The sequence below is a fragment of the Terribacillus sp. AE2B 122 genome (assembly GCF_902497585.1).
In the GTDB taxonomy this organism is placed as follows: Bacteria; Bacillota; Bacilli; order Bacillales; family Amphibacillaceae; genus Terribacillus; species Terribacillus saccharophilus_A.
The window spans coordinates 416666-474336 of the sequence record NZ_LR700944.1 but is presented as its reverse complement, the minus strand read 5'-3'; the positions used below and the strand labels follow the sequence as shown (position 1 = coordinate 474336).

The window sequence follows — 57671 nt, the reverse complement described above, 5'->3', positions numbered from 1 at the left end:
GTGAAGTGTTCCCAGCCTTTGCCTCGGTGAGATGCTGCCTGATGGGCTTCTACAGTCAAAGCTGTATTCAAAAGCAGCACACCTTGTTCAGCCCAACGCTTCAAATAACCATGTGTCGGAATCGGGCAGCCGATATCATCTGCCAGCTCTTTGTAGATATTTACAAGTGATCTCGGGATAGCCATCTCGGGCTGCACTGAAAAACTAAGACCATGCGCCTGATTTGGTCCATGATATGGATCTTGTCCGAGGATAACCACTTTTGTATCCGCAAATGAGGTCACTTGCAGCGCTTCGTAAATATGCTGCATATCAGGATAGATTGTCCGCTCTTGGTAGGCGTTCTTTAGAAAGCCGTGCAGTTCCTTATAATAGTCTTTTTGGAATTCTTCCTGCAGAATATCCTGCCAGTCATTCTCAATAATTTGTTTCGTCATAGCCTTCCACCTCCTGGACATTGTATCAGACCTATACCCGAATTCAACCATAGGAAAAGCCACCTTCCCTTAGAAAGATGGCTTTTTAACAGGTACATTCCATTCGGAACGTTTCACGAAATATTGGATAGCAATCAGTGCTGCAAAGACGATAATGCCAGTTATACCGGACCAAACTTCCGGATAAATGAGCACTAGTCCTCCTGCTACAGCCAGCAAGCGCTCCACAATATATAGCTTGCGATACCAGTAGCCGATGATTCCTGCACCGATACTGATCATACCGAGAAAGGCTGTGATGAATATCCAAACGACATGCAGATAGTTGCCATCTATGTCATAAAGCAGCAGCCTTGGTTCCAGCACGAACATGTATGGAATGATAAATGCTGCAATTGCTAGTTTGGCTGCATTCACACCCGTAGCAATCGGCCGGCCGCCGGATATACCCGCTGCTGCAAAAGCTGCAAGGGCCACAGGCGGTGTAATATCTGCCATGATTCCGAAATAAAAGACGAACATATGCGCAGATAGATCATTTACACCAAGCAGGATAATTGCTGGTGCTGCAATAGTTGATGTGATGATGTAGTTGGCAGTAGTCGGTGCTCCCATTCCGAGAATCAAGGAAGCTATCATTGTAAAGAACAATGTGAGCAGCAGTTTTTCATTCGCCAAATCGACGAGACTGTTCGCCAAGCTCAGCCCAAGTCCTGTTTTCGTCACAACCGCTACGATAATCCCGGCTGCAGCAGTTGCAGCGATAACACTAAGGGCTGTACGTGCTCCTTCCACCAATGCCTGTATCGTATCAATGAAGTTCTGATCAAATAAATAACTTACGATCACGGTAACAAGTGCTGCGACAATCAAAGCTGTCTCAATTGAAATTCCGCTTGTAACAGCTCCATACACGATATATGCGACAAACGCAGCTGCGAAAACAATTGGATATAGATGACGATACCGTTCCTTACGCAGAAGTCCGACCAAGATACACGTGATAATACCATAGATGGCTGCACGCATGATACTTAGTCCGGAACTTAAGTAAAATACCATTGCCAGGATCGGCAGCAGCAGATACAAATTCTTAAGAACTTCCTTCTTGTTCGGCATTTCTTCCTGCTGCAAACCTCGCAGTCCGGTTCGCTTAGCCTCGAAATGAGTCATAATCCAAATACCGGAAAAGTAAAGAATAGCCGGAATGATAGCTGCTTTTGCAATCGTCCAATAGCTGACTCCGATAAACTCAACCATCAAGAAGGCAGCCGCTCCCATAATCGGAGGCATGATCTGGCCTCCTGTAGAGGAAGATGCTTCTACTGCGCCGGCAAAATTCTTCGAGTATCCCAAGCGTTTCATCATTGGGATTGTAAAGGAACCGGATGTAACTACGTTAGCCACCGAGCTTCCGCTCACTGTTCCCTGCAAGGCACTGGAGAATATCGCTACCTTCGCTGGTCCGCCAATTCTTCTTCCGGCAACGACCAAGGCCAAATCATTGAAGTACTGTCCGACACCTGTTTTGACGAGGAAAGCCCCGAAAAGCAGAAACAGGAAAATATAAGTTGCAGATACACCAATAGGAGTACCTAATATTCCTTGTGTCGTAAAGAACAGGGACTGGACGAGTGTATCGACGTCGACTCCCGGATGAATGAGGAATCCTGGCATTTGTCTGCCCCAATAGGCATAGGCCAGGAATGCGACAGCGATAATGACAATCGGCAGACCTACAGTCCGACGAGTTGCTTCAAGCACTAAAAGTATAGCCATTGAGCCGACTATGAAGTCTAATGTGGTAATTTGTCCAGCTTGCGCAATGATATCATTGTACATAACCGGCCAATAAGCACCGACAACAAATCCTAGAATAGCGAGTATGTAATCATACCAGGCAATTTTTGTCCTGCTGCTCTTTTTAGAAGCAGGAAAGAGAAGGAATATCAAAACGAGCCCGAATCCTAAGTGAATGGAACGATGAATCTGTGTCGGGATATTCCCGTAAGTTGCCGTGTATAGCTGATAAATCGAGAAAGCTAGTAAACCATAAAAAACGATAATACTCATGATCCCAGCCAGTCGTCGGAAATTCGATTCAGAATCGTATTTCTCAATCAGCTGCTGCTGTTGTTCTTCCGTCAGCCTCTCTGCTTGGGCTAGCTTGTCACTCATGTAATTTCTCTCCTTTCCAAAGCGTCCAGTGATTCACGTAGCGGCTTACGATCGCAATCGTCTCACCTGGACCGATGTTATCCTGTAAGCTATATGCTGTATCTTTAAAGATGATCTGATGGTTAGCTTTCACAGCTCCAATCGTCAGATAAAGCTTGTCTGTCGAACCTTGGAGATCGGATAATATGTATTTTCCATCCTCCATCGTGAATGTTTGACCTGCTTCTGCATTAGCTGGCATCCCTACTGCTGTATCCTCATAGATCAATCGTTTCGGAAATAGGCGCTCATCCTGGATCATGTACTCCTCATATACATCCGATAAATGGATAGAATGTGTGTATTTGATCTGGAAATGATCGCTGTTCACTACTGGCAAATAGCTGAGCAGTTCCCCATTATCGGGATTTTCGAAAGCAAGGATCTGCTGAGTTGGGTAGACAGCATACCAAAGGAGCATGACCACAGCCGCTGCAGCCAGCAGCCATCGTTTCTTCGGTATACGGAATCGATTCATATCCTTACACCCTTTCAAGCCCAAAAAATCGCCGGTAACCGAAGGATACCGGCGATACACTTGCAGTTATTGCGGTACTTCTACGCCTGCTTCTTCAAAGTAACGTAATGCACCTGGATGGAAATCGATGCTCACACCTTCTACAGCACTCTCTGGCTTGATGAATTCAGCTTTCTGATGACCGATTTCATCAGTGTGCTCATAGATAGCTTTCGTAATGTTGTAAACGAGATCCTCATCCATGCCCTCTGTCGTTGCAAGCATTGCATTTACAGAAACTGTCTCAACAGGCTCCTCCAAGCTGTATGTTCCTTCTTCAATCGTGTAAGGAGCGTAATAAGGCTTCTCTTCGATTAATTGATTCACTTTATCCTCTTCCAGTCCGACAATCGTGATCGATGTTGTAGCAGAAAGACTTTCTACCGCTCCTGTCGGTGTACCAGCAGTAATGAATGCTGCATCAATCGTTCCATCCTGCATACCAGTTGTCGATTCACCGAAATCAAGATTCTGCACCTCGATATCATCTACAGTCATATCGTATATACCAAGTATATCTTCTGCACTTGCGTTCGTTCCGGATCCTGGAGCTCCGATTGATACAGTCTTACCTTTTAAATCTTCTATAGTTTGGATTCCGCTATCCTCTGTCGCTACAATCTGAATTGTTTCTGGATACAAGGAACCGATCGCCTGAATATTATCAATTGCTTCCCCGTCAAACATTAAAGTCCCTTCTGAAGCATATGCAGCAATATCAGTCTGGGTAAAGGCGATGACATCATCATTACCTTCACTCATCGTATTCATATTCTCTACCGAAGCACCTGTCGATGTTGCACGTGCTTCTACATCTTCCACGTTTGAATTAATAATTTCAGCTAAGCTTCCCCCAAGCGGATAGTATGTACCTTCCGTTCCACCTGTCAGCAAATCGATGAATTGCGGACCGCCATCAGAAGAGGTGCTGTCACTCGTCCCTCCCCCGCAAGCTGCCAGAATCACTGTCAACGCTGCAATCATGCTAAGCATAATAAATGATTTCTTCTTCTTTTTCATGTTTGCATACCCCCTATTTATTTCTAAATACAATTCTTTATAAATGTAGCAAATCCTGCTTGTTATTTCAATTTTAATTTTATTGAAAATTGTCAGTAATTTTAGTATAGTATGTGCTAAATAAAGAAAAACGGCGTGCAAATGCACGCCGTTCGGGATAATTAGTTAATAGAATAGTTCGGTGCTTCTTTTGTAACTTGGACATCATGCGGATGGCTTTCACGCAATCCTGCACCAGTCATACGGATAAACTGCGCATTCTCACGGAAATAATCAAGATCAGGGGCACCGCAGTAGCCCATGCTAGCACGCAAGCCGCCAAGCAGCTGATGAACCGTATCAGAAAGTGATCCTTTGTATGCGACACGGCCTTCGATGCCTTCTGGAACCAATTTCTTCGCTTCTTCTGTTTCACCTTGGAAGTAGCGATCTTTCGAGCCAGATTTCATTGCACCGACAGATCCCATACCGCGATACACTTTATATTGACGGCCTTGGAAGATTTCAGTCTCACCAGGGCTTTCTGTTGTACCCGCAAACATACTGCCGAGCATAACAGCATGTCCGCCTGCTGCGATCGCTTTAGCGATATCACCGGAATACTTGATCCCGCCGTCAGCAATGATGGAGACACCATGCTTTTCTGCTTCCGCTGCACAATCGTGCACAGCAGTGATTTGCGGTACACCTACACCAGCTACAACGCGTGTTGTACAAATGGAGCCTGGTCCAATACCGACTTTTACGACGTCAGCACCAGCTTCAATCAACGCGCGCGTACCTTCTGCTGTCGCTACGTTACCAGCAATCAAGTCAACTTCAGGGAACTTGTCTTTGATCGCTCTAACCTGCTCCAAAACACCTTTGGAGTGACCATGAGCTGTATCAACAACAAGTACGTCTACACCTGCGTCTACCAATTTACTGATACGAGTCATTGCATCACCAGTGACCCCAACAGCAGCTCCTACTAACAAACGTCCATGTTTATCTTTAGCAGAATTCGGGAACTCAATCACTTTCTCGATATCTTTGATTGTGATTAAGCCTTTCAGCACACCATTTTCATCGACAAGCGGCAGCTTCTCGATTTTATGCTTCTGAAGGATTTTCTCTGCATCATCTAATGTAGTTCCAACAGGTGCTGTCACCAAGTTTTCTTTTGTCATGACATCGGAGATCGCGATGGAATAATCCTGTACGAAACGAAGATCGCGATTTGTCAGGATACCGATCAGTTTCTGCTCTTCTCTGTTGTTAACGATTGGTACACCTGAAATGCGGAATTTACCCATCAGATGCTCTGCATCGAACACTTGGTTTTCCGGGCATAAGAAGAATGGGTCTGTGATAACGCCGCTTTCCGAACGTTTGACGCGATCCACCTGCTCTGCTTGTTCTTCAATGGACATGTTTTTGTGGATGATACCAAGTCCACCCTGTCTAGCCATTGCAATCGCCATGCTTGCCTCTGTTACTGTGTCCATTCCTGCACTGATTAATGGAATGTTCAAAGTGATATTTTTTGTCAATGCTGTTTGGAATTTCACATCACGTGGCAGAACCTCTGATTTAGCCGGCACAAGCAAGACATCATCAAAAGTTAAACCCTCTTTAGTAAACTTATCTTCCCGCATGTTTATCCTCCTTTTATCATGAAATGTTTATATTTGGTTAAAATACTGCTATTAAAACCTATTGTTACTTACAATACGCCAAGATGCGCGGTTTTTCAACTATATGAGCACGTAAAAATCATTGGAGGATTCTGTATGCATGATGAAAACGTATCCACCTTTCTTTCCTTCCTTGAAGCAGAAGATGCAGCTCTTTCCTTCCTGCAAGAAAGCTATCAGCATCTCAGTGTTCCCGATGCAGAGTCACAGAGCTATCAAAATGTTTCCGCCTTCCTTGCCTATCTGGAACATGGTAAATCTTATTATTCCTATGGAAAAAATGCCCCGCTATTGATGAAGCCTGTCTTATTATTTTACGGAATGACCCATTTTATGAAGGCAAGTTTGCTGCTGACACGTCCTGCCTATCCAGAATCCACAGCAGATCTTGCACATGGCTTGTCGACTAGAAAGCGTAAGAAGCGTGACTATCAATTCAGCATGGATGAAGTATTATTCCAGCAGCGCGGCTTATTCCCGTATTTTTCACGTCACGTTTGTAAGAGAGAACTTCATAATGTCAAAAAGGTTTCCATGGGGGATATGTTCGGATTAGTTCCAGAACTGCATGATCTTCTTTCACTGCAGAAGGGGAAGCGTAATCTGACAGAAGTTAGTCTGAGAAAGGATGCGCTAATTCTGCCGGAGTGCTTACTAGACGAATTTCAATATACAAAACGCCGCTTTTTAGAATTCCTGGAATCTTTCTCTTTTAAGATAATCGAGCAGGATCAGCTTGCAATGCAGCCCCCTGATTCGCTGTGGCAAACAGCTGGACCGCTTTACGGCAATCCGGTTAACCATCAATACTATTTTATCCAGCAGAGCTATTGGAGCAGTTTTCATGAGTGCATGGCTCATTATGCACTGCTGTATAACCTAAGCATGATATGTCGTTATGAAGCAGAGTGGTGGACAGACCTGCTTCATGTTAACCGGCGTAACGAATATCCACTCATTGTCCGTTTTTTGGAGATCACTGCAGAAAAATTCCCTTTATTGATTGGTTCCTACATGCTAAAGCATTTTCAGGATATTAAAAAAGCACGCTGATTAGCGTGCTTCATAAGATGATTTGATCGATGCGTATATGCGGCATTTCAGTCAATGCTTTCACTTGCCCTGTTTCTTGCTCTCGAACCATCGGCTTGGTCGGATGATTATTATCCGTAAAGACAACCTCTGCAAGCTCCCCAGATGATAGTCTGACTGTTGTGTTTTGCTGTGCATCGATAAATGCCTGGATAAAGTGCTGGATCATTGCCGGGTCAAATCGTCTGAATTGCTCCTCCAGGATGATGTCCACTGCTTCATATGGAGATACAGCAGCTCGGAAAGCACGTTCGGATATCAAAGCATGATATGTATCACAAATGGAGAGAAGACTGGCAAATGAATGGATCTTTTCCTTCGGTAATCGCAGCGGGTAACCAGCTCCATCTGCCCGTTCATGATGCTGGAGGATGGCAAGCTTCGCTTTGGAAGAGAGGAGAGGAGCCTGCTCGACCATACGATAAGAGAAGGTTGGATGCTTTTGGACGTCTTCCCAGTCACTATCGTGCAAACGGCGCTTCTGGATGTGATACGGCTGTTTAAGTTTAGATATACCGCAATCAGCTAGGTAAGCAGCCAAACCGATTTGCTTGGTGTCCGCCTCAGAAAAACCTGCTTTTTGTAAAACAGCAGCTACAAGCGCAGCCGTACCTGCTGCGTGTCCCGACAAATAATCAATCTGCTCTTTGTATGCAGGCAAATTGAACACATTTCCTTCCCATTCACTGACCTTCTCCAGTACAGGCAGAATATGTTTGCGAAGTGCAGCTATATCAACAGTGGAGCCATGCTGCCATGCGTTGAATTGTTTTTGATAGCCTTTAGCTGCTGCTGCATAGGCATCCAGGAAATGCACTTGTATGATGGCAGGCTGTATGCTTACAGAATCCTTTTCAGGAACAAAACTGCTGCCATTCTCTAAATGACTGGCAACTGTTACTTCTTTTACGAGCATTTTTTGCAAATAAAAGATCTCCGTATCTGTCAGTACTGTCTTGCTTTTTACGAGTGGCATACCGCTTTTACCGATAACATCGGCTGTTACGATACAGCCAGCGACGAGCTGATTGGCTGAGACGATCATATCCTGCATCCTTTCATCCAAAGGTTATGTAAAAAAAAGCATTCCCACTATGGGAGCGGGAATGCTAATAATCATTCTTCTTCTGTATCATCAGCCTCTGATACTACTGGTTCCTCCAGCATATCATCTGAGACATCCTCGATTTCTTCCTCTTGCTCTTTATCAATACGAGCAACAGTAGCTACCGCTTCATTCTCCTGAATACGAATCAGAATAACACCCTGTGTATTTCGGCCAGTGGACGAAATACTTGAAACAGGCATCCGAATCAATACACCGGAGACTGTAATGATCATGATATCTTCTTCACCGGTAACCGGCTTAGCTGATACCATCTGTCCTGTTTTATCCGTGATCTTGGATGTAAGAATTCCCTTACCGCCGCGATTCGTGATGCGATACTCCGACTCAGGTGTCCGTTTTCCGAAACCTTTTTCGGTAACATTCAGGATATCGACACCTTCATCAATTATATCCATAGACACGACCGAATCATCTTCCCCGCGGAGAGTTATTCCTTTAACCCCTGCCGCAGTACGGCCCATTGGTCTGATTTGCTCCTCTGGGAATCGGATCAGGTAACCATTCTTCGTCGCGATCATGATGTGTTTATGACCATCTGTCATACGAACAGATATCAATTCATCATCTTCACGCAAGTTCAATGCGATAAGACCGCCCTTACGAATATTGGCAAATTGAGATAGGGTTGTCCGTTTGGAAATCCCTTGTTTGGTTGTGAATATCAAATACCAGTCATCTGCGAACTCTTTGACTGGAATCAAAGCGTTAATCCATTCGCCTTTTTCGATTTCCAGCATATTGATGATCGGAATACCTTTTGCTGTACGGCTGAATTCCGGCACCTCATAGCCTTTCGCACGATAAACTTTTCCTTTGTTCGTAAAGAACAGAATCGTATCATGTGTGCTGGTCGAAATAAGATGTTCGACGAAGTCATCTTCGTTCGTTCCCATACCTTGGATTCCTCGCCCGCCGCGTCCTTGGCTGCGGTAAGTGTTTGAAGGCAGGCGTTTGATATAGCCTTGGTGTGTTAATGTGATAACGACATTCTCAACAGGAATAAGTGCTTCATCCTCTATGAAGTCAATACCGCCAATAACGATTTCTGTACGGCGTTCATCACCGAAACGTTCCTTGATCTCAGTCAATTCTTCTCGAATGATCTCAAGCACCTTCTCTTCATCAGCAAGTATCGCTTTAAGCTCCGCAATCACTTTGACTAGTTCCTGATACTCATCTTCAATCTTGTCACGCTCTAAGCCTGTTAGGCGCTGCAGACGCATATCTAGGATTGCTTGTGCTTGCTTATCAGAAAGGTTGAAGCGCTCCATCAATCCGTCACGAGCAATATCTGTTGTCTGGGAGCCGCGGATCAAGCTGATGATCTCATCGAGATTATCCAGGGCAATCCGTAACCCTTCCAGGATATGTGCTCTCGCTTCTGCTTTACGCAATTCAAATTCTGTTCTGCGGCGGATGACGACTTGCTGGTGATCAAGATAATGTGACAATGCCTGTTTCAGGTTCAGAATCTGCGGTTTGTCATCCACAAGGGCTAGCATATTGATCCCGAAACTTGTCTGTAGGGCTGTATGCTTGTACAAATTGTTAAGAATGACATTCGGGTTCGCATCACGGCGAACTTCAACCACGACGCGCATACCGTTACGGTCGGATTCATCTCGCAGGTCTGTAATTCCTTCAATACGCTTATCACGGACAAGTTCTGCTATTTTCTCGACAAGACGTGCCTTATTCACCTGATATGGCAATTCGTGCACGAGAATGGTCGATTTACCGTTATCATGCTCAATAATTTCTGTCTTGGCACGAATCGTAATCGAACCACGGCCAGTTTCATAAGCTTTCCGAATACCGCTTCGGCCCAGGATCTCAGCTGCAGTAGGGAAATCTGGACCGAATATATGATCATCCATCAATTCCTCGATAGTGATATCCGGATTTTTACTAAGGGCCAGTACCGCATTTATCGTTTCATTCAGGTTATGAGGCGGGATATTCGTTGCCATACCTACCGCAATACCCGAAGCCCCATTCACAAGCAAGTTCGGGAAACGAGCTGGCATTACGAGTGGCTGCTTTTCAGAGCCATCATAGTTATCGCCGTAATCGATCGTATCCTTGTTGATATCACGCAATAGCTCCATCGATATCTTGGACATGCGTGCTTCTGTATAACGCATTGCCGCTGCTGAGTCGCCGTCCACAGAACCGAAGTTTCCATGTCCGTCTACGAGCATATAACGATAGCTAAAATCCTGCGCCATACGAACCATCGCTTCGTACACAGCTGTGTCACCATGCGGGTGGTATTTACCGATTACTTCCCCGACGATACGGGCTGATTTCTTATATGCCTTATCAGCATGCATTCCCAAATCATGCAATGCATAAAGGATTCTGCGATGCACCGGCTTTAAGCCGTCTCTCGCATCAGGCAATGCACGCGCTACGATAACGCTCATTGCATAGTCAAGGAACGACGTACGCATTTCCTGACTTATATCTCTTTCTTGCACACTTGGACGTAATTCATCCGCCATGCGAAAACCTCCTGTCAAATTGCCGGAACCAAAATTGTATTGGTTAGATATCTAGATTCTGTACATTCTCCGCGTTATCTTGAATGAAATTCCGTCTCGGCTCAACTTTGTCGCCCATCAGGATATCAAAAATCTGGTCCGCATCGATTGCATCTGCCAAGCTGACTTGAAGCAGTGTACGGTTCTCCGGATCCATTGTCGTTTCCCATAGCTGAGCTGCATTCATCTCTCCAAGACCTTTATAACGCTGCAGACCAGGTTTTGGTACTTTAGGAATCTCACTCATTACACGCTCAAGTTCTCGATCATTATAAGCGTAGTAAGCTGCTTTCCCTTGCTGTACTTTGTAGAGCGGTGGCTGAGCGATATAAACATAGCCATGCTCGATCAATGGTCGCATGTAACGATAGAAGAACGTAAGCAGCAATGTCCGGATATGAGCACCGTCGACATCTGCATCGGTCATGATGACCAGTTTATGATAGCGTGCTTTGGAAATATCAAAGTCTTCACCAATACCTGTACCAAGCGCTGTAATCATGGCACGAATTTCATTATTAGCTAGAATTTTATCCAATCTCGCTTTTTCAACATTGATGATTTTTCCGCGCAAAGGCAAGATAGCTTGGAAGTGTCGATCGCGTCCTTGTTTTGCAGAACCGCCGGCAGAGTCTCCCTCTACGACGTACAATTCACTGATTGAAGCATCCTTGGAAGAACAGTCAGCCAGTTTACCTGGTAAGCTGCTTACTTCCAGTGCACCCTTACGGCGGGTTAGTTCACGTGCACGTTTGGCTGCAATACGAGCACGGGATGCCATCAATCCTTTTTCAACAACGATTCGTGCTGTATCAGGGTTCTCAAACAAGAATTTGGAAAACAGCTCTGTGAATGCTGCATCAGTAACTTGACGTGCTTCACTGTTGCCAAGCTTCGTCTTTGTTTGCCCTTCGAACTGCGGGTCTGGATGCTTGATAGAAATGATTGCAGTCAATCCTTCGCGTACATCATCACCAGACAGATTCGGATCTGCCTCTTTGAACATATTGTTTTTACGGGCATAGTCATTAATAACACGCGTCAGACCGGATTTGAATCCAGCTTCATGCGTCCCGCCTTCATACGTGTGGATATTATTCGCAAAAGAGTAGATACTGCTTGTGTAGCCGTCATTGTATTGCAACGCGACTTCCACAGTGATTTCGGAATCCGTATTCTCCGCATAGAACGGCTCGTGCAGTACTTCTTTAGAGCGATTAAGATGCTCTACATAAGAACGGATACCGCCTTCGTAATGGAATGTGATACGCTCTGGATTTTCTTCGCGTTTATCCTCCAGGCTGATTGCGAGTCCTTTATTCAGGAAAGCAAGCTCACGAATACGGATAAGCAAAGTCTCTTTGTTATATTCAGTCGTTTCCGTAAAGATCTCTGGATCTGGCTTGAAATGTGTAATTGTACCTGTTCTGTCAGATTCACCTGTGACTTGCAGATCCCCAGCAGGTATTCCTCGCTGGAAGGTCTGTTCATGGATCTTACCATCACGATGCACTTTAACATTAAGCTCTGTGGACAAGGCATTTACTACTGACGCACCCACCCCGTGCAGACCGCCGGATACTTTATAGCCTCCGCCACCGAATTTACCGCCAGCATGAAGTACTGTCATGATAACTTCCACCGCTGGACGGCCAGTCTTTTCATGTGTACCTACCGGAATTCCGCGTCCATTATCTTCAACGGTGATGCTGTTATCTTCTTCGATGATTACTTGGATATGGTCACAATAGCCAGCAAGCGCCTCATCGATACTATTATCGACTATCTCCCATACAAGATGGTGCAGACCGCGTTCACTCGTAGATCCGATGTACATTCCTGGACGTTTACGGACTGCTTCCAGTCCTTCCAGTACCTGTATCTGATCTGCATCATACAACTGTTCTTCAGGCATTTTATCTTCCATTGCCATTTAAATCACCTGCATTTCTTTAAAGGTTATCTTCTTCTATCATTCTCGGAACCGTTGAATCAGCCCGTTTCTTCAATGTCTGCACTGATAAAGGACTAGAATAAATCCGATCAGTGGTGACAATGATAGATTTAGCTGATACATGATCCGCTTCATCGTTTTCTGCCAAAGTGGGATCAACTGTTTTAGCTGCTTGACCGTATTCCAAGATGGCTACCACTTCTTCAGCTCTGACGACATTATTCCAACCGATCGAGATGAACATCAGGATCCTCCTGACTCACTGACAAGCTTCCCTGATTTTATTGTAAACAGTTCTGCCTGTTTCAGAGTTTCATGCTGGATACCTGATACATTCGTCGTCGAGACAAAGGTTTGGACTTTCCCCTGTATCGTTTCAAGCAGATGCGATTGCCTGCTGTCATCCAGCTCACTTAAGACATCATCCAGCAAAAGAATCGGATAATCTCCGACCTCGTTATAGATTAGTTCTATCTCAGCCAGCTTCAATGACAAAGCTGTCGTACGCTGCTGACCTTGTGAACCGAAAGCTTGTACATCTTTCCCATTCACATAAAAAGACAGGTCATCACGATGGGGGCCTGCTAAAGTTGTCCCTCTTTCCACTTCACGTGTCCGTAATTCAGAGAATTTCTCCTCATAAGCTACTTTCAGCGTTTCCTTATCGGATTCTTCTGATACGTGTAAGTTGGAAAGATATTCTATATCAAGTGTCTCCAGCTTCGTCGTGATGCTCTGGTGGATGGGCTGCGCCCATTTGCGGAGCAGTCTGAGGAAGAGGAAACGTTTCTCTAATATGATGGCAGCATGCTCAATCAACTGCTCCGTCAGCACATCAAGCATTGTCGGATCAGCCTGGCGCCGCTGCATAAGCTTCAGCAGATGATTCCGCTGCTTCAAAACTTTTTGGTATTGTCCAAGGTGGTAGATATAGACCGGCTGTATCTGGCCGATCTCCATATCAATAAAACGCCTGCGAATTTGCGGACTGCCTTTCACCAAGTTCAGATCCTCAGGAGCGAACATGACGACATTGAGCGCCCCGATATAATCACTTAGGCGTTTTTGTTCCAGATGATTCAGTTTTGCTTTTTTCCCTTTGGACGATAGGACGATCTCAAGCGGAAACCGCTGTTTCCGCTTGAGGATGTTCCCTTCTATTTTAGCATAATCTTGGTCCCATTGGATAAGTTCTTTATCTTTAGGAGTTCGATGCGATTTGGAGAAGGCGAGCACGTAGATGGCTTCCATCAGGTTCGTCTTGCCCTGTGCATTCTCGCCGATGATTACATTCACTTTATCGTCGAATTGAAGCTGCAGCTTATCGTAGTTCCGATAATGCGTAAGCGTTAGCTCTTGGATATGCATGCATGCTTAGGTCCTTTCTGTATCCGGCAGACTGCTATGCCTTTTTGACAATGAATACTTCAGATGTCGCCGGCAGCTCTACGCGATCCTCCGGATACAGCTTCCTGCCGCGTCTGTTTTCTTCTTCGCCATTGACCAGCACTGGATAATCAGCTAAATACAGCTTAACCATTCCGCCGCTCTCAACAGCATTCACTAGCTTCAGGAATTTCCCAAGCTGGATATATTCGGTGTTGATTTGAATTTCTTCGTTCATTTCCGCTCTCCTTACTTTATGTTGCCTTCTTATTATTTTACTAAAGTATCCACAACTTTGAAAGTTATTTTCATTATGCCCAATCCTTCTGGGCGTCATGTTATGCACAGAAAAAAAGCACCGCCGTCAGGGCAGTGCCTTTATCCACATGTGCATAACTCAGTACGTACGGACTGGTGTAATCAGCTGCAGCAAGTCCTCATCATCAGTTGGACGGATAAGGAATGGGCGCATCGCTCCCGTGAATTCAATCTTCACTTGTTCACTTTCAATGACCTTAAGTGCATCCATCATATATTTGGCACTAAAGCTGATTCGCAATTCTTCTCCTGAAATTTCCTGAACGGTTACTTCTTCTACAACACGTCCAACTTCTGGGGAATTACTGCTGATCTCAAGCTGTCCAGAATCCTGGGTTACCAGTTTAACGACATTATTTCGATTTTCTTTCGCCAGTAAAGATGCTCGGTCGATGGAGCGGAGCAGTTCCTTCGTGTCGATCTGTAATGCTGTCTTGCTTTCTGATGGAATTAAACGAGATGTATCAGGATAGTTTCCTTCGAGCAAACGGGACAAGAAGTACAGATGCTTGGTACGGAATAAAATCTGGTTATTTGTAATCCGAATTTCGACAGGATCCTGATTTTCATCAAGGATTTTGTTCAATTCCGTCAAGCTTTTACCAGGAATGACAACATTTTGGAACCCTAATGCGGCTTCATTTGTTGAAACTGGGATCTGACGGGATGCTAAACGATGACTATCTGTCGCAACAAAATGCAGCTGATCTTCCTGAACACGGACATTTACTCCAGTTAACAGAGGTCGCGTTTCTTGAGTTGATACAGCAAATACAGTTTCTTTGATGACATTTTTCAATAAGTCAGCAGGAAGTTCAAAGCTATCTTCACTATGCAGCTTCGGCAACTGTGGATATTCCTCTGCATCTTGGCCATTTAACTTAAATTCTGCACTTCCGGATCGGATTGTTACGTTCAATTGTGCATCAGATTCAATTTCTACGGCATTCATCGGTACTTTACGAACAATTTCAGGGAAATACTTTGCTTGCAGTACAATGCTGCCAGGTTCTATCTGTTCTACATAGACAATGCCGTCTTCTTCTTTTGGAATGAAGGATTCGATGGAAATATCAGAATCACTTCCTGTTAACGTAATGCCATCTTCTTTTGCTTCGATTTTCATCCCTGTAAGGATTGGAATTGCTGTTCTGGATGAGATTGCTTTCACAACATCCTGGATACTTGCTAAAAGCCGATCACGTTGTATGACAAATTTCATGATAATTGCGTTCCTCCTATGGGGGGTTCTTCTTATTAATTATTATTTATAAAAATACAGTAGTAGTAATAGGGCCTGTGAGTATGTGGATAAGTATGAAAAAGACCAGTAACACCAATAAAAATACCCTGTGGATAATATGTGAATAAAAAAAGACTTTATGCACGTTTATCAACAGGGTCCAATCGTCAGAAAGATTTGAGTCTTTCTTTTATTTCATCGATGTCGCGCTGTAAATCCTGATCTACACTTAGTAGCTTAGAGATTTTCTCATGCGCGTGGATAACGGTTGTATGGTCTCTGCCGCCGAATTCTTCTCCAATTTTCGGTAAAGAGAAATCAGTCAGTTCCCGCGATAGGAACATAGCGATTTGGCGAGGGAAAGCGATAGCCTTCGTACGTTTCTTCGCTGTGAATTCTTCCAAGCGGACATTGTAGCGCTCACCGACTTGTTCTTGGATCGCATGGATCGTGATAACCTTCGGCTTTGAGCTAGGAATGATATTTTTCAGTGCATCTGCTGCTAAGGAAGCATCAATATCCGAGTTGATAAGGGATGAATAAGCAACAACGCGTATAAGAGCACCTTCAAGCTCCCGGATATTGGTGTCTATTTGATTGGCAATGTACAGCATAACTTCATTTGGGATGTCCAGGCCCTCTGCTTTTGCTTTCTTGCGAAGGATAGCAATCCGCGTTTCCAGATCCGGAGGTGTAATATCCGTGATCAATCCCCATTCGAAACGGGACCTGAGCCGGTCCTCCAATGTCGGTATTTCTTTTGGCGGCCGGTCACTGGAAATGATAATTTGTTTATTTTCTTCATGTAACGCATTAAATGTATGGAAGAACTCTTCCTGCGTCTGTTCTTTTCCAGCCAAGAATTGAATATCATCTATAAGAAGGACGTCGATATTGCGGTATTTAGCCCGAAATTCGGCTGTCTTATTATCCCTGATGGCGTTGATGAATTCATTTGTGAACTTTTCGGAGGACAAATAAACGACTTTTGCATTCGGATTATGATCTAAGACATAATGTCCGATTCCATGCATTAAATGGGTTTTACCAAGTCCGACACCACCATAGATGAATAGCGGGTTATAGGCTTTGGCCGGTGCTTCTGCAACAGCAAGTGAAGCAGCATGTGCGAACCGGTTGCCCGAGCCGATAACGAATGTATCAAATGTGTACTTGCTATTCAGCATGCTTTTTGGTGATTCTGCCAGCGTATCCTTTACGGCAGCTTTCTTTGGCATCGGCTGGCGGATGACTTCTTCTTCCTGCTGAAATTCTGGAATGATGAATTTCGTCTGCAGCCGATTGCCAGTCACTTCATAAAGTGTATCTCCGATCAAAGAGGAGTAGCTGCTTTCCAGCCAATCTCTGGCGAATTCGTTGGGGGCTTCAATCACAAGTGTGTCTTCTTCAATGGAATAAGCTTGTGTATTTTTCAGCCAAGTATCAAAGCTCGGCTTACTGATTCGTTTCTCAATTGCTTGTAATGTTTTTCTCCATAAATCCTGAATATTCTCCAACAGGCATCCCCCTTTCTGAAAAAATGAAAGAAGCAGTCACTTTCTCAAAGAACTGCATCATGATAGGTATTAAAAGGCCTTTTCGAAACATGCGAAAAAAGGATCAAGCATGCAAAAAGACCGTGCACATATATATATGGATGTGGATAGAAAATCCGCATAATAAAGGGCAATGAAGCTACTTCTTCAGTTGTCCACGTTGCTGTTGATAACTGCATCTACAGACCTGTGAATAGATGTCCACAGCTTATCCACACTCTGTGGATAAGGGTTTTTGGTGATGATGTTATCCAATCAGTAAAACACAGATATGATACCAGAATAATCCTTGTCTTGCAATGCTTAATCGACAGTTATCCACAAATGTCGGCGAGTGTAGACAAAATATATCCACAGCATGCGTTTATGTGTGTAAGTTGTCGAAAACCTGTGTGGAAAAAGTTATGCACAGGGTTACTAGATTAACATGGGCTGTGGATAAAAGAAAGAGATGATCCAGCAAAAAATGATAGGTTGACATGTTGGCCTTTCTATACGTATAATGTTCAAGACTGTCTATGACCTTTCGCTATATTTTTGATATATCCTCAAGGGAGGTGTTTTATATATGAAACGTACATTCCAACCTAATAACCGTAAAAGAAAAAAAGTACACGGCTTCCGTCAACGTATGAGCACAAGCAACGGACGTAATGTTCTAGCTCGTCGTCGTCGTAAAGGAAGAAAAGTATTGTCTGCATAAGGCCACTTACGTATGTAGTGGTCTTTTTGACTTTATATACTTGATCAGTGTACTGACACAGCGTTCTTGCTGTGCTTTTACATGAGTGGAGAAGGAGAATAAACTACAAGCTTAAATGCCGCGTTTATTCTCCTTCTTTCAAATTTAAGACTATTTCTGCAAATAGGCATGCTTGAGGGGACCCTCTATGAAGAAAGAATATCGAATCAAAAAGAACGAGGCATTCCAGGAAGTTTTCCAAAAGGGGAACTCCTTTGCGAACCGTCAACTCGTTCTATATTATAAGAAGCAGGATACAGCTGATGCACATTTCCGTATCGGTCTTTCTGTCAGCAAGAAACTTGGAAACGCTGTTATGCGGAACAAGATAAAGCGCTATTTGAGACAAGCCTTTCATGAACTGGATGAGCAGGTTGCTCTGGGCTACGATTTTATAGTCATCGCCAGACAGCCAGCGAAGGATATGGCTTATCAGGAACTGAAAAAAAGCTTGATTCATGTGCTTTGGAAATCACATCTGCTGAAACAGCCAAACAGGAAAAATAAAGAGAAGCAATAGGGAAAGTCTTATGCAAGGAAGTTAAGGAGGAAACATGGTGCGTAAAAAAGTTTTATTAGTATTGGCACTCGTGCTGCTCGTCGCTGCCTTAGCAGGCTGTGCGCCGAACACTGATCCAATCACTTCGGAAAGTACTGGGTTCTGGAATCAGTATTTCATCTACCCGCTATCTTGGTTGATTGCTTATTTTGCTGATCTTACAGGCGAGAACTTTGGTCTTGGGATCATCATCGTAACAGTGATCATCCGTTTAGTATTGCTGCCATTGAACATCAAGCAGCTGAGAAGTTCTCGTGCAATGCAGGAAGTTCAGCCTGAACTGAAAGAACTTCAGAAGAAATACAGCTCCAAAGATGCAAACACACAACAGAAATTACAGCAGGAAACAATGCAGCTATTCCAGCGTCACGGTGTAAATCCGTTGGCAGGATGTCTGCCGATCATCGTACAGATGCCGATATTGCTTGCGTTCTATCAAGCAATCAGCCGTACAGAAGCAATCAAGGAACATAACTTCCTTTGGGTACAGCTTGGAGCCCCGGATCCATATTTCATTCTGCCAATCGTAGCAGGTCTTGCAACATTCCTGCAGCAGAAATTGATGATGGCAGGAAACACAGCTATGGCTGCAAATCCGCAAATGACGATGATGCTATACATCATGCCTGTCATGATTACTGTATTTGCACTATTCCTTCCATCAGCTTTGGCATTGTATTGGGTAGTTGGTAACATCTTCATGGTGGCACAGACATTACTTATCAATAAACCGATGATGTCGAAAAACAAAGCACAAGCAGACAGCAAGAAATAATGAAACAGCTGACTGCTCGCGGCAAAACCGTAGATGATGCGATTCAATCAGCTTTACAGCAGTTACGTATTTCTAAGGAAGAAGTCGAAGTCACTGTAATCGATGAAGGAAGCAAAGGCTTCCTCAATCTGTTCGGTGCCAAACCGGCAGTAGTAAAAGTGGTCGTGAAGACCGATAATGTACAAGCAGCAAAAGATTATTTGGAAAGTGTTGTTCGCCATCTGCACCCAGGTACAGAGGTGGAGATCACGGCCCGTAAGAAAAAGCATGTGATGTTTACACTTAGCGGAGAAAACCTCGGCATGTTGATTGGAAAAAGAGGACAAACGCTCAATGCGCTGGAACAGCTGGTCGAACAATTTCTGCATCAGCAAAAAGCATATCACTTTACCGTTACCGTCGATGCGGAAGGATATCGATCAAGAAGACGGGAAACGCTTGAAATGCTAGCTGTCCAAGCTGCCAGCAAGGCATTGGCGCTGCGAAAAGCAATTCCTCTTGATCCAATGCCGGCTAGCGAACGGAAAATCATCCATGCGGCAGCTCAAAAGCAAAAGGGTGTCGAAACCGTTTCGAAAGGTAAGGAACCGAATCGGTATATAGTCATCCAACTAGTAAAGGAAAAGTCTTGGCAATGATGCCGAGGCTTTTTTTGTTCTCTATTCACATGTGGATAACTCGATCTATCAGCTGTCACTAAAATTTCATGTGGATATCTTTCTTTTTGATAGATACCTGTGCTATTCTTATAAGTTAGTGAGTACAAACTTAATCATAGCATCATGCTGTGGATAAATAGATAAGAAAAGAGAGAAAGAGGTGAAGAAATGCAGAATGATACAATAGCCGCGATATCGACTCCTGTTGGAGAAGGAGCGATCGCCATTGTTCGACTTAGTGGGGCTGAAGCGGTGGAGATCGCTGCAAGCCTTTTTGATGGGAAAAAGCTGACTGATGTACCAAGTCATACGATTCATTATGGTAAGCTCATCGACCCGGCAACCGGAGAGGTTGCAGAGGAAGTGATGGTGTCTGTTATGAAGGCGCCGAAAACATTCACTAGAGAAGATGTTGTTGAAATTAATTGCCATGGCGGTCTTGTCTCCGTGAACCGTGTACTGGAACTAGCATTGCAGGAGGGAGCACGGCTGGCAGAGCCTGGTGAGTTCACTAAGAGGGCCTTTCTTAATGGCCGTATCGATCTTTCACAAGCAGAAGCTGTTATGGATCTGATCCGTGCGAAGACCGATCGGGCGATGAATGTTGCTCTTAATCAGATGGAGGGCAGACTATCCCGTTTGATCCAGAAGCTGCGGCAGGAATTATTGGAAACAGTAGCGCATGTTGAGGTGAACATCGATTATCCGGAGTATGATGATGTGGAAGAGATGTCCCACAATATGATGATCGAAAAAACACAATATGTGTATGAAGAAATTGAGATGCTGCTCGAAATGGCTAAGCAAGGAAAAATCCTGCGGGAAGGGTTGGCCACTGCAATTATTGGCCGTCCGAACGTCGGAAAATCTTCCTTAATGAATGCACTTGTGCATGAAAATAAAGCTATTGTTACAGAAATAGCCGGTACGACACGCGATATCATTGAAGAATACGTCAATGTACGTGGCGTACCATTGAAGCTAGTTGATACGGCCGGTATTCGTGAAACGGAAGATATCGTGGAACGAATCGGAGTGGAACGCTCCCGTCAGGTCCTGAAGCAAAGTGATCTTATTTTGCTTGTGCTGAACTATGGAGAAGCATTGTCTGATGAGGATCGTCAATTATTTGAAGCCGTTGCCGGTCTTGATGTTATTGTCATCGTCAACAAAACGGATCTCTCCCAGCAAATTGATTTGGAAGAAGTTCATAAGCTGGCAGGCGGCCGTCCGGTAATTACGACTGCACTGATTGAAGAAAAAGGAATCGACGAATTGGAGCTTGCTATCAAGGATACCTTCTTTGCAGGGGAGATTGATGGCGGTGATTTGAGCTATATTTCAAATGTACGGCATATCCAGCTTTTGAAGCAGTCATTATCGTCGCTTCGGGAAGCGATGAATGGCATCGAAATGCAGATGCCGATGGATATCGTCCAAATAGATGTGACAAGAACGTGGGAATTGCTCGGTGAAATCATCGGAGATACCGTGCATGAAAGTTTAATCGACCAACTGTTTTCACAGTTTTGCTTAGGAAAATAAAAAAAGGAGAGAATGAACATGACATACGATGCTGGGCATTATGATGTTATCGTCATAGGTGCAGGACACGCAGGCTGTGAAGCTGGTGTAGCAGCAGCGAAAATGGGTGCTAATACCTTAATGCTGTCCATGAACCTTGACATGACAGGATTCATGCCATGTAATCCATCCGTCGGCGGACCTGCAAAAGGTGTCGTTGTGCGCGAAATCGATGCACTTGGCGGCGTGATGGGAAAAGTAATTGATAAAACGTATATCCAAATGCGCATGCTTAACACAGGAAAAGGTCCTGCTGTTCGTGCATTACGAGCTCAAGCGGATAAACCGCTATATATTACAGAAATGAAGAAAACATTGGAAAGCCAAGAAAATCTGACGATGCGCCAAGCAATGGTAGACCGTTTAATCATTGAAGATGGTGTCTGCAAAGGCGTCATCACTGAAACGAAAGCTGCTTATTACGCAAAAACAGTAGTAATCACGACTGGAACATTCATGCGCGGACGCGTCATCATCGGAGATATTTCCTATGAGAGCGGTCCGAACAATCAGCGTGCATCCGTTACGTTGTCAGAGCATCTTGAAGAACTTGGTTTGGAAATGGTACGGTTCAAAACTGGCACACCGCCACGTGTTAACAGCCGTTCTATCGATTATTCCAAAACAGAAATTCAGCCAGGAGACGAAGAACCGCTTGCGTTCTCTTATGAAACAACAGAATTCATTACCGATCAAATCCCTTGCTGGCTGACTTACACAAACGAATTCACACACAATGTTATCAACGAAAACCTAGGCCTATCTGCTATGTATTCCGGCATGATCAAAGGAACAGGGCCACGCTACTGTCCGTCTATTGAGGATAAAGTTGTCCGTTTTAATGATAAACCGCGCCACCAGATCTTCTTGGAGCCGGAAGGACGCAATACAGAAGAGGTATACGTACAAGGATTGTCTACTTCCTTACCAGAATACGTCCAAAAAGAGATGCTTCAAACGATCCCTGGTTTAGAAAAAGCTGAAATTATGCGCGCCGGCTATGCAATCGAGTATGATGCAATGGTACCGACACAGCTATGGCCGACTCTGGAAACGAAAAAAATTCCTGGTCTTTACACAGCGGGCCAAATAAACGGTACATCCGGCTATGAAGAAGCATCTGGACAAGGTATTATGGCAGGTATTAATGCCGCTGCGAAAGCATTAGGCAAAGAACCAGTCATTCTGGACCGTTCTCAAGCCTACATTGGTGTTATGATTGATGACTTGGTAACAAAAGGAACAAATGAGCCTTACCGCTTGCTAACATCTCGTGCAGAATACCGTTTACTGCTTCGTCATGATAATGCGGATATGCGTCTTACTGAGATTGGACATCGAATCGGCATGATCAATGAAGAACGCTACGCGCGCTTCCTAGAGAAAAAACGCCTGATTGAAGAGGAACGGAACCGTTTGGAAGGAATCATCATTAAGACAGAGCCGCATGTACTGGAGTTGATGGAAGAAGCAGAATCCGTCATGAAGGAAGCACAGCGCGCATCTGATCTATTGAAACGTCCTGAGATTAAATACAGCTTGCTGGAGAAAATTGTTCCAGCAGACAAAGATCTGCCTGCTGATGTTAAAGAGCAAGTTGAGATCCAAACGAAGTATGAAGGCTATATTAAGAAATCCATGCAGCAAGTAGAACGTATGAAGCGTATGGAAGATAAGAAAATACCAGATATCATTAATTATGATGATGTCAGCGGGCTTGCAACAGAAGCACGTGAGAAACTGAAAAAAGTCCGCCCGCTATCTGTTGGCCAGGCTTCCCGGATTTCCGGTGTAAACCCAGCGGATGTTTCCATCCTGCTCGTATTTATCGAACAAGGTGGTCACACGAAAGCAGCGAATCAATAATCTGTCGAAAAGAGGTACAGGATGAACCAAGCAGATTTTCTACAACAATTGGATGAGCAAGGAATTACGTTATCTGATCAGCAGCAAAAGCAGCTGGAGGATTATTTCCATCTATTGGTTGAGTGGAATGAAAAGATGAATTTAACAGCAATTACGGAAAAGGGAGAAGTGTATTTAAAACACTTCTATGATTCCATTTCCGCTGCTTTCTTCTTTGATTTCAAAGGAGACGAAAGTATTTGTGATGTCGGGGCAGGAGCTGGATTTCCATCTATCCCGCTAAAAATAGTCTTTCCGGAGCTGAAAGTGACGATTGTCGACTCCTTGAAGAAGAGAATTACATTCCTCAATGAGCTTGCATCGAAGCTCGGCTTATCCAATGTCGCTTTTTATCATGATCGAGCAGAGAATTTTGGGAAAAATGATGCTTTCCGGGAGTCTTATGATTTGGTCACGGCAAGAGCAGTAGCTCGGATGTCCGTACTGTCAGAGTTGTGTCTGCCGCTTTGCCGGACAAAAGGTCATTTTATCGCTATGAAAGGACCTAATCTGGAAACAGAGCTTCGAGACGCGGAACCGGCAATTCAATTGTTGGGCGGTGAATTGGTAGAAAGCTTTACCTTCGATCTTCCAGAAGAAGGCGGAGAGCGAAATATAGCCATTATTGCCAAACGCCGAAAGACACCGAAGAAATATCCACGTAAAGCAGGGGTTCCAAACCGCGAGCCGATCGTTTAAAACAGAAGAAAATTAGTGAATGAAGTACCATACAGCTTACCATTCTCAACCAATCTATGATAAAATAGTAGATAAGGAACTGGCTCGGCTTATGTGAGCGCAGCAGCTTCTACTTTAGAACTGCTGCGCCTTTTTATACATGTTTCACGTGAAACATTTACTATTCCTTATGTACCTGCTTGCTAGATTAGGATTGTAAAAAAAGGTGGTGTCTGAGGATGTTACACCCGTTCAGCCGTATTTTTGGGCTAGGTGATAAATCGGATTCAGCAGAAACGGAAAACGATGCGCATCAGGATGAAGTATTAAACCTTCGGGTACAGGATATTGTCCCGAACCAATACCAACCAAGAACTGTTTTCCAAGAGGATAAGATCAAAGAGCTTGCACAGACAATTCGCACACATGGCATCATCCAGCCAATTGTTGTTCGGAAAAATTCTGAAGGCAGCTATGAATTGATTGCAGGAGAGCGTCGCTGGCGTGCTGTGCAGTCCTTAGAATGGGAAACAGTGCCTGCCATCATCCGTGAAATGTCGGATACAGAGACGGCCTCTGTAGCACTGATTGAAAATCTGCAGCGAGAAGAGCTGACTGTGATCGAAGAAGCACTCGCATACGAGCGTTTATTAGAGCTGCATTCTTTGACCCAGGAAGCATTGGCGCAGCGTCTCGGAAAAAGCCAATCAACTATTGCCAATAAGATGCGACTATTAAAACTGCCAGAATCTGTGCAGCAAGCATTATTGGCAAAGAAAATCACAGAGAGGCATGCTCGTGCGCTTATTGCTTTGAAAGATGCAGAGAAACAAGAATTGATTTTGCAGGAAATCATAGATAAAGAATTAAATGTAAAAGAGACAGAGGCACGCATCGCCCGTATAGTGAACGCCCAGCCGAAAAAGAAACGTCCGAAGCTGAAGGGTATTAACAAGGATATGCGCATTGCCATGAATACAATCCGCCAATCACTTTCCATGGTTTCCGATACCGGTATCAACTTGGAAACAGAGGAAGAGGATAAGGACGATTACTACCAAATTACGATTAAAATACCGAAAAAATCTTGAATAAGTGCTCTAATAGTATACCCATCTTGCAGAAAGATGGGTTTTTATATAGGAAAAGGGAGCTAACTTTTCAAAATCTTGAATTAATCCGTCGGTTTCTATGAAAAAATGATAGAATAAATGTATTGAGTTTGAGGTAGGTGACACCATGGGCAAAGTAATCGCAATAGCAAATCAAAAAGGCGGCGTAGGGAAGACAACTTCCAGCGTCAATTTGAGTGCTTGCCTGGCTTTTTTAGGAAATAAGGTTTTGCTAGTAGACATTGATCCGCAAGGAAATGCTACAAGCGGTGTTGGTGTAAACAAAGCAGATGTCGAAAATTGTGTATATAACGTCCTAGTTGAAGATATGGAAGCCGAACAAGTCCTTGTATCAACTGCTGTTGATAATTTGGATGTCATTCCGGCTACTATTCAGCTTGCAGGAGCCGAGATCGAGCTAGTACCTACGATCTCAAGAGAAGTCCGTCTGAAAAAGGCGATTGATAGTGTGAAAGACAATTATGATTATGTCATCATTGATTGTCCGCCTTCTTTAGGATTGTTGACTTTGAATTCGCTGACAGCGGCGGATACTGTCCTTATCCCAGTACAATGTGAGTATTATGCATTAGAAGGGCTGAGTCAGCTATTGAATACGATTCGCCTTGTACAAAAGCATTTGAACAAGCATCTAATGATCGAAGGCGTATTGCTGACGATGCTTGATGCCCGTACGAATCTTGGTATTCAAGTTATTGAAGAGGTAAAGAAATATTTTCAGGATAAAGTGTACCAGTCGATCATTCCAAGAAATGTTCGGTTGGGAGAAGCACCTAGTTATGGTCAGCCAATCATTATTTACGATCCGAAGTCGCGTGGTGCAGAAGTTTATTTAGACTTAGCAAAGGAAGTGATGGCGCATGGCCAAAGGGTTGGGGAAAGGTCTTAATGCTTTCTTTCCAGAATTGGAAATGAAGGAAGAAGATCAGATTCAGGAAATTGCAATCAAGGAATGCCGGGCGAATCCATATCAACCGCGCAAAGTCTTTTCTGCAGATGCAATTGAGGAATTGTCACAATCAATTCAAGAATATGGCATCCTGCAGCCACTCATTGTCCGTAAGAGTATAAAAGGCTATGAAATTGTCGCGGGAGAAAGAAGATTTCGTGCAGCTAAAGCAGCAGGTCTGAAAAAAGTGCCTGTCATCGTCAAGTCATTGGATGATGAGAAGATGATGGAACTTGCCTTGCTGGAAAACCTTCAGAGAGAAGATCTCACTCCGATTGAAGAAGCACAAGCTTATTCCAATCTGATGAAGGAATTGGATATCACACAGGAGATCTTAGCAAAACGCTTAGGAAAGAGCCGCTCTCATATAGCGAATCTTGTTCGTCTATTGACGCTTCCTCCTGAAATTAGTGATTTAATCAATCATGGAGAACTATCAATGGGTCACGGGCGCGCCCTATTGGGATTAAAAGATAAAAAGAAATTGCAATCGCTAGTCGAGAAAATACGCAATGAATCGCTGAATGTCCGGCAAGTAGAGCAACTCATCATCAAGATGAACAATAATCTTCCAGAACCTGAGAAAAAGAAAGCTATAAAGGATATTTTTCTTGTTCAAACTGAATCTCAGCTGCGTAACCAATTTGGAACGGATGTAACAATTCATCGTGGTAAGCGAAAAGGAAAGATTGAAATTCAATTCTTTTCCGATGAAGACTTAGAGAGAATATTAAGTGTATTGAATAGATAAAAGCCAACGGGAGCTTATGCTTCTGTTGGCTTTTTTGTTTGTTTCACGTGAAACATGTCAATTTTCAGCAGCTGTTGTGTCGGGTGATAGTATAGGAACTTGTTTGCGATCGACGGCAATCAATAGGGCACTGATTTTATAAGCAATCTGCATGACAAGATGCAAGCGAGTATTTTGTAACACAAAATACTCCATATCGCCGCTGGCATTAACGATTCCAGTTATTTGGGCATCTCCAACTGCTGGAAGATTTTTTTTCAATGCAGCCCCCGGACGAAGAGGTGTAGGAGAAACGATGATGGAACCTATGGAAGTCGTCCTGCCTAAGCAGGCATCAATTGCAATTATATAAGCATTCGGATGTTTTTCCGCTATCATTTGCAGACGTTCAACCAGATTGACTGCATGCACAGGCGATTCCAGCGTCCCATAAACATGAAGCCTGTTCAAAGGTTTTTCGGTCAAAAATGAACCTATTATGGGTCCTAACGCATCACCAGTCGAACGATCCGTACCGATGCAAAGGACAACAATCTCTCGGTCATCAGGAATCCATGAGCTGATTGTTTCATAGGCTTTACTCATAAGAAGGGGGTCTTGATAGTCGCAGCGGAACTCCTTTTTTTTCGTAAATATTCTCTTCAGGCTCATAGCTTATCCTCCATACACATATTGGTAATAGTATATAGCTTTTCAACTTTTTCTATACGTGTTCATATGAAATTGGAGGGACTGTGATGTGGGCTGCAGGGCTGAAATGGATGTTTTTAATATTGGCGACGTTAATAGGAGCTGGTTATGCTTCGGGAAGAGAAATATGGCAATTTTTCGGCTATGAAAGTGGACTGGCTATCATCATTTTCACCGTTCTATTTACAATATGCAGTTACGTGATCCTGCATATTAGCTTCACCGAAAGAAGCGCGCATTACTTTCCGGTACTGGAGCGGCTTGTCGGCAAAAAGTTGGCTGCTTTTTATGATGTGTTAATTGTTTTCTATTTATTTACAGTTACAGTTGTTATGATTGCAGCCGGAGGTGCTACCGGAACGATGTATCAGATTCCGAATTGGTTGGGCATCCTCTTCATTGCGTTAATGATTATCCTGATTTTTACATCCAATGTAGAAGGTGTCGTTTCGATGAATAGTTATATCCTTCCTATCCTAGTTGGAGGTCTCGTACTTGTTCTTGTTGTCTATACACGGCATGAACAGATCGATCTGCTGCAGGATTGGCGTGAACAGGCAAATTGGCAAGCGGCATTCCCGTTTACCGCATTAAACATTCTTCCTGTTGTCGCAGTTATCGGTGCAATTGGTAAGCACATGAAAGGGAAGGGGGAGTTATGGATTGCGAGTATCGGCAGCGGACTTATCATTGGTGCGCTTACGTACTTATACAATAATGATTTGATGCATATCAGTCATGCAATTCCACATTATGATATCCCGTTGTTCTATATTTTGAAGAACTATCCCTCTATTGTGCTTATCGGCATCAGTATTGTTTTATGGCTTGCTATCTATACTTCTGCTGTTTCCGGAGTTCTGGGCATTGTTTCACGATTTCAAACAAAATGGAAGGGACCTCTCTGGCTGCAAGCAGCTGTGCTTGTCTTACTTATGCTGCCGCTCACACAGCTTGGTTTTACAGACTTGATAGCTTTGATGTACCCGATTTTTGGCTTTGCTAATCTTTACATCCTCTCCGCCATTCTTGTATATCCAATACTAAATCGATACAAAATGAAATAGAAAACTGATAATATATAAAGAAAACAAATGGACGAGGAGATACGCACATCATGAATGTAGAGGAGCAGTGGACCAGTATTTACGACTATTTGACGAGTGCCGAGCTTTGGACAAACCTCGGATTAGCAGCGTTTAAGATTGTCATGATCATTATATTATCTATGGTTGTCACTCGTGTAGCCAATAATATAGTGGAGAGGACTTTTCATAATTCCTTTAGAGAAAAAGCGAAATTAAAGGCTCCTCTCGTATCAGAACGCCGAGAGAACACATTGAAAAAGCTAATTCAAAATGTAATCACGTATGTAGTGTATTTCACCGCTGTCGTGATGGTGTTATCACAGCTTGGATTAAACATTGGAGCATTGATTGCGAGTGCCGGAGTTGCTGGTTTAGCTATTGGCTTCGGAGCGCAAAACTTAGTGAAGGATGTTATCAGCGGTTTCTTCATCATTTTCGAAAACCAGTTTTCAGTAGGAGATAATGTTCAGACCGCTGGTGTGCGGGGAGATGTAGAAGAGATTGGGTTACGGACATCCAAGATTCGTAACTGGACAGGTGAACTGCATATTATACCGAATGGAAATATTACACAAGTGACAAACTTTTCTGTGCACAACAGCTTGGGAGTATTAGATATCAATGTACCTTACGAAGCGAATTTGCAAATAGCAGAAGAGGTCATCATGCAGGTGCTGCTGGAGATGCCGGCTGAATATCCTGAGATACAAGCAACTCCGCAGCTTTTAGGCGTTGAGACATTATCAACTTCCCACATCGTTTTGCGAGCTATCATTGAGACTTTGCCAATGCAGCATTTTGGTGTGGCAAGGGAAGCTAGAAACCGTATTAAAACAAAACTATTAGAACGTAATATCAGTATTCCAGCTCCAAGGCTGGTCATGTATAATAAACAAGAAGCAGAAGAGCTTATGCAGGAAAGTGTTGTAAGGGGGAATGCTCGTGAGTGACAAAGTCTATCAGCTTAATGATGTGGTACAAATGAAAAAAGCCCATCCATGTGGCGAGAATCGCTGGAGGATTATCCGGTTGGGCATGGATATCCGGATTAAATGTGAAGGCTGCGGTCATAGCGTGCTTATTCCTCGGAAAAAATTCGAGACAAAAATGAAAAAAGTTTTGGAGCATGCTGAAGAACCGACAAACTAAAATATGCGTTTCACGTGAAACATAGAAGTCTGTCTGATGTTGTCATCGGAAGGACTTCTTTTTTTTCTATGTAAGAAATCATTTTTAAAATATAAATAAGTATAGAAATGGCAGAAATACACACATAATTTTGCTGTTTTATAAAGAATAGTGTACTCTAGAAGTACGTATGTTTACTTGGACAAAGTAAGGGCAAGCTGGCATGATTTTACGTAAGTCAGTTACCGGTACTGCCCCATCTTCCGGCCTTTGGGCGGAGTGTTCAGTAAGCAGATCTATTTTGGCCGGCTGTACGATAAAAGCGGCCAGGACACTTAAGGAGTGGAAGATTACATGGCTTTAACAGCAGGTATTGTCGGATTACCAAACGTCGGTAAATCCACATTGTTCAATGCGATCACACAGGCGGGAGCGGAATCTGCAAACTATCCGTTCTGTACGATCGATCCGAATGTCGGCATCGTAGAAGTCCCGGATTCACGTTTAAATAAATTGACTGAACTGGTCAAACCGAAAAAAACTATCCCTACTGCATTTGAGTTCACGGATATCGCTGGTATCGTGAAAGGTGCAAGTAAAGGCGAGGGACTAGGAAACCAGTTCCTATCACACATCAGACAAGTAGATGCAATCGTTCACGTGGTACGCTGCTTTGATGATGAAAATATTACGCATGTATCCGGGAAAGTAGATCCTATCGATGACATCGAAACGATTAATCTAGAATTGATTTTTGCAGATCTTGATTCTGTCAACAAACGTCTGCAGCGTGTAGAAAAGCTTGCACGTCAAAAAGACAAAGACGCTGTTGTAGAGCAAGAGATACTGTCCAAAATTAAGGATGGACTTGAGAATGAACTACCAGCACGTGCGCTGGAATTTACAGATGAACAAAGTAAGATTGTGAAAGGCTTGCACTTGTTGACAAGCAAACCAGTCTTGTACGCTGCTAATGTGAGCGAAGAAGAAGTAGCAGATCCATCTGCGAACCAAAACCTTGTCAAAGTACAGGAGTTCGCGGCAAATGAAGGTGCGCAGGTTATTGTTGTTTGTGCGAAGATTGAATCTGAAATTGCAGAGCTTGAAGGAGAGGAAAAAGAAATGTTCCTCGAAGAGCTAGGTATTCCGGAGTCAGGTTTGGATCAGCTAATTAAGGCGTCCTACAGCCTGCTTGGGCTGGCAACTTACTTTACGGCTGGTGAACAGGAAGTTCGTGCTTGGACGTTCCCTATGGGCTACAAAGCTCCTCAGACAGCTGGTATCATCCATAGTGACTTTGAAAAAGGATTCATTCGCGCAGAAACTGTTTCCTACGATGATCTGGTTGATGCTGGTTCTATGAGTGTTGCAAAAGAACGAGGGAAAGTTCGCTTGGAAGGAAAAGAGTATTTGGTGAAAGATGGAGATGTCATGCATTTCCGTTTCAACGTGTAAGGTCGGATCCTCAATTTGTAAATATGCGGAATAAACTTGCTTAACGGCAGATAATTTGCTATAATTCATCATTGTGAGTAATTAAGATTACTCCTTGCTCTTATGAAAGATAAGAGCCGTTAAGTCCAAAAGGAGGTGCAAACGGATGAGAGAATACGAAATCATGTACATCGTCCGCCCAGATATCGAGGAAGAAGCTAAAACTGCTCTAGTTGAGCGTTTCAACGGAATCCTAACTGATAATGGTGCGGAAATCGTGAAAGTTGACGAGAAAGGCAAGAAACGTCTTGCTTACGAAATCAATGATCACCGCGATGGCTACTACTTCATCATTAATCTAAAAGGCAATGAAGCCGCTATTAATGAATTCGACCGTCAAGCGAAGTTCTCTGATGATATTATTCGTCAGATGGCTATTCGTCTAGACGAGAAATAAGGAGGGGTTCTGATGTTAAATCGTGTCGTACTTGTCGGCAGATTAACCAAGGATCCGGACCTGCGTTACACACCAAATGGAGTGGCAGTTGCCAACTTTACCTTAGCAGTAAACCGTCCTTTCTCTAATCAGTCAGGCGAACGTGAGGCAGATTTCATCAACTGTGTTGTATGGAGACGTCCAGCTGAAAATCTGGCGAACTTCATGAGCAAAGGAAGTCTGGTTGGCGTAGATGGCCGTGTCCAAACGAGAAGCTTCGATAATCAAGAGGGTAACCGTGTATATATAACGGAAATTGTTGCGGATAGCGTACAATTCCTCGAGACCAAAGGTGGCTCTCAAGGAGGCGGACAAGGTTCTTCTGGATACCAAAATCAGAACTCGAACTTCAACAACAACAATAACAACAACTTCAATAGCAACAACAATAATAATCGAAATAACGACCAGGATCCTTTCCGTGATAAAGGTGAACCGATCGATATTTCTGATGATGATCTACCATTCTAATCTAAGGGAGGCAATCTGATATGGCAGCACGTCGTGGTCGCGCTAAGCGCAGAAAAGTATGTTATTTCACAGCAAATGGCATCACTTACATCGATTACAAAGACGTTGATTTGCTTAGACGTTTCATCTCCGAGCGTGGAAAAATTCTTCCTCGCCGTGTGACTGGAACTTCTGCAAAATACCAACGTAAATTGACAATCGCTATCAAACGTTCTCGTCAAATGGCTCTATTGCCATACGTGAGCGAGTAATAATGAAAAAGGCATCATCCTTCTGGATGATGCCTTTTTTTATATATTTTAAAGGTATATTAATATCACGAGACCCTCTAAATAGGGTCTTTTTTAATGTTGAGTTTTCAGAATTTAATTAATTTGATAATATCCGCCCATTACGAACAAGATGCTTGAATCTCATAGCAGAACTTCTATAATGGAAAAAGTTGATTCTTAATCTGACAGAAGGAAAGGAGCATCTATATGGCTGCTACTACACAAACAATTGATAAGCATGTGCAAGTGGAAAACCGTATCCCGTTGATCATTGTCTTAATGGTGGGGAATTTCATTGCATTGATAAATGAAACTGTTATGAACGTCGCTTTGCCCAATATAGAAGAGACCCTTGGAATCCAAACGACGACAGCGCATTGGCTTTCTACAGGGTATATGCTGACTATCGGTATTCTTATTCCGATCAGTGCTTATCTCATGCAGCGTTTTACAACGCGTCAATTATTGCTTACTGCACTATCATTTTTCTTTATAGGAACGCTGATTGCCGGTATTGCTCCTAACTTTGCTATTCTGTTGCTCGGACGTGTGATTCAAGCTTCTGGATCAGGGATTATCATCCCGCTTGTAACGACGGTGATCATCACAATCACTCCACTCGCCAAACGTGGTTCGATGCTCGGTTTGCTCATGGTAGTGATATTGTTTGCACCGGCAATCGGTCCTGTATTTTCCGGTCTTGTTGTGGAACAGGCTTCCTGGCGGTATGTTTTCATCAGTGTATTGCCTGTGACACTTGTCTTGCTTGCTTTTGCTGCTTATTATGTTCGAAATGTACTGGAGACGAAACGTACAAAAATCGATATTCTATCTGTCGTGTTGGCAGTGATCGGATTTGGTTCAATCGTTATCGGATTCAGCAGTGCTGGTGCAGAAGGATGGACAAGTCCGCTAGTGCTGGGTGCTTTATTGATTGGGTTAACTGCAATAGCATATTTCGCTTATCGTCAATTTAATTTGGAGACGCCGATGCTTGATCTGCGCCCATACAAAAATAAAAACTTCTTGATGGCAATATTGGTGACAATTACAGTTATGATGTGTTTCTTTGCAGCGATGATTCTCTTGCCTGTGTTCATGCAGGATGCTTTAGGAATTAGCGCATTTGATTCTGGTATTGTCCTGTTCCCGGGCGGAATCATGATCGCAATCATGGCCTTGCTCACTGGTCGGCTTTCCGATCGATTCGGTCCTAAACCATTTGCTATCACGGGAACAGTACTTCTAGTAGCCATGATTGGGTTGATGACGACAATCTCAACTGATACGACAATGCTGCAGTTCACGTTGCTGTATGTTGGCTTTACATTTGCTATTGGGTTAATTTTGACACCGATGACGACACTGGGACTAAATCAATTGACGGAGGAGCTCTATTCGCATGGCAGTGCTTCTCTGAATGCCTTTAACCAAATCTCTGGAGCGATTGGTCCGGCCCTGTTCATTACCTTGATGAGCGGCGGCAGCCAAGCTGTAGCTTCTCAAAGTGCCGATCAGGCGATGACAGCGGGTTTACAGTTCGCCTTTACCATTGCAGGAGCCTTCGCTGTAGCAGCGGTCGTATTCGTACTGTTAGTTAAACAGTCCAAACCTGTTCACCATTATCAATACGAATAAAAAATAGCGAGCTCCCTTAAGGAGCTCGCTATTTTTGCAGCTGCTGTACGATTTTGGAAAGATCATCATAAATGACAATATCAAATAGCGCATCCATGACCGTTGGTTCCCGGTTAATCAGGATAGATGGCTTTCCAAGTGAGTTTGCATATTCAGGAAGCATGTTGAATGGACTGACGAGCAGGGACGTTCCTAGTACAAGAACCAGTTCGCTCTGCTGAATCGCCTGTTCTGCTTTGTCATGCTCGGTAATCGGATCACCAAACAAGACAACGTCTGGCTTCAGCACATGCACACATTTTTCGCAAACAGGAGTTTCTGCTGTCAATAGGTAAGGCAAGTCATAGGAACTGCCGCAGTTCGGGCATGTGGCACTATTCAACGTGCCATGGTATTCGATGACATGTTCGTTGCCAGCAAGGGTATGAAGACCGTCAACATTCTGGGTGATGACAGTGATTTGTTTTCCGTTTACCTCTAGATCTCTGAGATAGCGATGTACATGGTTTGGACCATAATCCTTAAGCAGCTTCACTCGGAAAATATCCTTGTATTTCTGCCAGAAATCCACGGGATCCTTATAAAAATAGTGATTAGAAATATAGTATTCTCTAGCCTCATCAGCAGTCCAAAGACCATTGGTGGAGCGGAAATCAGGAATACCGCTGGCTGTAGATACGCCGGCTCCGGTCAGGATCGTCACCGACGAGGCATCTGCGATCATTTTGGCGGCTGTTTCCAAATGCATAGTTCATACCTCCAGCAAAATTATTATTTTTTCCAGTATAGCAAAAAAGCTAGAAGGAAGCAGATTACAGCGAAATCCGAACAATCCGATTTGCTATAATTATTAGAAAACGTATTGACAATAGCTGTGTGTCTGCTATGATAAATAAAAAATTGAACCAAAACACAACTATATTGATGAAGATCATACCTTTGATCGTGATTATCCAAGAGAGCTAGTGGCTGGTGTGAACTAGCATAATCCGTCAAAGGGCAGCACTTCTGAATAGGCAAACTGAATTGAGTAGGTTTGTCCGGCATATGCCCGTTATGCATAGCTTCAACGAAGGCTGTCGTGTGTAAGCAGACAGTGAAAAAGGGTGGCACCGCGTGAGTAGATCCAAGCTTTTCGCCCCTTACTTATCAGGTAAGGGAGCGGAAGGCTTTTCTTATGGGCTCTTTTACCTGTGAAGATATCTTACAATCCAAGGAGGAAAAGAAATTATGTTACCAGATCAACTTTTACTACGGATTCCAGGACCATCACCAATTCCGCCAAGTGTACAGCGCGCAATGAGCCAGCCGATGATCGGCCATCGCGGTGCGGAGACAACTGCTTTGCTGCAGCGGATTAAGCCAAAATTGAAGCCCGTATTCGGTACAGAACAGGATGTACTGCTTGTGACTGGCAGCGGAACCGCTGGACTGGAAGCAGCAGTTGCCAACACTTCCAAGCCAGGAGATGAAGTGCTGATTGTAGTTGTGGGGGCATTTGGTGATCGGTTTGTGAAGATAGCTCAAGCATATCAGCTTCAAGCCCACCGCTTAGATGTGACATGGGGAGAGGCAGCAAATCCGGAGGATATCAAGACATTCTTGAAGGAACATCCGGAAATCAGCTCTGTCTTTGTTACGTATTGTGAAACGTCCACAGGAGTGCTGAACCCAATCAAACAAATTGCTGAAGCGGTGCATGAAGTATCGGAAGCTTTGGTCATCGTTGATGGCGTATCCTGTGTGGCAGGTGTCGAAACGGAATTTGATAAATGGGGTATCGATATTTTGGTTACAGGCACGCAGAAGGCATTCATGCTGCCTGGCGGTATGTTCTTTGCAGTAGTAAGTGACCGGGCATGGAAAGTGATTGAAGCCAATCCTCAGCCACGATTCTATCTGGATCTGACAAAATATCGTGATGGTCTGGAAAAAGACAGTACACCATTCACGCCGGCTTTATCCATATTGTTTGGGCTGGAACAAGTGCTGACATTGCTTGAGGAAGAAGGGCTGGAGCAGGTGTATGCAAGACATCGTCTGATGCGGAATATGACACGAGCTGCATTCCGTGCGTTAGATGTACCGCTGCTTGTAGAGGATGAGTATGCTTCTCCGACAGTTACGGCGATCAAACCGACAGATTTTGATGCTGAGAAGCTCCGTAAGCAAGTGAAGCAGGACTTCAATCTGGCATTTGCAGGCGGTCAGCAGCATATGAAGGGTGAGATTTTCCGGATCGGTCATATGGGATATTGCTCTCCAGCAGATGTGCTGCAGGTGATTGGAGCAGCGGAGATCGGTCTTGTGAAAATTGGCAAGCAAATAACATTGGGTGCAGGAACGGCAGCTGCACAGCAAATCTACTTGGAACAAGGAGCGAATTGAACATGACTTACCACATACTAATCAGTGATCCATTAAGTGAAGAAGGCATGGCACCATTAACGCAAGCAGATGACTTTGCTGTCACAGTAGATACTGGCCTGACTGAAGCAGAAATCATCCAGAAAATCAGTAATTTTCATGCACTGCTTGTCCGCAGCCAGACAACTGTTACACGGGCAATCATGGAAGCTGCACCGAATCTTAAAGTAATCGGACGTGCCGGTGTTGGTGTAGATAATATCGATTTGGAAGCAGCGACAGAGCTTGGCATAGTCGTTGTCAACGCACCAGATGGGAACACAAACTCCGCTGCGGAACACACAGTGGCGATGATGATGTCACTTGCGCGCAACATCCCACAGGCATTCCTTGCGTTAAAAGAAGAACGCTGGGAGCGCAAGCAGCATATCGGTGTGGAATTGAAGGGGAAGACACTTGGAATAGTCGGTATGGGCCGGATTGGAGCAGAAGTGGCTTACCGGGCTAAGGGTCAGCGTATGGATGTGATCGCCTATGATCCATTCCTGACGAAAGACCGTGCGGTTAAGATGGGGATTGGCTATGGAACATTGGAAGAAGTTCTCGCAGCGAGTGACTTCCTGACAGTTCATACGCCATTGCTGAAAGAAACACATCATATGATCTCCACGGAGGCATTTGCTCAGATGAAAGATGGTGTGCAGATCCTCAACTGTGCAAGAGGCGGAATCATTGATGAAGATGCTTTGTATGAAGCAATCATCAGCGGTAAAGTAGCTGGAGCAGCATTGGATGTGTTCGAAGAAGAGCCTGCGGTTCATCATAAGCTGCTGGAGCTGCCGCAGGTTATTGCCACACCGCATTTAGGCGCAAGCACAGTGGAAGCACAGGAAAATGTTGCGATCGATGTCAGCAAGGACGTCATGCAGATTCTTCAGGGAGGGCAGGCGATTCATCCGGTTAACTTCTCCTCCATTTCTCCGGAAGTCATGCGAAAAATTCAGCCTTACTTTGATCTTGCTGAAAAGCTCGGAGCCTTCCTGGCTCGGACTATGCCAGATGCAATCGAGGAAGTGACTGTCTATTATGCAGGAGATCTGGCAGACCAAGAGGTTGCTCCATTGACACGAAATACGGTCAAAGGATTGCTGCAGCGGTACCTTGGAAATGTGAATGACGTTAATGCGACACATTTAGCCAAAAAACGAGGTATTACAATCAATGAGCAGAAGACTTCTACGACACGAGGATTCACTAGTCTAGTAACAGTAGAAGTGAAATCGGCGACGGTGACACACCAAGTTGCAGGAACACTTGTCAATGGCTTGGGTGCCCGTATTGTGAAGGTGGATGACTATTATGTCGATGTTACACCTGCCGGCCATATGTTGCTCGTTCGGCATAAAGACCAGCCAGGAGCAATCGGCCGGGTAGGTACCTTGCTCGCCCAATATGCAGTGAATATCGCAACGATGCAGGTAGGGCGCTCAAATGAGGGCGGCGACGCAATCATGATGCTTACGGTCGATAAAGAACCGCAAAAAGAAGAAGTTGAAGGATTGAAACAGCTGGATGACATTTTTGATGTAACAGCTATCACAATATAAAAAAGCGAGCAGACATAATCTGCTCGCTTTTTAGCGCCGTTTAGCTTTCAACATATAAAATATCGGTAGACCGATAACTGCTATTCCAATTGATAGAAGACAGCTAAGGAAGTCAGTGAACAGTGTACTGATTAAGACAAACAAAGAGCCTGCAATCGCTGCAATCGGGATGAATGGATAAAGCGGCACACTATAAGCGCGTTCTTTTCCTTTATTACGTTTCCGCAAGATGAAAACAGCATAAAAAGCGAGAACATAGAACATGTAGATCGTAAAAATGCTGATTTCAGATAGCTTATCCGGATTGCTGACAAGCATGAAGATGATAGATAGCACAAGCTGCAAAATGACTGCTACCCAAGGTGTATGCAAGGTAGGATGCACCTTTTTCAATAAATTCGAGAAGGGCAGCTGACCGCGTTCAGCCATCGCGAACGGAATACGCGGGAACGTCAGGATTTTACCATTAAGGCAACCGAAAATACTGACGATGATACCCAAGCTTACGATAATTTCTCCAGCATCACCTAGGACCAGCTTAGCTGCTGTACTGGCTGCATTTGTGTTCAGACTGACGATTTCTGCTGCAGGCAGGATATAAAGCATGGCAGCGTTGATAAACAGATAACAAGCTGTCACGATCAAAATACCGCCGATCATCGCTTTTGGCAATGTCTTTTCCGGATTCTTCATTTCGCCGCCCATGGAAGCAAGCATGATCCAGCCATCATAAGCGAATAATGTGGCTAGTACAGCAGCGCCAAAGTTTATATCGGAAATGGCTTCCGGTACTGCACTGAAAAAGTCTGCATCGCCTTTCCAAAAACCGAAGACAACGATGAGCAGGATTGGAAGCAGCTTGCCGATTGTCGTAACAAGCTGTACGACACCTCCGAGTTTTGTGCCTAATATATTAATAATACAAAGGAACACGACACTCGCGATACCAACGGCAGCTGTCCATTTTGTACCCCAGCCGAACAAATTGACCATGAGTGTCCCGAAATAAAGTCCGAGAGCACCGATGATGGCGGGCCCATAAAGAATCGTTTGTACCCAGCCGCATAGGAAGCCCCATAGCTCGCCATATGTTTCCTCTAGATAAGCGTACAAACCGCCAGTTTTTGGAATTTGTACACCTACTTCAGCAATGGTCAGACCGCCAGCGAGTGTCAGCAGTCCGCCGATCAACCAAGCAAGCATGGCAATTTCAGAACTGCCAGCATGACTCAGCACAGGTCCTGGTTTCATAAACACACCAGAGCCGATGATAGTACCTACTACAATGGATAAACCTAGAAATAGTCCGATTTCCTTCTTTAATGCTGTGTTCTCTGGTTGATTCATGATGTCACTCCTTATCGGCGCAGCATACTGCATTCCTTTAGTGTAGTAATGAAGATATGTAGTTCATTATAGGAAATGTGCCTGCAAATAGAAACTAGAAAAAGTATTCTGACTTGTAAGGGTTTTATCGCAAAAGAAAGGAGCTTGCAGCAATCTGCAGCTCCTTGGATAGTGTCTCCGTACAAAGGGTAATTATGCGATTGTTCAACCTAGCGGCATTGCTTTGCGCTGGCGTTTTTCGAATGTCTGGATCTCGGTATAGCCAACCTGTTTTGCAAGCTCGACTGCCTGCTGGTATGCATAACCTACATGCTTTGGTGCATGAGCATCAGAGTTTATCACGATGCCGACACCAGCATCATAGCATTTCTGCAATAAAACGGGATCAGGATATATCTCTCCGACCGGCTTCCGAAGACCTGCTGTACTAATTTCGATACAAGTGTCATTTTCTACGAGCGCTTTGACGACTCGATCATATTCTCCTTCGACGAAGTCTTGATCGTCTGGTTTATAGCCGAAAATCTTAATCAAATCAATATGGCCTACAAAGCTGAATAGTTTGGACTGAGCGAGTGTGATGATCTGGTCATAATAATCACGATACGCCTGCTTTAAATCACGTTTTTCATATTCTTCTTTGAAAATATCAAGATCGATTCCCCACTCACGAATCCAGTGTACGGAGCCGACGACATAGTCGAAAGGATGCTGATCAAGGAATTCTGCCATTTCGGCTTCTTTACCAGGTGTATAATCCATTTCGATCCCCATCTTTACGGGTAGTCCAGCTTGTTGAATTTCTTTGAAAAAAGCGAGATAATCCTCGAAATGAAGTGTCCGGCGGTTTTCTACCCACGGATTGGATAGGATTTTATTTGTTTCCTGAAAGAAGTAAGCATGCTCTGAAATGCCGAATTCCTCAATTCCTTTTTCTTTAGCTGCGTTAAGATATTCGCGGATATAATCCAAAGTGAACGAACCTGTCTCTGCCATATGTACGTGATAATCTGTCAACAAAACGTCCAACTCCTAACAGTTAAGTTAAAAATAGTGTGACATATTCTGCAGAATGTTCCAAGAGTAGATTTCACAGCCTGCATGAACTCCTGTAAAAAATAAAAAAGCTCTGCCTTTACAGGAAGAGCTTGCCTGAGATATGGAATTAGAAGATAGAGTGCAAATAACCGCCGATGCTGCTGATTAAAAGAGTTGCTGCGAGAATCGCATTGAAGTGACTGTTTTTCATGTTGTTCCTGTCCTTTCCGTAGATTGAATTGTTGTTTATTTACCCGTTTTGTTGTGTTTATAACCTGTTCTGATCTTAGAATAATCATAGCATGCAGGAATCTTGTACTTCATCTTGATTCGGTAGAAAAAATGTGTAAAAAGTGTGGAATAGAAAAATCGACTACATGCTTGTCGCGATGCAGCCGATTTTGAGGTTCGTCTCATTAGTGGATAATGAGGTATGTAGTATGTAGTGCTAAACCCGTTGTAAGGTTGTCTCACTATTATATAGGCTCATTTCGGAAAAATAAACAGGTAAATTAAGATATTCACAAAGTAAGTTACTGATGGGACTATCTTCACGGCGAATCATTTGTTTGAAGACTTTCTTTCGGGTATAATCGTGGGGTAGCATTTTTTCGGATGTATGGCTTTTTTATTCGCCTTCATCCATTACAAACGAACTAGAAGCACAGCCTATGCAGCTGTGCTTTTTCTACAAGTGCAAGACTACATATTAAATGGGGTGTCACGATTCATGAACAATACTCGACAATTGACGGAAGGGGCTATGCTTGCAGGGATTTATCTGGTTTTACTGCTTATAGCGATATTTGTACCAGTAACAAACTTACTGTTAACGTTTGTTTTGCCGGTACCGGTAATCCTATATTGGATCCGCCATGGTTTCAAGCCAGGTATCTACTTTGCTCTCGTCATTCTGCTTCTTTCCTTCATAGGGACGTTTGCCGGGTTCTTTATAACAATTTCAGTCGTTATTGGAGCAGCAGCGACTGGTTACGCTCTGCATCACAAGCAATCGACATATGAAGCTTTATTAAAAGGAGCAGCAGGATACGCACTTGGATTCACCATATTCTTGGCTGGGACGCAATTTGTTTCAGGTATAAATTTTATTGATGAGATCCAAAACAGCTATCAGGCTACAATTCATTCGCTGCAATCTGAAATGGATACAGTTGGGGTAACAGTGACGGATGCCCAGTGGGAACAGGTCAGCGCTATGTTTGATTATATTATGGTGCTGATTCCGACAATGATCGCTGTCGGCTCACTTCTATATGCTTTCATCACACAATGGCTGGCTCAGAAGATCCATAATCGTCAGAGCAAAGATAAGATCCTTTATCCGCCATTCCGCCGGTTCAACCTGCCTGTCATCGTATTATTCATCTATTTTATCGGATCGTTCGCTCGCTGGTTCGATATAGATCCGAATGGATGGTTCTATCCGATTGTTGCCAATGTCACGGAGCTTGCCGGAATCCTGCTTGTACTGCAAGGATTTTCATTCTTCTTCTATTTTGCCCATCACAGGAATCTGCCGAAGGTACTGCCGATTCTTGCGGTCATACTATCGGTCCTTTTCGGGACAGTACTGCTGTATCTTGTGCGTATTTTGGGTATAATTGATGTAGGATTCAGGCTGCGGGAACGGATGAGCAGCAAAAAGTAGCATGGTCGCGGAATTTAGGTTTAGGAGCTGACATATATGCCAGAGATATTTAAGAAACCAGCATTAAGTAAGCATTTGATCGTGACATATGTACTTGCTGTCATCCTGCTTATTTGTGTATGGTTTTATGAATGGAAGCTTGGGCTGCCGCTGACAGTGCTACTAGCTCTGTCTTTCTTCTACAGTATACTGACTGAACAGAAGATGCAGGACCAGACGGAGGAGTACATTTCAACAATGTCCCACCGTGTGAAGAAGGTTGGCGAGGAAGCGCTCTTGGAGATGCCGATTGGGATCGTACTGTACAGCGAAAATTACCAGATTGAATGGACAACACCTTATATGAACAGGTTTGCAGAGGACACACTTGTTGGTGCCCCGCTGGATGACTTGTCAGGTGCTTTGATACCAGCAATCAAGGATGAAAAAAACGAGGTTTGGATTACGCTTGATGATTTTGATTTCCTGACAGTGATCAAAAAGGAAGAGCGGCTTCTGTATTTATTCGACCGGACGAAGCAGCTGGAAATCCAGAACTTATATAATGAAGAACAAACAGTTCTAGCTATCATTTTTCTCGATAACTATGAAGAAATGACCCAGAATCTTGATGACACAGCGAAAAGTCAGATCAATTCCCGTGTAACAGCTCAATTGAATGAATGGTCACGCCAAAAAGGTCTTTATTTAAAGCGTACATCACAAGAACGATTTCTGGCAGTACTCAATCAGCGCATTTTGAGAGAACTTGAGAAGACAAAATTTGAGATTCTTGATGAAATTCGCGCATTGATAACAGATCAGAATATACCGATTACGCTTAGTATTGGTGTCGGCGCTGGCGGGCAGACATTACCGGAGCTCGGGGAACTTGCTCAATCAAGTTTGGATTTGGCACTAGGACGCGGCGGAGACCAGGTTGCCATCAAAGGTGAAGCCGGCAAGGTGCGTTTCTATGGCGGCAAAACGAATCCGATGGAGAAAAGGACCAGGGTTCGGGCACGTGTTATTTCCCACGCACTGAAGGAATTGGTTAAGCAGAGTGAACAGGTTCTCATCATGGGGCATAAAACACCGGATATGGATTCTGTCGGTGCTGCTATCGGAATCTTGAAAATTGCAGAAGCAAATGATATTGTCGGGCATATCGTCCTTGATAAACAGGATATTGCAGGAGTTTCTAAGCTGATGTCAGCTATTCAAAAGGATGAAGAGCTTTGGGAACAATTTATCAGTCCAGAAGAAGCGCTCGATCGTGTAACGAAGAACACTCTTGTTGTCGTTGTCGATACGCATAAGCCTGTAATGGTAGCTGATGATAGACTGCTCAGTAAAACGGAACATGTTGTGGTGATCGACCACCATCGCCGGGCAGAGGAATTCATTGAAAAGCCGACACTGGTGTATATGGAGCCATATGCTTCTTCGACAGCAGAGCTTGTGACAGAGCTATTGGACTATCAGCCTAAGAAGCTGCGATTGTCCACCTTGGAAGCAAGTGCATTGCTAGCGGGAATCATTGTCGATACAAAAAGCTTCACGCTTCGTACCGGTTCACGAACATTCGATGCTGCATCCTATTTACGCTCCAAAGGCGCTGATACCGTGCTCGTCCAGCGTTTCATGAAAGAGGATTTGGATACGTATGTAAAACGGGCGCACTTGATTGAGAATACGGAGCTCTACCGGGAAGGCATCGCAATTTCTGCAGGTGAAAAAGGGCAGGTATTCGGGCCGGTTGTCATAGCTCAGGCAGCAGATACATTGCTGACGATGGACGGTGTGAGTGCCAGCTTTGTCATTTCTGAGCGGGAAGATGGGCGTATCGGAATCAGTGCCAGATCACTTGGGCAAGTGAATGTTCAGGTAATCATGGAGAGGATGAATGGCGGCGGGCATTTGACCAATGCCGCTACACAAATTTCTGACACAACTGTAGAGGCAGCGAAGAAAGAGCTGCAGCTGATCATTGATGAATATGTTGAAGGGAGAAATGAAGAATGAAAGTAATTTTTACGGAAGATGTAAAAGGTAAAGGGAAAAAAGGACAAGTAAAAGAAGTGCCAGATGGTTATGCACGGAATTACTTACTTAAAAATAAATTAGCTGTACCAGCTACAACAGGTAATGTGAAGGTACAGGAAGCAAAAGATAATAAACAGCATCAGCTTGAACTCCAGGAAGTGGAGAATGCGAAGAAACTGCGTGAAACGCTTGCTAATCTTACAGTAGAAGTAAAAGCAAAATCCGGAGAAGGCGGCCGTCTATTCGGATCCATCACAAGCAAACAAATCGCTGATGAGCTGAAAAAAGTGCATAAAATTAAATTGGATAAACGTAAAATCGAATTGAGTGAACCGATTCGTGCACTTGGCTACCGTGACTTGGATGTGAAGCTGCATCCGGAAGTAACGGGTAAGGTGAAAGTCCATATCAGCGAGCAATAATTTTTTTCCAACAAAATACTAGCAGTTTTCCATCCCCCTTTTGACACAAAAGGGGGATATTTCGGTACAATGGTAGCAGTATGCCAGAAATGGGGGAATCATGATGGAAGAAGTCTGGAATGATCGGACCCCTCCACATAATATAGAAGCAGAGCAAGCTGTAATTGGTGCAATCTTCCTGGAACCTGAAGCACTATCGAGAGCATCGGAACAGGTCATAGCTGATGATTTCTACCGAGCAAGCCACCAGCGTATCTTTGATGCGATGATGCGTCTATCCGATAGAGGAGAACCAGTTGATCTAGTAACCGTCACTACTGCACTTGCTAATGCAAAACTGTTGGAGGAGGTCGGTGGAGTTTCGTATCTTAGCGATCTAGCTAACGCCGTTCCAACTGCAGCAAATATTGAATACTACAGTAAAATCGTAGCTGAAAAGGCGCTGCTGCGCCGACTTATACGTTCCGCTACGGATATTGTCACATCGAGCTTCGCTAAAGAAGATGCTGTGGATGATGTGCTCAATGAAGCAGAAAAATCAATTATGGAAGTATCCGGACGTAAAAATTCCGGAGCTTTTCAGAACATAAAGGACGTTTTAATCGATGTATACGATGATATCGAGAAATTACATCATCAAAATGCTTCTATTACGGGTATTCCGACTGGTTATCGTGATTTAGATAAAATGACCTCCGGATTTCAGCGTAATGATTTGATTATCATCGCTGCCCGTCCTTCTGTAGGGAAGACGGCCTTTGCCTTGAACATTGCGCAAAATGTATCGATTCATGCAGGGGAGAATGTAGCTATCTTCAGTTTGGAGATGGGTGCGTCACAGCTTGTCTCGCGTATGCTTTGTGCGGAGGGGAATATCGATGCGCAGCGTCTGCGGACAGGAAGTCTCCAAGCGGAAGACTGGGCTAAGCTCACGATGGCGATGGGCAGCTTGTCTAATGCAGGGGTTTATATCGATGATACGCCTGGTATCCGCGTAAGTGATATCCGTTCCAAATGCCGCCGTCTGAAGCAAGAAGGCGGATTAGGAATGATACTGATTGACTACTTGCAGCTCATCATGGGCTCAAGCTCTGGAAAAGGAGAAAACCGTCAGCAGGAAGTATCGGAAATCTCCCGTTCCCTAAAGGCTCTAGCTCGTGAGCTGGAAGTGCCGGTTATCGCTCTATCACAGCTTTCTCGTGGAGTAGAGCAGCGACAGGACAAGCGTCCGATGATGTCCGACTTGCGTGAATCAGGTAGTATCGAGCAGGATGCAGATATCGTCGGCTTCCTGTATCGTGACGATTATTACGATAAAGAATCGGAAAAGCAGAATATCATTGAGATCATTCTTGCTAAGCAGCGTAATGGCCCGGTAGGAACAGTCGAGCTTGCGTTTGTGAAAGAGTATAATAAATTCGTAGATTTGGATCATAGATATTCGGAAAGCGATGTTCCGCCAGCATGATTACAGCACCCTATCAATTGATAGGGTGTTTTTTAACGAACAAATATAGGTCTTCATCAGTAAATGTTCGGTTGTATCATTGACATGTGTTTTGGGGATTGATACACTTTAGAGGTGTTAAAAATAGTTTATTTGGCGGAGGTGCCACACAGATGTCCTCAGTAGTAGTAGTAGGAACCCAATGGGGAGATGAAGGGAAAGGGAAGATCACTGACTTCCTTTCACAAAATGCCGAAGTTGTTGCTCGTTACCAAGGCGGGAACAATGCTGGCCATACAATTAAATTCGATAATGTCACATATAAGCTTCACTTGATTCCATCCGGTATCTTCTTCCCGGAAAAGAAATGTGTACTAGGCAATGGTATGGTAATTGATCCGAAAGCATTGCTTGAAGAATTGGAATATTTGCACGAACGCAATGTCAGCACAGATAATCTTGTGATTTCCAACCGTGCACACGTTATTCTTCCATATCATCTGAAATTGGATGAGCTTCAGGAAGAAGCAAAAGGTGTTAATAAAATCGGTACAACTAAAAAAGGTATCGGACCTGCTTACATGGATAAAGCTGCCCGCATGGGTATCCGTATTGCTGATTTGCTGGACAAGGATGCTTTCCGTGAAAAGCTGGAGCAGAACTTGGAAGAAAAGAACCGTCTGTTCGAGAAGGTTTATGAAAGTAAAGTCTTCACAGTAGAAGAAATCCTGGATGAGTATTTTGAATATGGACAGAAAATTGCGAAGTACGTGACTGATACATCCGTTGAGCTGAACAATGCATTGGATCAAGGCCGCCGCGTACTGTTCGAAGGTGCACAGGGCGTCATGCTTGATATCGACCAAGGTACGTACCCATTCGTTACAAGCTCCAACCCGATTGCAGGCGGAGTTACGATCGGTTCTGGTGTAGGACCGACGAAGATCAATCACGTTGTTGGTGTTTCCAAAGCTTACACTACACGTGTTGGGGATGGTCCGTTCCCAACAGAATTGCATGATGAGATTGGTGATCAGATCCGTGAAGTTGGCCGTGAATACGGTACAACAACAGGCCGTCCGCGTCGTGTGGGCTGGTTCGATAGCGTTGTTGTCCGTCACGCGCAGCGCGTGAGCGGCATTACAGATCTTTCCTTGAACTCGATCGATGTACTGACAGGTATCGAAACATTGAAAATCTGTGTGGCTTACCGTTACAACGGTGAAATCATGGAGCATTTCCCAGCAAGTCTGAAAGAATTGGCACAATGTGAGCCAGTTTATGAAGAACTGCCAGGCTGGACAGAAGACATCACAGGTGTTCGCAACTTGAGTGAACTGCCAGCGAATGCGCGCCACTATCTTGAGCGTATTTCCCAGCTGACAGGAATTCCTTTAAGCATCTTCTCCGTTGGTCCAGATCGTACACAAACAAACGAAGTAAGAAGCGTATACAGCCAATAAGTTAAAAAAATCGTCCATACGGGCGATTTTTTCTTTTTTCTTCCAAAAAATGCCGAATATACCCCTTCCAAAGACATTTGACCGAAATTGCTGTAAAATAGGAAGGGTATGCAAATACTGATCTAGTAATATAAAAATAAAACACTTTAGATAAAAAACACTAGAAAGCGTGGGAATACGATGAACCATAAGATCTTAGTGGTGGACGACGAAAAACCAATCGCTGATATATTGAAATTCAACTTAGAAAAAGAAGGATACGAGGTAATCTGTGCCTATGACGGTGATGAAGCTGTCGAATTAGTGCAGCAGGAGAACCCCGATTTGATCCTATTGGATATTATGCTGCCGAACAAAGACGGCAATGAAGTTTGCCGTGAAGTGCGGAAAACACATAATATGCCGATCATCATGCTGACTGCAAAAGATGCGGAGATCGATAAGGTCCTCGGTCTTGAGCTTGGTGCCGATGACTATGTCACAAAGCCATTCAGCAACCGTGAAGTGATTGCACGTGTGAAAGCGAATCTTCGCAGACAAGCGCAGATTCCAGAGGATGACAGCAAAGAGAACAAAGATATTGAAATTGGTAAACTTGTCATCCATCCGGAAGCCTATACAGTAACAAATGATGGCGTACAGGTAGAACTGACACATCGTGAATTCGAATTACTTCATTACCTTGCCCGTCATAGCGGACAAGTCATGACGCGTGAACATTTGCTGGAGACAGTATGGGGATATGACTATTTCGGCGATGTTCGGACAGTTGATGTTACCGTCCGCCGTCTCCGGGAGAAAATTGAAGACAATCCGAGCAGTCCGCTCTGGATCATTACACGAAGGGGTGTAGGATATTATCTTCGCAGCCCTGAACAGGAGTAACATCTATGAATAAAATAGGCTTTTTCCGTTCTGTAAGCCTAAAACTGGTTGTCGTTTACATTTTGCTGCTGATCATCGCTCTTTTGTTGATCGGCGTCTTTTTTACCAACAGCTTAGAGAATCAGCTGATTAAAAATACAAGTGAATCTCTTGAATCCAATATGCAATGGTTGAAACAATCATTAGCTCAGGAGTTTGAGGAGGAACGCTCCCCAAATGATCCAACCTTGGAAGAAGATATTGCAGATTTATTAAAAAACTACTCGGAAGGCGATACAACTAAGATTCAGGTTATCGATACGCAACGTCAGCTTGTAGGCACAAATGAGCTAGGCGATAACGATTCCATTGGCGCACGCATAACGGATAGTAATATTGTCCAGGCAATTACAAACAATGGATTTCCTGCCCAAAGTAAGCTTAATATCGTCATAGATAAAGCCACCGGAGATAGAACACTGAAATCATATTATAATATCGAAGGAACAGACAGTAGTGGCGATAACGAATTGCTTGGACTGATATATGTTCGTACGTCCATTGAACCTGTTTATAGTCAACTGAAAAGTACGAATCTTATCTTCCTTCAAGCAACGTTCATTGCCCTTATTTTTGCTGCTATCTTAGGAATCCTCATTGCCCGGGCAATAACGAAGCCAATCAAGGAAATGCAAAAGCAAGCCCGCGTCATGGCGACAGGAGATTTCTCCAAACGGGTAAATGTTTATGGGGAAGATGAAATCGGACAGCTGGCACGTACTTTCAACCACATGAATGATGAACTCCGACAAGCCCATATGCGAACCGAGGGAGAACGGCGTAAGCTTAGTTCTGTCCTTTCCCATATGTCGGATGGCGTTATTGCGACCGACAGGAATGGTGCTATTACGCTTATGAATGCTCCGGCAGAGAGCTTGATTGGACGAAGTGCTGACGAAGTGCGCGGTCAATTCTTAATAGAAGTATTGAATTTGAATGAAAAGATCGTCGATATTACCGAAATCCAGGAAACTGGATCAATAATCATTGATATGAGTGATGATGATCAGTATTTATTGCTGCGATGCAACTTCTCTATCGTACAGGATGAATACGAACAAATCAGCGGCTTTATTACGGTGATCAGTGATGTCACCGAACAGGAACAGATAGACCAGGAACGTCGGGAATTCGTCTCCAACGTATCTCACGAGCTCCGGACGCCGCTGACAACAATGCGAAGTTATTTGGAGGCACTGACAGATGGAGCGTGGAAAGATGAATCAATCGCACCGCATTTCCTTGATGTGACCCAGCAGGAAACAGATCGGATGATTCGTCTTGTCAATGATCTGCTGCAGCTTTCCCGCATGGATAGCAGCAATTATACGATGGAATGGGACCGAATCAATTTCGTCGATTTCTTCCATCATGTAATTGATCGTTTTGAAATGAACAAGAGAGAAGATATCCACTTTGAGCGCTATTTGCCGAAGGAGGAAGCACTCGCAACGATTGATAAGGATAAAATTATGCAAGTTCTGGATAATGTGATCAGTAATGCTATTAAATATTCTCCAGACGGTGGTACGATCCGATTCCGTGTCCGAAAAGACAGCCAGAAGCTGTTAGTGAGCATCTCCGATGAGGGGATGGGTATTGCATATGAAAAACTAGATAAGATATTCGAACGATTTTACCGCACGGACAAGGCTCGTACACGAAAACTTGGTGGGACAGGTCTTGGTCTGGCAATAGCCAAAGACCTTATCGAAGCACATCATGGCGTCATTTGGGCTGAAAGCAAAGAAGGAAGAGGCACGACCGTGCTCTTCACCATTCCGCTTAACCGGAAAAGGGGTGAGGTGCGATGAAGATGGAGACATTTAATACGATTCTGCTGGTTATACTTGTGGCACTCAGTTTGATTTTAACAGCCTATGTATGGACCTTCCAGCCAAATAGTTTGAGGTCTGATCAAATCGTCACTGAAGAACCTAAAACTTTGGATGGGGAAGTAAAGCAACTGGCTGATATAGTCCAGCCGGAACATGTGTATGTACACAATAATAACAAGCATTTTATCTTCTCTGCTAAGAAAAAGGAACAGGCTTTTGAAGAAGAGCTGGCTCAATGGACATTGACGAATACGAGAACAAATAGCCTTGATGAACTGCCGGAAACTAGCATAGAGCTTGTATATCCAGTAGCAGTTTCTTATTCACAGCTGAACGCATTGTTTCAAGTAGAAGGTGGAGAGAATGTCACAAGCAACCTCGGTGATGGCGTATTTAACAGGGTCTACTTGAAACCTAATGAGGATAATACAACAAGCCTCATTTTCGTCAATGAAAACCAGGAAGATCCTCTGGGAGACGTAGTAACGGCAACTGCTGCTAGGAGTATTATCGATATTATGAATGATGGGGATTTAATATCTGCTTTACCATTGTCAGATAAGAATGCCTGGAATCAGATTTACTTACCGAATAGCATTCAGGTAAATGACAGCAATGTTCGAAGTGAAACAATCTCCCGAAGTGTATTTGCAGATATTTATATGGAAGAGCCCTCAGTAAGGGGTTCTGATCAATACATTGATACCAATCGATTAAAGTCAGTTCAGTTCAAAAATAATGGACAAGCTGCTTCTTACAATTTCTTGAATTCATCATCTGCAAGAATGGGAACGACTAACAGAGCTGATCAGTTGCAGGCAGCCCTTAATACCATCAACTCCCATAAAGGATGGACAAATGATTTTAATTTGTTTGCAGTGAATGGCGAAGGAAGTTATACTTTCCAATTCCGAATGGTTCGAAATGGATATCCAATTTTCCAAACGAACGGTCTATCTCTTCTGTCGATCCGAATGGTAAGCAACCTTCCGGATCCTGTCAGTTATGAAAGGACCTTGCTACACCTCAGCGCGACTGGAAAATCGGATGGAGCAAAGACTCTTGAGGCACAGGATGTATTGGAATGGCTGGAAGAAAATCAATATAATAAACGTGATATTCAGGATGTAGCTATTGGCTATATGTTAGAAGAAAATGATACTTCTGCAATATATAAATATCACATGAGGCCAAGCTGGTTTGTGAAATCTCAAGGAGAATGGGAAGAGGTAGAAGCAAGCGATACTGGAGGAGAGAGCTGATGCAATGGAACAAGATAAAGCTGACATTTATCCTCGCCTTCCTTGTCTTGAACATATACTTGGTTTTCCAGCTGTTTCCGCAAGAGGAAACAGAACAGCTAGTCCTAGAAACCGAAAGTCAGGACGCTGTCTTAAGCACTGTTAAAGGATATAAAGAATTATCCGATGAACAAGCGGATACGAATCAGCAATACGAAGCGACTAAAATGCGTTTCACAGAAGATGAGTTGGACAAGGTTCCAAATCGGGATAAGATGGATTTTGATATCAGTACTGATACCGAATTGGAAGCAAAATTTAAGGAACCGCAGAATTTGCCAATTGAATTTCCGATTGATGAAGAAGACGAACAAGCAGTCCAGAACTTAAATGATTTTGTAAGTGATAATGTCTTATTTGGAGAAGAGTACACTTATTGGGGTAGGCAAGGCAATAAGTTGCTGTTCTTCCAAAAGATAGACCAAGGACAAACATACTTTGGTCCAGATAGTTTATTACTCGTTACTATCAATGAAGATTATGATGTGACGGCCTATAAACAAACATATATTACGGATTTCAAAAAGAGTGAAGAGACCGGGGACTTAAAGGAATATTCGGAAAAGCAGGCGGTAAAGGCTATGCAAAGTCAGCAGCTGATTGAGAATAGTGACACTATTGAAGTGGAAAAGGGCTTCTACCCAACGATAGAGCTCTCTTCTAAGCCTAACTATGCACCTGCCTATAAGGTTACCGTTAATAATACGAAACATTACTTTTATCTGCTGCTTCCGGATTATCCGTATATAAATCCGCAGACCGAGTCAGGTTTTCTAAGCAGTTTACAGCCAGAGACAGAAGATACACAATAAGAGGTGAAACAGCATGACGTTAAGCTTTAGCGTACTTGCTTCCGGCAGTTCAGGGAATGCGTTCTTTATCGGAACGGAAAAAGAGCGCATCCTAGTCGATGCTGGTCTAACAGGCAAGGAGCTGCAGCGTTTATTGGATGAGGCAGGAATTGATCCGGCGTCACTGACGAAAATCCTAGTCACACATGAACATAGTGACCATATAAAAGGATTAGGTGTGGCAGCAAGGAAATTCGATTTGCCGATCTATGCAAACGAAAAGACATGGAAAGCAATGGAGAACAGCATCGGGAAAATACCTTTGGATCATAAATTTGTTTTTGGGATGGAAGAGACGAAAACGTTTGGAGATCTGGATGTGCAATCCTTTGGTGTATCTCATGATGCGGCGGAGCCGATGTTTTATGCTTTCCATCACGAAGGTAAAAAAGTAGCTTTAGTGACGGATACAGGTTATGTATCTGATCGAGTGAAAAAAATCGTTGAGAAAGCAGATGCCTATATTTTTGAAGCAAACCATGATGTAAGTATGCTGCAGATGGGTGCCTATCCGTGGAATGTGAAAAGAAGGATATTAGGTGATCTTGGCCACGTATCCAATGAAGACAGCGCGCTTGCTCTTACAGACTTGATTGATAACAACACGAAGCGCATCTATCTCGCGCATTTGAGCCGCGATAACAACATGAAGGACCTTGCACGGCTTGCTGTAGGAAATATTCTGCAAGAGCGAGGCTTTGATTTGAATAGACACATTGAATTGCATGATACTGATCCAAAAACACCTACACCGATTTTCCAGATAGTTTAATTTTCCGAAATGGTGGAAAGATAACTATATCGAAAAGAATTGGAACGGAGGCTAACATGGACTATTTTGATGATCACCACAAGGAACCGGAAAAACCGAAGCGCGCAAGCTGGCTGCTGCCAGCTATCTTGGGCGGTATTATCGGAGCCGGTATTGTATTGCTTGTTGCTTATGGCCTTGATCGAGACAGTCTAACGCCGAATGACCAATCACAGTCACAGCAAGGAGAAGCTACGCAGCTTGCTTCGGATTCGAATCAGAACCCCAATTTACAGAATGTTAGTGTGGATGTTCAATCGGGCATTACAGATATCGTTGATAAAACGGCTCCAGCAGTCGTTGGCGTCGTAAACCTGCAGCAGGGTGATGCACTTTTCTCACAGGAGGAGAGTACCGCAGGAAGCGGATCTGGTGTCATATATAAAAAAGAAGGCGAAAAAGCCTATGTGGTGACCAATCATCATGTTGTCGAAGGTGCACAGGATGTGGATGTTATCCTCCATAATGGGGTGGAAGTTTCCGCAAAGCTGTTAGGCAGTGACGTTTTCACTGATTTAGCAGTCTTGGAAATGGATGCTTCCCGAGTGGAGCAGGTAATTGAAGTCGGGACATCTTCTACTGTTAAAACGGGTGAGCCTGTAATTGCAATCGGAGATCCGCTAGGGTTCTCAGGATCAGTTACACAAGGTATCATCAGCGGAGTCAACCGTACTGTTCCTCAGGATTTCAATGGAGATGGCAGAGCAGATTGGCAAGCAGATGTTATGCAGACAGATGCTGCAATCAACCCTGGTAACAGCGGCGGTGCTCTTATCAATATGGCAGGGCAGCTGATTGGTATCAATTCGATGAAAATCGCTGAATCCTCTGTTGAAGGAATTGGGTTTGCAATACCGGTTGATAGCGCAGTGCCTATCATGGAGCAGCTTGAACAGAATGGGCAAGTAGAGCGTCCATATTTAGGAGTAGAAGCTTATTCATTGAATGAAATACCGGCATCGGAACGGACAGAACATCTCGGTTTACCAGATGACATGGAAAATGGTGTCTATATTTGGAGTCTTGAAGCTCTATCTCCTGCGGAAAATGCAGGATTAAGGGAGTTAGATGTAATTACAGAGCTGGATGGTCAGCCAATCGATGATATGACATCTTTGCGAAAACATCTTTATGAAGATAAACAAATCGGAGATCAAATGAAGGTAACATATTACCGTGATGGTCAGAAGAATGAGACGACCGTCACATTAAGTGAACAGTAATGAGGCAGCCTAATAGGTTGTCTTTTTTAGTTATGCACAACCTGTGGATGCACGTGAGGATAACATACTCTATTTCGTAGCGAACAAATATTCTTATTACTAAATAAAGAATCTGTCATGTGTATATGTGGATAAGTTTGTTGATAAGTTGTTCATAGTGTGTGGAATGTTGTGTATAAAGAGGTTATGCACAAGTTATGCACAATTAAAGTGGATAAAACAATGTAAGCGACTACATGCTTTTTATTGCGTCTATCCATTGCCGTAATAGGCTTTTTCTGCTATTATTGTCTAGTAAATTGACCATAAATCGTTTTTGGTCATTCGGTCTATGTGGACAACTCGTGAAGTACAATATAGGAGGAAAAGTTATGAACATGTTGAAAGAAGAATGGCTTCGCATATGGAAAGACCGGAAAATGCTCCTTGCCATTTGCGGTATATTAGTCGTTCCGCTGCTTTACAGTACTATTTTTCTGGCGGCTAACTGGGATCCATATAATAAAACTGATAACTTAGCAGTTGCTGTCGTGAATAAAGATAAAGGATCCACATTTGAAGGTAAAGATCTCCATGTTGGAGATGATTTTGTGGATAACCTGAAAGACAATGATAAATTTGACTGGAAGTTCGTTGATGAATCGAAAGCAATGGATGGACTGAAGTCTGAGGATTATTATATGGTTGTAAAAATTCCAGAAGATTTTTCCGCAAATGCGGCTACATTGCTGGATGATGATCCAAAACAAATGAATATTGATTACTATTCCAACCCTGGAAAGAACTATCCAGCCTCCAAAATAACAGATACGGCTATGCAGCAGCTGGAGAAAGAAGTGGCTGAGCAAGTAACAGAGGAGTACGCACATTCCGTTTTTGCCAGTCTTTCGGATGTAGCAGATGGACTTAAAAAGGCAAGTGAAGGTTCCAAGGAACTTGCAGATGGTTCAAACGAAGTAAATGAAGGTGCAAAAAACTTAAGCAAAAACTTGGCTAGCCTGTCGACTAGCACAGCGACCTATACAGAGAAGGTCGGTGAAGCAGATCAAGGAATGCAGGAATTGGATCAAGGTGTTCAAAGTCTTGCTTCTCAATATCCAGAACTTGACCAAGGCATTGCTAAGGTAAATGATGGTCTTCAAACATTGAATGGGAATAGTGGTGATTTAGCTAGCGGATCAGATCAATTAGTATTAGCCACTAATGATTTATCGTCTGGTTTAGAGCAGCTCCAACAGGCTACCGATCAACTGGCAGGTAGTTTTCCAGAGTTGAATAACGGAATTGCTGCGGCAAATGAAAAGGCACAATCGGTTAAATCAGAAATAGAAACAGTGCAGAACAACTTGGCAGATTTAAGTGACTTTGCACAACAACTGCAGCAGTCACAGGAGCAGCAAGAGAATCAAATGCAACAGCTTGAGGATATTCTAACAAATGATGACCTCTCTGCAGATGAAAAACAGCAAGAACTGCAAAAGCAGATACAACAGCTTGCGGATGCAACACCTGATCTAGATATACAGATCCCGGATATAGATCCAGAAGCGATCAAGCAGCAACTTACAGAAGTAACAACACAACTTGGTCAAATCAATCAGCTGGCCGAAGGTGCACAGCAAACACAAACAGCCCTGAACGGCATTAATGATGCCACAGGTAAGCTTTTAGCTGGTGCTACCGCTATTCAATCTGGACAGACAGATTTAAATGACGGAATCAATGCGTATACGGACGGGGTCGGTCAATTGGCTGATGGATCCCCTGAACTAGTTTCAGGTTCTCAATCAGTAAACGAGGGATTGAATCAGCTGCAATCAGGCAGTACGCAGCTAACTGCAGGACTTGATCAATTGAACGCGAATGGTCCGCAGCTATCTAATGGAGCACAGCAGCTTACAGAAGGTTCTCAAACTCTATCCGATGGTACACAAAGTGTGACAGATGGAAGTAATGAACTGTATGATGAGCTGGCAAAAGGTGCTGAAGATGCAAACATCAGTACAAGTGATAAAACAGATACTATGTTTGCTAGTCCGACGGATGTGAAGGATGAAAAATTGAGTACTGTGCATACCTATGGAGAAGGACTCGCACCATACATCCTTTCTCTTGGACTATTTGTTGGAGCGCTTGTATTCACGAATATCTTCCCGCTTCGTGATCCAGCAAGTAAACCGACATCCGGTATTGCTTGGTTCCTGAGCAAATTCAGTATCGTACTGTTTGTCAGTGTGCTTCAATCTATATTTGCAGTAATCATGCTTGTTCATGTGGTCCATTTACAGGTGCATAGTGAATGGCGGCTTCTTCTATTCGCCATCCTATTCAGCATCACAAGCTTCCTGCTTATTCAACTGCTCACAGTTGCATTGGACAATGTAGGTCGCTTCTTAGGTATCATTGTATTGTTGATCCAGATTGGTGCGGGAGCAGGAACTTATCCGGTAGCATTGCTTCCGGAATTCTTCCAAGTTGTTCATAAGTTTGTCCCGATGACATATGCAATAAATGGTTTCCGGGAGATTATCTCCATTGGTGATGACTGGGGCTTTCTATGGCGGCAAGCAGGTTACCTGAGCATCTTTTCTGTGATATTCTTAGCATTGACAATTCTCGTATATATTTTGCAGACTCGTAAATTCAAAAAGAATAATGAAGAAGAGGAGCCTGCAGTTTCTATGTAAAAGAAAAAGGGGTAGAGAACAATGATTACAGATAAAAAAGAACGAGTCATCGAAGCAGCAGCTTTGTCTTTTAGTCAATTCGGTTTCAAAGCGACGACGATGGCTTCTGTTGCGAAAATAGCCAAAGTAGCAAAGGGCACGATTTATACGTTCTTTGATAGCAAAGAGTCATTGTTCTCCACCATCCTTGAACGGACAATGAAGCAGTTGCGACAAGCAGCTGATACAGCAATACAGGAGGAAGCAGCTTTTCATGAAAATATCCAAGCAATGCTGGATGCGATTCTCGGATTTCGTGAAAATCATCAGCTGCTGATCAAGATGGGACAGGAAGCAAAAGAATTGGGTACAGCAGAAGTATTAGAGATTCTTACCCAAGTAGAGAGACAGATTCTTGATTATATCAAGTCAGTTATTATGAAAGAGAAGGCAAAAGGTATTGTTACCAAACATGATCCTGAGCTCCTTGCCTTTCTAGTTTATAAAATATATATAGCGCTCATTTCTGATTGGGAGCGGCAGCACGAACCGCTGCCAAAGGAAACAATTTCGGGAATCATCAGAGCACAAATTCATTAAGAAGAGGCTGGGAAATAACTAAATTCCCATTG

Annotated in this window: 51 protein-coding genes and 1 other annotated feature (1 of these 52 cut by a window edge); of the genes, 34 read left to right on the top strand and 17 right to left on the bottom strand. The window is 43.7% G+C overall.

Annotated features, from left to right (window positions below; all coding sequences use genetic code 11):
* From AE2B122_RS10760 to guaB, 5 genes are all read right to left on the bottom strand, one after another.
* A protein-coding gene (locus AE2B122_RS10760; protein WP_175074062.1) for a uracil-DNA glycosylase crosses the window boundary here: on the bottom strand, positions 1 to 437 show its 5' portion. It extends 244 nt beyond the left edge of the window; the window shows 437 of its 681 coding nt (coding positions 1-437); the start codon lies at positions 435 to 437; the stop codon falls past the left edge of the window.
* Positions 438 to 506: 69 nt separating this feature from the next.
* Positions 507 to 2615 carry a TRAP transporter permease gene (locus tag AE2B122_RS10755; protein ID WP_175074061.1) on the bottom strand — a complete coding sequence of 703 codons (2109 nt, stop codon included), beginning with the start codon at positions 2613 to 2615 and terminating at the stop codon, positions 507 to 509.
* Positions 2608 to 3132: a DUF1850 domain-containing protein gene (locus tag AE2B122_RS10750; protein WP_175074060.1), complete on the bottom strand. Its 525-nt coding sequence runs from the start codon at positions 3130 to 3132 to the stop codon at positions 2608 to 2610. The genes AE2B122_RS10755 and AE2B122_RS10750 overlap by 8 nt, the downstream gene beginning before the upstream one ends.
* 66 nt (positions 3133 to 3198) lie before the next feature.
* Positions 3199 to 4191, bottom strand: a complete 993-nt coding sequence (locus AE2B122_RS10745) for a TAXI family TRAP transporter solute-binding subunit (RefSeq protein ID WP_175074059.1) — start codon at positions 4189 to 4191, stop codon at positions 3199 to 3201.
* Positions 4192 to 4352: 161 nt separating this feature from the next.
* Positions 4353 to 5828 carry an IMP dehydrogenase gene (gene guaB / locus AE2B122_RS10740; RefSeq protein WP_095220710.1) on the bottom strand — a complete coding sequence of 492 codons (1476 nt, stop codon included), beginning with the start codon at positions 5826 to 5828 and terminating at the stop codon, positions 4353 to 4355.
* A 135-nt stretch (positions 5829 to 5963) separates the two neighbouring features.
* On the opposite strand from guaB, the gene AE2B122_RS10735 reads away from it, so the two are divergent.
* Positions 5964 to 6920, top strand: coding sequence for a YaaC family protein (locus tag AE2B122_RS10735; RefSeq protein ID WP_175074058.1), 957 nt, complete (start codon positions 5964 to 5966; stop codon positions 6918 to 6920).
* Between the two features lie 10 nt (positions 6921 to 6930).
* On the opposite strand, the gene AE2B122_RS10730 is transcribed toward AE2B122_RS10735, so the two are convergent.
* The 8 genes from AE2B122_RS10730 to dnaA all read right to left on the bottom strand — a co-directional run bounded on the left by AE2B122_RS10730 (position 6931) and on the right by dnaA (position 17049).
* Positions 6931 to 8004, bottom strand: coding sequence for an HD-GYP domain-containing protein (locus tag AE2B122_RS10730; protein WP_175074057.1), 1074 nt, complete (start codon positions 8002 to 8004; stop codon positions 6931 to 6933).
* Between the two features lie 71 nt (positions 8005 to 8075).
* Positions 8076 to 10592: a DNA gyrase subunit A gene (gene gyrA / locus AE2B122_RS10725; protein WP_095220707.1), complete on the bottom strand. Its 2517-nt coding sequence runs from the start codon at positions 10590 to 10592 to the stop codon at positions 8076 to 8078.
* 43 nt (positions 10593 to 10635) lie between these two features.
* The gene (gyrB, locus tag AE2B122_RS10720) at positions 10636 to 12564 is read right to left on the bottom strand and encodes a DNA topoisomerase (ATP-hydrolyzing) subunit B (RefSeq protein ID WP_095220706.1); all 1929 of its coding nucleotides are present in this window, start codon (positions 12562 to 12564) and stop codon (positions 10636 to 10638) included.
* Positions 12565 to 12583: 19 nt separating this feature from the next.
* Positions 12584 to 12829 (bottom strand): extracellular matrix regulator RemB, encoded by a 246-nt coding sequence (remB, locus tag AE2B122_RS10715; protein WP_095220705.1) that lies wholly within the window; start codon positions 12827 to 12829, stop codon positions 12584 to 12586.
* Positions 12829 to 13953 (bottom strand): DNA replication/repair protein RecF, encoded by a 1125-nt coding sequence (recF, locus tag AE2B122_RS10710; protein WP_095220704.1) that lies wholly within the window; start codon positions 13951 to 13953, stop codon positions 12829 to 12831. Before recF ends, remB begins: the two co-directional genes overlap by 1 nt.
* A 34-nt stretch (positions 13954 to 13987) precedes the next feature.
* Positions 13988 to 14209 carry a S4 domain-containing protein YaaA gene (gene yaaA / locus AE2B122_RS10705; protein ID WP_095220703.1) on the bottom strand — a complete coding sequence of 74 codons (222 nt, stop codon included), beginning with the start codon at positions 14207 to 14209 and terminating at the stop codon, positions 13988 to 13990.
* 159 nt (positions 14210 to 14368) lie between these two features.
* Entirely contained in the window at positions 14369 to 15511 is a 1143-nt protein-coding gene (gene dnaN, locus AE2B122_RS10700; protein WP_095220702.1) for a DNA polymerase III subunit beta, read from the bottom strand.
* A gap of 188 nt (positions 15512 to 15699) precedes the next feature.
* Positions 15700 to 17049, bottom strand: a complete 1350-nt coding sequence (dnaA, locus tag AE2B122_RS10695; protein ID WP_095220701.1) for a chromosomal replication initiator protein DnaA — start codon at positions 17047 to 17049, stop codon at positions 15700 to 15702.
* A gap of 607 nt (positions 17050 to 17656) precedes the next feature.
* Between dnaA and rpmH the strand changes: the two genes are divergently transcribed.
* The 10 genes from rpmH to AE2B122_RS10645 all read left to right on the top strand — a co-directional run bounded on the left by rpmH (position 17657) and on the right by AE2B122_RS10645 (position 26823).
* Complete coding sequence (gene rpmH, locus AE2B122_RS10690) at positions 17657 to 17791, top strand: 50S ribosomal protein L34 (protein ID WP_038562594.1); 135 nt, start codon at positions 17657 to 17659, stop codon at positions 17789 to 17791.
* Positions 17792 to 17978: 187 nt separating this feature from the next.
* On the top strand, positions 17979 to 18350 hold the full coding sequence (gene rnpA, locus AE2B122_RS10685; protein WP_095220700.1) for a ribonuclease P protein component: 372 nt from the start codon (positions 17979 to 17981) through the stop codon (positions 18348 to 18350).
* 37 nt (positions 18351 to 18387) lie between these two features.
* Positions 18388 to 19164, top strand: a complete 777-nt coding sequence (spoIIIJ, locus tag AE2B122_RS10680) for a YidC family membrane integrase SpoIIIJ (protein WP_095220699.1) — start codon at positions 18388 to 18390, stop codon at positions 19162 to 19164.
* Positions 19164 to 19802: an RNA-binding cell elongation regulator Jag/EloR gene (gene jag / locus AE2B122_RS10675; protein WP_175074056.1), complete on the top strand. Its 639-nt coding sequence runs from the start codon at positions 19164 to 19166 to the stop codon at positions 19800 to 19802. The genes spoIIIJ and jag overlap by 1 nt, the downstream gene beginning before the upstream one ends.
* A 189-nt stretch (positions 19803 to 19991) precedes the next feature.
* Positions 19992 to 21368, top strand: a complete 1377-nt coding sequence (gene mnmE / locus AE2B122_RS10670; RefSeq protein WP_175074055.1) for a tRNA uridine-5-carboxymethylaminomethyl(34) synthesis GTPase MnmE — start codon at positions 19992 to 19994, stop codon at positions 21366 to 21368.
* Between the two features lie 18 nt (positions 21369 to 21386).
* Entirely contained in the window at positions 21387 to 23273 is a 1887-nt protein-coding gene (mnmG, locus tag AE2B122_RS10665) for a tRNA uridine-5-carboxymethylaminomethyl(34) synthesis enzyme MnmG (protein ID WP_095220696.1), read from the top strand.
* A gap of 21 nt (positions 23274 to 23294) precedes the next feature.
* Positions 23295 to 24011, top strand: coding sequence for a 16S rRNA (guanine(527)-N(7))-methyltransferase RsmG (gene rsmG / locus AE2B122_RS10660; protein ID WP_095220695.1), 717 nt, complete (start codon positions 23295 to 23297; stop codon positions 24009 to 24011).
* Positions 24012 to 24229: 218 nt separating this feature from the next.
* The gene (gene noc / locus AE2B122_RS10655; protein WP_095220694.1) at positions 24230 to 25081 is read left to right on the top strand and encodes a nucleoid occlusion protein; all 852 of its coding nucleotides are present in this window, start codon (positions 24230 to 24232) and stop codon (positions 25079 to 25081) included.
* 148 nt (positions 25082 to 25229) lie between these two features.
* Positions 25230 to 26012: a ParA family protein gene (locus AE2B122_RS10650; protein ID WP_095220693.1), complete on the top strand. Its 783-nt coding sequence runs from the start codon at positions 25230 to 25232 to the stop codon at positions 26010 to 26012.
* Entirely contained in the window at positions 25984 to 26823 is an 840-nt protein-coding gene (locus tag AE2B122_RS10645; RefSeq protein ID WP_095220692.1) for a ParB/RepB/Spo0J family partition protein, read from the top strand. The genes AE2B122_RS10650 and AE2B122_RS10645 overlap by 29 nt, the downstream gene beginning before the upstream one ends.
* 57 nt (positions 26824 to 26880) lie before the next feature.
* On the opposite strand, the gene yyaC is transcribed toward AE2B122_RS10645, so the two are convergent.
* Positions 26881 to 27474: a spore protease YyaC gene (gene yyaC / locus AE2B122_RS10640; RefSeq protein ID WP_095230487.1), complete on the bottom strand. Its 594-nt coding sequence runs from the start codon at positions 27472 to 27474 to the stop codon at positions 26881 to 26883.
* 86 nt (positions 27475 to 27560) lie between these two features.
* Between yyaC and AE2B122_RS10635 the strand changes: the two genes are divergently transcribed.
* From AE2B122_RS10635 to AE2B122_RS10600, 8 genes are all read left to right on the top strand, one after another.
* Entirely contained in the window at positions 27561 to 28580 is a 1020-nt protein-coding gene (locus AE2B122_RS10635) for a hypothetical protein (RefSeq protein ID WP_175074054.1), read from the top strand.
* A 50-nt stretch (positions 28581 to 28630) separates the two neighbouring features.
* The gene (locus tag AE2B122_RS10630; RefSeq protein WP_175074053.1) at positions 28631 to 29551 is read left to right on the top strand and encodes a mechanosensitive ion channel family protein; all 921 of its coding nucleotides are present in this window, start codon (positions 28631 to 28633) and stop codon (positions 29549 to 29551) included.
* Entirely contained in the window at positions 29544 to 29750 is a 207-nt protein-coding gene (locus AE2B122_RS10625; RefSeq protein WP_038562615.1) for a DUF951 domain-containing protein, read from the top strand. Before AE2B122_RS10630 ends, AE2B122_RS10625 begins: the two co-directional genes overlap by 8 nt.
* A gap of 333 nt (positions 29751 to 30083) precedes the next feature.
* Positions 30084 to 31184, top strand: coding sequence for a redox-regulated ATPase YchF (gene ychF, locus AE2B122_RS10620; RefSeq protein ID WP_095220688.1), 1101 nt, complete (start codon positions 30084 to 30086; stop codon positions 31182 to 31184).
* A gap of 145 nt (positions 31185 to 31329) precedes the next feature.
* Complete coding sequence (gene rpsF, locus AE2B122_RS10615; protein ID WP_095220687.1) at positions 31330 to 31620, top strand: 30S ribosomal protein S6; 291 nt, start codon at positions 31330 to 31332, stop codon at positions 31618 to 31620.
* Positions 31621 to 31632: 12 nt separating this feature from the next.
* A complete protein-coding gene (gene ssb / locus AE2B122_RS10610) occupies positions 31633 to 32130 on the top strand; it encodes a single-stranded DNA-binding protein (protein ID WP_038562622.1) in 498 nt (165 codons plus the stop codon).
* 20 nt (positions 32131 to 32150) lie between these two features.
* Complete coding sequence (rpsR, locus tag AE2B122_RS10605) at positions 32151 to 32381, top strand: 30S ribosomal protein S18 (RefSeq protein WP_038562624.1); 231 nt, start codon at positions 32151 to 32153, stop codon at positions 32379 to 32381.
* Between the two features lie 228 nt (positions 32382 to 32609).
* Positions 32610 to 34040 carry an MDR family MFS transporter gene (locus tag AE2B122_RS10600; RefSeq protein WP_175074052.1) on the top strand — a complete coding sequence of 477 codons (1431 nt, stop codon included), beginning with the start codon at positions 32610 to 32612 and terminating at the stop codon, positions 34038 to 34040.
* Between the two features lie 28 nt (positions 34041 to 34068).
* Here AE2B122_RS10600 and AE2B122_RS10595 read toward each other — a convergent pair whose 3' ends face one another.
* Positions 34069 to 34788, bottom strand: coding sequence for an NAD-dependent protein deacylase (locus tag AE2B122_RS10595; RefSeq protein ID WP_175074051.1), 720 nt, complete (start codon positions 34786 to 34788; stop codon positions 34069 to 34071).
* Positions 34789 to 34952: 164 nt separating this feature from the next.
* Positions 34953 to 35186, top strand: a binding site (T-box leader).
* A gap of 84 nt (positions 35187 to 35270) precedes the next feature.
* On the opposite strand from AE2B122_RS10595, the gene AE2B122_RS10590 reads away from it, so the two are divergent.
* Positions 35271 to 36428 (top strand): alanine--glyoxylate aminotransferase family protein, encoded by a 1158-nt coding sequence (locus AE2B122_RS10590; protein WP_175074050.1) that lies wholly within the window; start codon positions 35271 to 35273, stop codon positions 36426 to 36428.
* Between the two features lie 2 nt (positions 36429 to 36430).
* Positions 36431 to 38014, top strand: a complete 1584-nt coding sequence (gene serA / locus AE2B122_RS10585) for a phosphoglycerate dehydrogenase (RefSeq protein ID WP_175074049.1) — start codon at positions 36431 to 36433, stop codon at positions 38012 to 38014.
* Between the two features lie 30 nt (positions 38015 to 38044).
* Here serA and AE2B122_RS10580 read toward each other — a convergent pair whose 3' ends face one another.
* Positions 38045 to 39361 (bottom strand): APC family permease, encoded by a 1317-nt coding sequence (locus AE2B122_RS10580; RefSeq protein WP_095271827.1) that lies wholly within the window; start codon positions 39359 to 39361, stop codon positions 38045 to 38047.
* Positions 39362 to 39565: 204 nt separating this feature from the next.
* The gene (locus AE2B122_RS10575; RefSeq protein ID WP_175074048.1) at positions 39566 to 40381 is read right to left on the bottom strand and encodes a histidinol-phosphatase; all 816 of its coding nucleotides are present in this window, start codon (positions 40379 to 40381) and stop codon (positions 39566 to 39568) included.
* Between the two features lie 748 nt (positions 40382 to 41129).
* On the opposite strand from AE2B122_RS10575, the gene AE2B122_RS10570 reads away from it, so the two are divergent.
* The 13 genes from AE2B122_RS10570 (at position 41130) to AE2B122_RS10510 (ending at position 57639) form a co-directional block, all read left to right on the top strand.
* Positions 41130 to 42068 (top strand): YybS family protein, encoded by a 939-nt coding sequence (locus AE2B122_RS10570; protein WP_175074047.1) that lies wholly within the window; start codon positions 41130 to 41132, stop codon positions 42066 to 42068.
* 36 nt (positions 42069 to 42104) lie between these two features.
* Positions 42105 to 44072 carry a DHH family phosphoesterase gene (locus AE2B122_RS10565; RefSeq protein ID WP_095219673.1) on the top strand — a complete coding sequence of 656 codons (1968 nt, stop codon included), beginning with the start codon at positions 42105 to 42107 and terminating at the stop codon, positions 44070 to 44072.
* Positions 44069 to 44515: a 50S ribosomal protein L9 gene (gene rplI, locus AE2B122_RS10560; protein WP_095219674.1), complete on the top strand. Its 447-nt coding sequence runs from the start codon at positions 44069 to 44071 to the stop codon at positions 44513 to 44515. Before AE2B122_RS10565 ends, rplI begins: the two co-directional genes overlap by 4 nt.
* Positions 44516 to 44618: 103 nt before the next feature.
* Complete coding sequence (gene dnaB, locus AE2B122_RS10555) at positions 44619 to 45983, top strand: replicative DNA helicase (protein ID WP_095219675.1); 1365 nt, start codon at positions 44619 to 44621, stop codon at positions 45981 to 45983.
* Positions 45984 to 46135: 152 nt separating this feature from the next.
* Positions 46136 to 47425 (top strand): adenylosuccinate synthase, encoded by a 1290-nt coding sequence (locus AE2B122_RS10550; protein ID WP_095219676.1) that lies wholly within the window; start codon positions 46136 to 46138, stop codon positions 47423 to 47425.
* A 180-nt stretch (positions 47426 to 47605) separates the two neighbouring features.
* The gene (gene yycF, locus AE2B122_RS10545; RefSeq protein WP_095219677.1) at positions 47606 to 48310 is read left to right on the top strand and encodes a response regulator YycF; all 705 of its coding nucleotides are present in this window, start codon (positions 47606 to 47608) and stop codon (positions 48308 to 48310) included.
* A gap of 5 nt (positions 48311 to 48315) precedes the next feature.
* Entirely contained in the window at positions 48316 to 50163 is a 1848-nt protein-coding gene (gene walK, locus AE2B122_RS10540) for a cell wall metabolism sensor histidine kinase WalK (protein ID WP_175074046.1), read from the top strand.
* Positions 50160 to 51449 carry a YycH family regulatory protein gene (locus AE2B122_RS10535; RefSeq protein WP_175074045.1) on the top strand — a complete coding sequence of 430 codons (1290 nt, stop codon included), beginning with the start codon at positions 50160 to 50162 and terminating at the stop codon, positions 51447 to 51449. The genes walK and AE2B122_RS10535 overlap by 4 nt, the downstream gene beginning before the upstream one ends.
* A complete protein-coding gene (locus AE2B122_RS10530) occupies positions 51449 to 52300 on the top strand; it encodes a two-component system regulatory protein YycI (protein WP_175074044.1) in 852 nt (283 codons plus the stop codon). Before AE2B122_RS10535 ends, AE2B122_RS10530 begins: the two co-directional genes overlap by 1 nt.
* Positions 52301 to 52313: 13 nt before the next feature.
* The gene (locus tag AE2B122_RS10525; protein WP_175074043.1) at positions 52314 to 53111 is read left to right on the top strand and encodes an MBL fold metallo-hydrolase; all 798 of its coding nucleotides are present in this window, start codon (positions 52314 to 52316) and stop codon (positions 53109 to 53111) included.
* A gap of 56 nt (positions 53112 to 53167) precedes the next feature.
* Positions 53168 to 54373, top strand: a complete 1206-nt coding sequence (locus AE2B122_RS10520; protein ID WP_095271846.1) for a S1C family serine protease — start codon at positions 53168 to 53170, stop codon at positions 54371 to 54373.
* A 371-nt stretch (positions 54374 to 54744) separates the two neighbouring features.
* Positions 54745 to 57060 carry a YhgE/Pip domain-containing protein gene (locus AE2B122_RS10515; RefSeq protein ID WP_175074042.1) on the top strand — a complete coding sequence of 772 codons (2316 nt, stop codon included), beginning with the start codon at positions 54745 to 54747 and terminating at the stop codon, positions 57058 to 57060.
* A 21-nt stretch (positions 57061 to 57081) separates the two neighbouring features.
* Positions 57082 to 57639: a TetR/AcrR family transcriptional regulator gene (locus AE2B122_RS10510; protein WP_175074041.1), complete on the top strand. Its 558-nt coding sequence runs from the start codon at positions 57082 to 57084 to the stop codon at positions 57637 to 57639.
* The last annotated feature ends 32 nt before the right edge of the window (positions 57640 to 57671 follow it).

Coding starts and splice junctions, on each gene's coding strand:
- AE2B122_RS10755 (WP_175074061.1), bottom strand. CDS start 2,615: ATGAGTGACAAGCTAGCCCAAGCAGAGAGGCTGACGGAAGAACAACAG.
- AE2B122_RS10750 (WP_175074060.1), bottom strand. CDS start 3,132: ATGAATCGATTCCGTATACCGAAGAAACGATGGCTGCTGGCTGCAGCG.
- AE2B122_RS10745 (WP_175074059.1), bottom strand. CDS start 4,191: ATGAAAAAGAAGAAGAAATCATTTATTATGCTTAGCATGATTGCAGCG.
- guaB (WP_095220710.1), bottom strand. CDS start 5,828: ATGCGGGAAGATAAGTTTACTAAAGAGGGTTTAACTTTTGATGATGTC.
- AE2B122_RS10735 (WP_175074058.1), top strand. CDS start 5,964: ATGCATGATGAAAACGTATCCACCTTTCTTTCCTTCCTTGAAGCAGAA.
- AE2B122_RS10730 (WP_175074057.1), bottom strand. CDS start 8,004: ATGATCGTCTCAGCCAATCAGCTCGTCGCTGGCTGTATCGTAACAGCC.
- gyrA (WP_095220707.1), bottom strand. CDS start 10,592: ATGGCGGATGAATTACGTCCAAGTGTGCAAGAAAGAGATATAAGTCAG.
- gyrB (WP_095220706.1), bottom strand. CDS start 12,564: ATGGCAATGGAAGATAAAATGCCTGAAGAACAGTTGTATGATGCAGAT.
- remB (WP_095220705.1), bottom strand. CDS start 12,829: ATGTTCATCTCGATCGGTTGGAATAATGTCGTCAGAGCTGAAGAAGTG.
- recF (WP_095220704.1), bottom strand. CDS start 13,953: ATGCATATCCAAGAGCTAACGCTTACGCATTATCGGAACTACGATAAG.
- yaaA (WP_095220703.1), bottom strand. CDS start 14,209: ATGAACGAAGAAATTCAAATCAACACCGAATATATCCAGCTTGGGAAA.
- dnaN (WP_095220702.1), bottom strand. CDS start 15,511: ATGAAATTTGTCATACAACGTGATCGGCTTTTAGCAAGTATCCAGGAT.
- rpmH (WP_038562594.1), top strand. CDS start 17,657: ATGAAACGTACATTCCAACCTAATAACCGTAAAAGAAAAAAAGTACAC.
- rnpA (WP_095220700.1), top strand. CDS start 17,979: ATGAAGAAAGAATATCGAATCAAAAAGAACGAGGCATTCCAGGAAGTT.
- jag (WP_175074056.1), top strand. CDS start 19,164: ATGAAACAGCTGACTGCTCGCGGCAAAACCGTAGATGATGCGATTCAA.
- mnmE (WP_175074055.1), top strand. CDS start 19,992: ATGCAGAATGATACAATAGCCGCGATATCGACTCCTGTTGGAGAAGGA.
- mnmG (WP_095220696.1), top strand. CDS start 21,387: ATGACATACGATGCTGGGCATTATGATGTTATCGTCATAGGTGCAGGA.
- rsmG (WP_095220695.1), top strand. CDS start 23,295: ATGAACCAAGCAGATTTTCTACAACAATTGGATGAGCAAGGAATTACG.
- noc (WP_095220694.1), top strand. CDS start 24,230: ATGTTACACCCGTTCAGCCGTATTTTTGGGCTAGGTGATAAATCGGAT.
- AE2B122_RS10650 (WP_095220693.1), top strand. CDS start 25,230: ATGGGCAAAGTAATCGCAATAGCAAATCAAAAAGGCGGCGTAGGGAAG.
- AE2B122_RS10645 (WP_095220692.1), top strand. CDS start 25,984: ATGGCCAAAGGGTTGGGGAAAGGTCTTAATGCTTTCTTTCCAGAATTG.
- yyaC (WP_095230487.1), bottom strand. CDS start 27,474: ATGAGCCTGAAGAGAATATTTACGAAAAAAAAGGAGTTCCGCTGCGAC.
- AE2B122_RS10635 (WP_175074054.1), top strand. CDS start 27,561: ATGTGGGCTGCAGGGCTGAAATGGATGTTTTTAATATTGGCGACGTTA.
- AE2B122_RS10630 (WP_175074053.1), top strand. CDS start 28,631: ATGAATGTAGAGGAGCAGTGGACCAGTATTTACGACTATTTGACGAGT.
- ychF (WP_095220688.1), top strand. CDS start 30,084: ATGGCTTTAACAGCAGGTATTGTCGGATTACCAAACGTCGGTAAATCC.
- rpsF (WP_095220687.1), top strand. CDS start 31,330: ATGAGAGAATACGAAATCATGTACATCGTCCGCCCAGATATCGAGGAA.
- ssb (WP_038562622.1), top strand. CDS start 31,633: ATGTTAAATCGTGTCGTACTTGTCGGCAGATTAACCAAGGATCCGGAC.
- rpsR (WP_038562624.1), top strand. CDS start 32,151: ATGGCAGCACGTCGTGGTCGCGCTAAGCGCAGAAAAGTATGTTATTTC.
- AE2B122_RS10600 (WP_175074052.1), top strand. CDS start 32,610: ATGGCTGCTACTACACAAACAATTGATAAGCATGTGCAAGTGGAAAAC.
- AE2B122_RS10595 (WP_175074051.1), bottom strand. CDS start 34,788: ATGCATTTGGAAACAGCCGCCAAAATGATCGCAGATGCCTCGTCGGTG.
- AE2B122_RS10590 (WP_175074050.1), top strand. CDS start 35,271: ATGTTACCAGATCAACTTTTACTACGGATTCCAGGACCATCACCAATT.
- serA (WP_175074049.1), top strand. CDS start 36,431: ATGACTTACCACATACTAATCAGTGATCCATTAAGTGAAGAAGGCATG.
- AE2B122_RS10580 (WP_095271827.1), bottom strand. CDS start 39,361: ATGAATCAACCAGAGAACACAGCATTAAAGAAGGAAATCGGACTATTT.
- AE2B122_RS10570 (WP_175074047.1), top strand. CDS start 41,130: ATGAACAATACTCGACAATTGACGGAAGGGGCTATGCTTGCAGGGATT.
- AE2B122_RS10565 (WP_095219673.1), top strand. CDS start 42,105: ATGCCAGAGATATTTAAGAAACCAGCATTAAGTAAGCATTTGATCGTG.
- rplI (WP_095219674.1), top strand. CDS start 44,069: ATGAAAGTAATTTTTACGGAAGATGTAAAAGGTAAAGGGAAAAAAGGA.
- dnaB (WP_095219675.1), top strand. CDS start 44,619: ATGGAAGAAGTCTGGAATGATCGGACCCCTCCACATAATATAGAAGCA.
- AE2B122_RS10550 (WP_095219676.1), top strand. CDS start 46,136: ATGTCCTCAGTAGTAGTAGTAGGAACCCAATGGGGAGATGAAGGGAAA.
- yycF (WP_095219677.1), top strand. CDS start 47,606: ATGAACCATAAGATCTTAGTGGTGGACGACGAAAAACCAATCGCTGAT.
- walK (WP_175074046.1), top strand. CDS start 48,316: ATGAATAAAATAGGCTTTTTCCGTTCTGTAAGCCTAAAACTGGTTGTC.
- AE2B122_RS10535 (WP_175074045.1), top strand. CDS start 50,160: ATGAAGATGGAGACATTTAATACGATTCTGCTGGTTATACTTGTGGCA.
- AE2B122_RS10530 (WP_175074044.1), top strand. CDS start 51,449: ATGCAATGGAACAAGATAAAGCTGACATTTATCCTCGCCTTCCTTGTC.
- AE2B122_RS10525 (WP_175074043.1), top strand. CDS start 52,314: ATGACGTTAAGCTTTAGCGTACTTGCTTCCGGCAGTTCAGGGAATGCG.
- AE2B122_RS10520 (WP_095271846.1), top strand. CDS start 53,168: ATGGACTATTTTGATGATCACCACAAGGAACCGGAAAAACCGAAGCGC.
- AE2B122_RS10515 (WP_175074042.1), top strand. CDS start 54,745: ATGAACATGTTGAAAGAAGAATGGCTTCGCATATGGAAAGACCGGAAA.
- AE2B122_RS10510 (WP_175074041.1), top strand. CDS start 57,082: ATGATTACAGATAAAAAAGAACGAGTCATCGAAGCAGCAGCTTTGTCT.